This window comes from Parazoarcus communis SWub3 = DSM 12120, from assembly GCF_003226565.1.
Classification (GTDB): Bacteria; Pseudomonadota; Gammaproteobacteria; order Burkholderiales; family Rhodocyclaceae; genus Parazoarcus; species Parazoarcus communis.
Genome location: NZ_QKOE01000020.1, coordinates 1 through 57,022 on the forward strand (window position 1 = coordinate 1; position 57,022 = coordinate 57,022).

Annotated in this window: 50 protein-coding genes (1 of these 50 cut by a window edge); 27 read left to right on the top strand and 23 right to left on the bottom strand. The window is 63.4% G+C overall.

Annotated elements, in window-relative coordinates; all coding sequences use genetic code 11:
- The 7 genes from DNK49_RS19310 to DNK49_RS19340 all read left to right on the top strand — a co-directional run.
- Positions 1–494 (top strand): ABC transporter ATP-binding protein C-terminal domain-containing protein (locus tag DNK49_RS19310; protein WP_133255132.1); only part of this gene is annotated, 494 nt, incomplete at its 5' end.
- A gap of 5 nt (positions 495–499) precedes the next feature.
- A complete protein-coding gene (locus tag DNK49_RS19315) occupies positions 500–1,261 on the top strand; it encodes an ABC transporter ATP-binding protein (protein WP_110528537.1) in 762 nt (253 codons plus the stop codon).
- A gap of 40 nt (positions 1,262–1,301) precedes the next feature.
- Entirely contained in the window at positions 1,302–1,904 is a 603-nt protein-coding gene (locus tag DNK49_RS19320) for a hemerythrin domain-containing protein (RefSeq protein WP_110528540.1), read from the top strand.
- A gap of 185 nt (positions 1,905–2,089) precedes the next feature.
- A complete protein-coding gene (locus tag DNK49_RS19325) occupies positions 2,090–2,386 on the top strand; it encodes an HU family DNA-binding protein (RefSeq protein ID WP_279386431.1) in 297 nt (98 codons plus the stop codon).
- A 479-nt stretch (positions 2,387–2,865) separates the two neighbouring features.
- Positions 2,866–4,197 carry a DEAD/DEAH box helicase gene (locus DNK49_RS19330; RefSeq protein WP_110528547.1) on the top strand — a complete coding sequence of 444 codons (1,332 nt, stop codon included), beginning with the start codon at positions 2,866–2,868 and terminating at the stop codon, positions 4,195–4,197.
- 131 nt (positions 4,198–4,328) lie between these two features.
- On the top strand, positions 4,329–5,243 hold the full coding sequence (locus DNK49_RS23870; RefSeq protein ID WP_165843389.1) for an Lcl domain-containing protein: 915 nt from the start codon (positions 4,329–4,331) through the stop codon (positions 5,241–5,243).
- 35 nt (positions 5,244–5,278) lie between these two features.
- Positions 5,279–6,601 carry an META domain-containing protein gene (locus tag DNK49_RS19340; RefSeq protein ID WP_110528550.1) on the top strand — a complete coding sequence of 441 codons (1,323 nt, stop codon included), beginning with the start codon at positions 5,279–5,281 and terminating at the stop codon, positions 6,599–6,601.
- 6 nt (positions 6,602–6,607) lie between these two features.
- Here DNK49_RS19340 and nusB read toward each other — a convergent pair whose 3' ends face one another.
- The 6 genes from nusB to cutA form a co-directional block, all read right to left on the bottom strand.
- Positions 6,608–7,057, bottom strand: a complete 450-nt coding sequence (gene nusB / locus DNK49_RS19345) for a transcription antitermination factor NusB (protein ID WP_110528553.1) — start codon at positions 7,055–7,057, stop codon at positions 6,608–6,610.
- Positions 7,054–7,524, bottom strand: coding sequence for a 6,7-dimethyl-8-ribityllumazine synthase (gene ribH, locus DNK49_RS19350; protein ID WP_110528556.1), 471 nt, complete (start codon positions 7,522–7,524; stop codon positions 7,054–7,056). Before ribH ends, nusB begins: the two co-directional genes overlap by 4 nt.
- 39 nt (positions 7,525–7,563) lie before the next feature.
- Positions 7,564–8,652 carry a bifunctional 3,4-dihydroxy-2-butanone-4-phosphate synthase/GTP cyclohydrolase II gene (gene ribBA / locus DNK49_RS19355; protein ID WP_110528559.1) on the bottom strand — a complete coding sequence of 363 codons (1,089 nt, stop codon included), beginning with the start codon at positions 8,650–8,652 and terminating at the stop codon, positions 7,564–7,566.
- 29 nt (positions 8,653–8,681) lie between these two features.
- The gene (locus DNK49_RS19360) at positions 8,682–9,299 is read right to left on the bottom strand and encodes a riboflavin synthase (RefSeq protein WP_110528562.1); all 618 of its coding nucleotides are present in this window, start codon (positions 9,297–9,299) and stop codon (positions 8,682–8,684) included.
- 79 nt (positions 9,300–9,378) lie between these two features.
- The gene (gene dsbD, locus DNK49_RS19365; protein ID WP_110528566.1) at positions 9,379–11,184 is read right to left on the bottom strand and encodes a protein-disulfide reductase DsbD; all 1,806 of its coding nucleotides are present in this window, start codon (positions 11,182–11,184) and stop codon (positions 9,379–9,381) included.
- Positions 11,185–11,197: 13 nt separating this feature from the next.
- On the bottom strand, positions 11,198–11,539 hold the full coding sequence (gene cutA, locus DNK49_RS19370) for a divalent-cation tolerance protein CutA (protein ID WP_110528568.1): 342 nt from the start codon (positions 11,537–11,539) through the stop codon (positions 11,198–11,200).
- Positions 11,540–11,738: 199 nt separating this feature from the next.
- On the opposite strand from cutA, the gene DNK49_RS19375 reads away from it, so the two are divergent.
- From DNK49_RS19375 to DNK49_RS19395, 4 genes are all read left to right on the top strand, one after another.
- Positions 11,739–12,776: a porin gene (locus DNK49_RS19375; RefSeq protein ID WP_110528571.1), complete on the top strand. Its 1,038-nt coding sequence runs from the start codon at positions 11,739–11,741 to the stop codon at positions 12,774–12,776.
- Positions 12,777–13,044: 268 nt separating this feature from the next.
- The gene (locus DNK49_RS19385; protein ID WP_110528577.1) at positions 13,045–14,331 is read left to right on the top strand and encodes an ATP citrate lyase citrate-binding domain-containing protein; all 1,287 of its coding nucleotides are present in this window, start codon (positions 13,045–13,047) and stop codon (positions 14,329–14,331) included.
- 33 nt (positions 14,332–14,364) lie between these two features.
- A complete protein-coding gene (locus DNK49_RS19390; RefSeq protein WP_110528580.1) occupies positions 14,365–17,070 on the top strand; it encodes a CoA-binding protein in 2,706 nt (901 codons plus the stop codon).
- Positions 17,071–17,150: 80 nt separating this feature from the next.
- Positions 17,151–17,558, top strand: coding sequence for an acyl-CoA thioesterase (locus DNK49_RS19395; protein WP_110528583.1), 408 nt, complete (start codon positions 17,151–17,153; stop codon positions 17,556–17,558).
- 37 nt (positions 17,559–17,595) lie between these two features.
- Here the strand turns inward: DNK49_RS19395 and DNK49_RS19400 are convergent, their stop codons facing one another.
- Genes DNK49_RS19400 through DNK49_RS19410 form a run of 3 tightly spaced genes read right to left on the bottom strand, consistent with a single transcriptional unit; the run spans position 17,596 to position 20,313 of the window.
- Positions 17,596–18,159 (bottom strand): histidine phosphatase family protein, encoded by a 564-nt coding sequence (locus DNK49_RS19400; protein ID WP_110528586.1) that lies wholly within the window; start codon positions 18,157–18,159, stop codon positions 17,596–17,598.
- A gap of 20 nt (positions 18,160–18,179) precedes the next feature.
- A complete protein-coding gene (locus DNK49_RS19405; protein WP_110528588.1) occupies positions 18,180–19,235 on the bottom strand; it encodes an AbrB family transcriptional regulator in 1,056 nt (351 codons plus the stop codon).
- A 10-nt stretch (positions 19,236–19,245) separates the two neighbouring features.
- Positions 19,246–20,313 carry an ABC transporter substrate-binding protein gene (locus DNK49_RS19410; protein ID WP_110528590.1) on the bottom strand — a complete coding sequence of 356 codons (1,068 nt, stop codon included), beginning with the start codon at positions 20,311–20,313 and terminating at the stop codon, positions 19,246–19,248.
- Between the two features lie 99 nt (positions 20,314–20,412).
- On the opposite strand from DNK49_RS19410, the gene DNK49_RS19415 reads away from it, so the two are divergent.
- Positions 20,413–21,087, top strand: coding sequence for a response regulator (locus tag DNK49_RS19415; RefSeq protein ID WP_110528593.1), 675 nt, complete (start codon positions 20,413–20,415; stop codon positions 21,085–21,087).
- Positions 21,088–21,126: 39 nt separating this feature from the next.
- Positions 21,127–22,542: a sensor histidine kinase gene (locus tag DNK49_RS19420; RefSeq protein ID WP_110528596.1), complete on the top strand. Its 1,416-nt coding sequence runs from the start codon at positions 21,127–21,129 to the stop codon at positions 22,540–22,542.
- 117 nt (positions 22,543–22,659) lie between these two features.
- On the opposite strand, the gene DNK49_RS19425 is transcribed toward DNK49_RS19420, so the two are convergent.
- The 3 genes from DNK49_RS19425 to DNK49_RS19435 form a co-directional block, all read right to left on the bottom strand.
- Complete coding sequence (locus DNK49_RS19425; RefSeq protein ID WP_110528599.1) at positions 22,660–24,168, bottom strand: tripartite tricarboxylate transporter permease; 1,509 nt, start codon at positions 24,166–24,168, stop codon at positions 22,660–22,662.
- A 3-nt stretch (positions 24,169–24,171) separates the two neighbouring features.
- Positions 24,172–24,615, bottom strand: coding sequence for a tripartite tricarboxylate transporter TctB family protein (locus tag DNK49_RS19430; RefSeq protein WP_110528602.1), 444 nt, complete (start codon positions 24,613–24,615; stop codon positions 24,172–24,174).
- A 63-nt stretch (positions 24,616–24,678) separates the two neighbouring features.
- Complete coding sequence (locus DNK49_RS19435; protein WP_243632451.1) at positions 24,679–25,662, bottom strand: Bug family tripartite tricarboxylate transporter substrate binding protein; 984 nt, start codon at positions 25,660–25,662, stop codon at positions 24,679–24,681.
- 272 nt (positions 25,663–25,934) lie between these two features.
- Between DNK49_RS19435 and DNK49_RS19440 the strand changes: the two genes are divergently transcribed.
- From DNK49_RS19440 to DNK49_RS19450, 3 genes are all read left to right on the top strand, one after another.
- Positions 25,935–26,579, top strand: coding sequence for a c-type cytochrome (locus DNK49_RS19440; RefSeq protein ID WP_243632452.1), 645 nt, complete (start codon positions 25,935–25,937; stop codon positions 26,577–26,579).
- Between the two features lie 116 nt (positions 26,580–26,695).
- A complete protein-coding gene (locus DNK49_RS19445) occupies positions 26,696–30,109 on the top strand; it encodes a PAS domain-containing protein (protein ID WP_110528605.1) in 3,414 nt (1,137 codons plus the stop codon).
- Between the two features lie 73 nt (positions 30,110–30,182).
- Positions 30,183–30,731, top strand: coding sequence for a hypothetical protein (locus DNK49_RS19450; RefSeq protein WP_110528607.1), 549 nt, complete (start codon positions 30,183–30,185; stop codon positions 30,729–30,731).
- A 6-nt stretch (positions 30,732–30,737) separates the two neighbouring features.
- On the opposite strand, the gene DNK49_RS19455 is transcribed toward DNK49_RS19450, so the two are convergent.
- Entirely contained in the window at positions 30,738–31,208 is a 471-nt protein-coding gene (locus DNK49_RS19455) for a hypothetical protein (protein ID WP_243632453.1), read from the bottom strand.
- 275 nt (positions 31,209–31,483) lie between these two features.
- Here DNK49_RS19455 and DNK49_RS19460 point away from each other — a divergent pair, with 275 nt between their 5' ends.
- The 6 genes from DNK49_RS19460 (at position 31,484) to DNK49_RS19490 (ending at position 40,700) form a co-directional block, all read left to right on the top strand.
- Positions 31,484–32,317, top strand: coding sequence for an HDOD domain-containing protein (locus DNK49_RS19460; protein WP_165843390.1), 834 nt, complete (start codon positions 31,484–31,486; stop codon positions 32,315–32,317).
- 119 nt (positions 32,318–32,436) lie between these two features.
- The gene (locus DNK49_RS19465; RefSeq protein ID WP_110528613.1) at positions 32,437–33,585 is read left to right on the top strand and encodes a GGDEF domain-containing protein; all 1,149 of its coding nucleotides are present in this window, start codon (positions 32,437–32,439) and stop codon (positions 33,583–33,585) included.
- Positions 33,586–33,659: 74 nt separating this feature from the next.
- Positions 33,660–34,835: an MFS transporter gene (locus DNK49_RS19470; RefSeq protein ID WP_110528712.1), complete on the top strand. Its 1,176-nt coding sequence runs from the start codon at positions 33,660–33,662 to the stop codon at positions 34,833–34,835.
- Between the two features lie 193 nt (positions 34,836–35,028).
- A complete protein-coding gene (locus DNK49_RS19475) occupies positions 35,029–38,022 on the top strand; it encodes a bifunctional diguanylate cyclase/phosphodiesterase (protein ID WP_110528616.1) in 2,994 nt (997 codons plus the stop codon).
- Between the two features lie 436 nt (positions 38,023–38,458).
- Positions 38,459–39,370, top strand: a complete 912-nt coding sequence (locus tag DNK49_RS19485; protein ID WP_110528620.1) for a LysR family transcriptional regulator — start codon at positions 38,459–38,461, stop codon at positions 39,368–39,370.
- A 304-nt stretch (positions 39,371–39,674) separates the two neighbouring features.
- Positions 39,675–40,700 carry a TRAP transporter substrate-binding protein gene (locus DNK49_RS19490; protein WP_110528623.1) on the top strand — a complete coding sequence of 342 codons (1,026 nt, stop codon included), beginning with the start codon at positions 39,675–39,677 and terminating at the stop codon, positions 40,698–40,700.
- Positions 40,701–40,755: 55 nt separating this feature from the next.
- Here DNK49_RS19490 and DNK49_RS19495 read toward each other — a convergent pair whose 3' ends face one another.
- Positions 40,756–41,673, bottom strand: coding sequence for a helix-turn-helix domain-containing protein (locus DNK49_RS19495; RefSeq protein WP_110528625.1), 918 nt, complete (start codon positions 41,671–41,673; stop codon positions 40,756–40,758).
- Positions 41,674–41,791: 118 nt separating this feature from the next.
- Between DNK49_RS19495 and DNK49_RS19500 the strand changes: the two genes are divergently transcribed.
- The 4 genes from DNK49_RS19500 (at position 41,792) to DNK49_RS19515 (ending at position 45,861) form a co-directional block, all read left to right on the top strand.
- Positions 41,792–42,613 carry an SDR family NAD(P)-dependent oxidoreductase gene (locus DNK49_RS19500; protein ID WP_243632454.1) on the top strand — a complete coding sequence of 274 codons (822 nt, stop codon included), beginning with the start codon at positions 41,792–41,794 and terminating at the stop codon, positions 42,611–42,613.
- 65 nt (positions 42,614–42,678) lie between these two features.
- Complete coding sequence (locus DNK49_RS19505) at positions 42,679–44,445, top strand: FAD-dependent oxidoreductase (protein WP_110528631.1); 1,767 nt, start codon at positions 42,679–42,681, stop codon at positions 44,443–44,445.
- A complete protein-coding gene (locus tag DNK49_RS19510; RefSeq protein ID WP_110528635.1) occupies positions 44,435–44,773 on the top strand; it encodes an NIPSNAP family protein in 339 nt (112 codons plus the stop codon). The genes DNK49_RS19505 and DNK49_RS19510 overlap by 11 nt, the downstream gene beginning before the upstream one ends.
- Positions 44,774–44,838: 65 nt before the next feature.
- Complete coding sequence (locus DNK49_RS19515) at positions 44,839–45,861, top strand: porin (RefSeq protein ID WP_110528638.1); 1,023 nt, start codon at positions 44,839–44,841, stop codon at positions 45,859–45,861.
- A 99-nt stretch (positions 45,862–45,960) separates the two neighbouring features.
- Here the strand turns inward: DNK49_RS19515 and DNK49_RS19520 are convergent, their stop codons facing one another.
- From DNK49_RS19520 to DNK49_RS19560, 9 genes are all read right to left on the bottom strand, one after another.
- Positions 45,961–46,461 (bottom strand): TlpA family protein disulfide reductase, encoded by a 501-nt coding sequence (locus DNK49_RS19520; RefSeq protein WP_110528641.1) that lies wholly within the window; start codon positions 46,459–46,461, stop codon positions 45,961–45,963.
- A 29-nt stretch (positions 46,462–46,490) separates the two neighbouring features.
- The gene (locus DNK49_RS19525; protein WP_110528644.1) at positions 46,491–48,596 is read right to left on the bottom strand and encodes a TonB-dependent receptor plug domain-containing protein; all 2,106 of its coding nucleotides are present in this window, start codon (positions 48,594–48,596) and stop codon (positions 46,491–46,493) included.
- Between the two features lie 249 nt (positions 48,597–48,845).
- The gene (locus DNK49_RS19530; RefSeq protein ID WP_110528647.1) at positions 48,846–49,706 is read right to left on the bottom strand and encodes a MurR/RpiR family transcriptional regulator; all 861 of its coding nucleotides are present in this window, start codon (positions 49,704–49,706) and stop codon (positions 48,846–48,848) included.
- 28 nt (positions 49,707–49,734) lie between these two features.
- The gene (locus DNK49_RS19535) at positions 49,735–50,682 is read right to left on the bottom strand and encodes an N-carbamoyl-D-amino-acid hydrolase (RefSeq protein WP_110528651.1); all 948 of its coding nucleotides are present in this window, start codon (positions 50,680–50,682) and stop codon (positions 49,735–49,737) included.
- Entirely contained in the window at positions 50,679–52,007 is a 1,329-nt protein-coding gene (locus DNK49_RS19540) for a Zn-dependent hydrolase (RefSeq protein ID WP_110528654.1), read from the bottom strand. Before DNK49_RS19540 ends, DNK49_RS19535 begins: the two co-directional genes overlap by 4 nt.
- The gene (locus DNK49_RS19545) at positions 52,004–53,248 is read right to left on the bottom strand and encodes a diaminopropionate ammonia-lyase (protein ID WP_110528657.1); all 1,245 of its coding nucleotides are present in this window, start codon (positions 53,246–53,248) and stop codon (positions 52,004–52,006) included. The genes DNK49_RS19540 and DNK49_RS19545 overlap by 4 nt, the downstream gene beginning before the upstream one ends.
- Before the next feature lie 31 nt (positions 53,249–53,279).
- Positions 53,280–54,305, bottom strand: a complete 1,026-nt coding sequence (locus DNK49_RS19550; RefSeq protein ID WP_110528660.1) for a TRAP transporter substrate-binding protein — start codon at positions 54,303–54,305, stop codon at positions 53,280–53,282.
- 17 nt (positions 54,306–54,322) lie between these two features.
- Positions 54,323–55,609: a TRAP transporter large permease gene (locus tag DNK49_RS19555; protein WP_110528663.1), complete on the bottom strand. Its 1,287-nt coding sequence runs from the start codon at positions 55,607–55,609 to the stop codon at positions 54,323–54,325.
- 10 nt (positions 55,610–55,619) lie between these two features.
- Positions 55,620–56,141 carry a TRAP transporter small permease gene (locus tag DNK49_RS19560; RefSeq protein WP_165843392.1) on the bottom strand — a complete coding sequence of 174 codons (522 nt, stop codon included), beginning with the start codon at positions 56,139–56,141 and terminating at the stop codon, positions 55,620–55,622.
- Between the two features lie 409 nt (positions 56,142–56,550).
- On the opposite strand from DNK49_RS19560, the gene DNK49_RS19570 reads away from it, so the two are divergent.
- On the top strand, positions 56,551–57,022 hold the 5' portion of the coding sequence (locus DNK49_RS19570; RefSeq protein WP_110528673.1) for a glycoside hydrolase family 5 protein. The gene runs 635 nt beyond the window's last position; the window shows 472 of its 1,107 coding nt (coding positions 1–472); the start codon lies at positions 56,551–56,553; its stop codon lies off the right edge, out of view.

Consider the following 57,022-nt stretch of genomic DNA (forward strand, 5'->3'; position numbering starts at 1 on the left):
AGCTGCTGCCGACGATGAGCGTGCTCGAGAACGTGGCCATCGGGGGTCACCTGCGCGGTGACAAGGGCGTGTTGAGCGCGGCCTGGCGCCTGGACCGGGCCGAAGAGGCGCGGCTGCTGGCCGAAGCAGCGCGCCAGATCGAACGCGTGGGCCTGGCCGATCACCTCTACGACGAAGCGGGCAGCCTGGCGCTGGGCCAGCAGCGCATCCTGGAGATTGCGCGTGCGCTGTGCTCGGACCCCTGCCTGCTGCTGCTCGACGAGCCGGCCGCGGGGCTGCGCTTCAAGGAGAAGGAAGCGCTGGCGGCGCTGCTGAAGAAACTCAAGGCCGAAGGCATGGCCATCTTGCTGGTCGAGCACGACATGGACTTCGTCATGGGGCTGGTCGACCGGGTGGTGGTGATGGAGTTCGGCGAGAAGATTGCCGAAGGGCTGCCCGAAGAGGTGCAGAAGGACCCGGCGGTGCTCGAAGCGTATCTGGGCGGGGTGGAGTGAAGACGATGAGCAACGAAACCAAGAAGACCGTTCTGGAAGTGAAGGACCTGTGCGTGTCGTACGGCAAGGTCGAGGCGCTGAGCAACGCGAACCTGGTGGTGGGCGAAGGGCAGATCGTGACGGTGATCGGCCCCAATGGGGCGGGCAAGACGACGATGCTGTCGGCGATCATGGGGGTGCTGGGCTCGCGTGGGCAGGTGGCGTTCGATGGCAGCATCGAGGCGGTGCCGGAGGTGGAGCGGATGGTGACGCGGGGCATGAACCTGGTGCCGGAGAAGCGCGAGCTGTTTGGCGAGATGACGGTGGAAGACAACCTGACGCTGGGGGCGTTCCAGCGCTACCGGATGGGCAAGCGCGATCAGGCGCAGACGATGGAAGAGGTCTACACGCTGTTTCCGCGGTTGAAGGAGCGTCGCAGCCAGCTGGCGGGGACGCTGTCGGGTGGTGAGCGTCAGATGCTGGCGGTGGGGCGTGCGCTGATGGCCAAGCCCAAGCTGCTGATGCTGGACGAGCCGAGCCTGGGGCTGGCGCCGCTGATCGTGCGCGAGATCTTCCGGATCATTGCCGAGCTGCGCCGTCGCGGGGTGTCGATCCTGCTGGTGGAGCAGAACGCACGGGCGGCGCTGCAGGTGGCCGATTACGCCTATGTGCTCGAGACCGGGCAGGTGGCGATGGAGGGGCCGGCGGCGCAGTTGAAGGACGACCCGCGGGTGATCGAGGCCTACCTCGGTCTGGGCGGGAAGCATCAGGAAATGCTGGCGACCTGAGTCACCAGCCGATCCGGAACGACAGCAAAGGACATACGCCATGGAAGCACTCAGCATCATTCAGGACGAACACCAGTCACTGGCAGCAATCCTCCACGCCATCCGCCACATGAACAAGGAGATCGGAGCAGGCCGGTTGCAACCCGACTTTCAGTTGCTGCGCGCAATGGTGCATTACCTCGATGCCTACCCGGAGAAGAAGCATCACCCCAAGGAAGACCGCTATCTGTTCGCGTTGCTGAAGAAGCGTACCGACGAGGGCGCGGCGGCCATCGAGCGGCTGGAAAAAGAGCATGCGGTGGGCGACGAGCGCATCAAGGCGCTGGAGGCCGCCCTGCATCAGTACGCCAGTGGTGCGCGTGACGGGTTCGACGCCTTCACCCAGGCTTTTGAACGCTTTGCCGATTTCTACCGTAGCCACATGATGCTGGAAGAGCGTGAAGTCCTGCCGCTGGTGGTGAAGTACTTTACCGCGGAAGACTGGGCGGAAGCCGCAGCAGGCTTCCGGGATGACCCCGATCCGATGGGCGGAACCGGCGAGCCGACGACCCACGAGGATTTCCAGCGCATCTTCTCGAAACTCGTGGCTGCGGCGCCTGCGCCGATCGGCTTGGGCGCGGGGCCGTATCGCGCCGAGAGTTGAGCGTGGGACGGCTTGCACAGGGATGGACAAAAGACATAAACAGGCCCGGATTCCCGCCCATATTTTTCCGTCCAGCCCTGCTGCAGTACGCAGATACCCTTTTCGGGTTGTTACCGTATGCGCCGCAGCCCGCGACAGTGCTAGAATCCGCCGAGTAGATCGAGTTTTACATTCTGCACACACCAATACAATCGAGGAAAAGCATGAACAAAGGTGAATTCGTCGAAGCCCTGGCCGACCGTCTGGATGTCTCCCGTGCCCAAGCTGATCGTGCGCTGTCGGCTGTGCTCGACATCGTTGCCGAACAGCTCGGCAAGGGCGAGAAGGTGGCCTTCACCGGTTTCGGCTCGTTCGAAGTGTCCAAGCGCGCTGCCCGTACCGGCCGCAACCCGCAGACTGGCGCGACCATCGAGATCGCTGAATCCAACGTGCCGAAGTTCACTGCCGGCGCGACGTTGAAGGCATCGGTCAACGGCAAGTAATTGCCCGTCAGGCGGCAAGGCCGGCGCGTCTTGCGCCCTTGCCAGAGCGGCGGATCTCCAGACAGGAGCCGCCGCTTTTTTTATTTTCCTGAACATCTTTGTCAACTATTTCGCGACAGCCCGGTAAAAAGCCTCTATAATCCGGCCAGTTGTGCAATGCAGCAGCAGGGCCTGAATCCTTCGTAGCGGAATTGATCCGCCGAATTGGCCCCAGGGACTGTAATCACAGCCCCATCGCCCCCGACCTCCCGCCGAACTCCATTCGCTCTTCCGATCGTCTGGCATCGTGACAACCGGTTGGTGCCGATGCGCGATCGTTCAGGTTCGCCTGGCGATCGGCCCACGCCCATCGCGCGCTTGTCGCCCCGGCGCCCCGTTTCGTCTATCCGCGAAACGGAGCGGCGCGATGCCATGCGGTCCGGCTTCAGCCGGGCCCGAATCCGTCCGGCCACAAGCCGGCAAGCAACACAGGAAGAACCATGACGTTCCAGAGCCTCGGCCTTGCCGAAGAACTCCTCAAAGCCATTGAACAAACCGGCTACACCACGCCGACTCCGGTCCAGATGCAGGCAATTCCTGCCGTGATCGGCGGCTCGGACCTGCTGGTGTCCAGCCACACCGGTAGCGGCAAGACCGCTGCCTTTACCCTGCCTGCCTTGCACAAGCTGATTGACCGTCGCCCCAGCCCCGGTGCCGGTCCCCGCGTTCTGGTGCTGACCCCGACCCGCGAACTCGCGCAGCAGGTCGAGAAGGCCGTCCAGACCTACGGCAAATCGCTGCGCTGGCTGAACACTGCCTGCCTTGTCGGCGGCGCACCGTTCTTTGCCCAGGCCAAGCAGTTGCAGCGCCCGGTGGATGTGGTTGTGGCCACGCCAGGCCGTCTGCTCGACCACCTGAATCGCCGTAAGCTCAAATTGTCCGATATCGAGGTGCTGATCCTCGATGAGGCCGACCGCATGCTGGACATGGGCTTCGCCGAAGATATCGATGCCATCGTCGCGGCGACTCCGGCCAAGCGCCAGACCCTGCTGTTTTCGGCAACGCTCGAGGGCGTGGTCGGTGCGATGGCTGAGCGCATGACGCGTAATCCGCTGCGTATCGAGATCGAAGTGGCCAAGGAGAACCGTGGCCAGATCGAGCAACGCCTGATGTTTGCCGACGATATGGGTCACAAGAGCCGTCTGCTCGAGGCCTTGCTGGCAACTGACGGCCTGCAGCAGGCTGTGGTGTTCACCGCCACCAAGAAGAGTGCCGACGAACTGTCGCTCAGCCTGCAGGAGAAGGGGTTCGCCGCCGCGGCACTGCATGGCGACATGCACCAGACCCAGCGCACCCGCACCCTGGACCGTCTGCGTCAGGGCCGCATCGGCGTGCTGGTGGCGACCGACGTTGCGGCTCGTGGGATCGACGTTGCCGGTATCAGCCATGTCATCAACTTCGACCCCCCGCGTCAGGCCGAAGACTATGTTCACCGTATCGGCCGTACCGGTCGTGCGGGTCGCGATGGCGTGGCAATCACGCTGTCGGGGCCGCGTGAGACCGGTCTGATCCGTGCGATCGAACGCTTTACCGGTGATCGCCTCGAGGTGCATACGATTCCGGGCATGGAGCCGGCACCCCGTCGCCCGGGTCCGTCGGGCCCGCGTCCGGCGGGTGGCAATGGCCGCCGGTTTGGCAGTGGTGGCGGTTATGGCCGTCCTGGTGGTGCTGATCGTCGCCCCGGCGGTGGTTTTGGTGGTCGTGATGGTCACGCATCCGCTCGTGGTGATCGCAGTCATGGCGATCGCCGTGAGCGTGGTCCGCGCGGTTGATCCTGTCAGGTCCGTATGTGCTGTTGAAAAATCCCGCTTCGGCGGGATTTTTTGTTTCCAGACACCGCACACGGTTTGCCTGGGGCGCAAATGGCGGGACAATGACGTTTTGCTTGTTTTGGGTTGCTCGCATGACACACACGGCTGTCCGCTGGTTTCGTCTTCCACTGATCCTGATTGCGGCGATGGCGCTGCAGGCATGCAAGCAGGAGGTCAGCTTGCCTGGGCCGACTGCCGAACCTGGCGTGTTGCAGTTGCTGACTGAGCCTGGTGATGCCGAGATCGTGGTCAATGGTCAGCCCCACGGGCGCAGCCCGGCTGAGGCGGGGGCGGTGTTGATGCTGCGCTTGCCTGCCGGGCAATACCTGATTGAAGCGCGCAAGCCGGTTGATGAGTTCATGGATCTGGTCGGGCGTGTCGAGGTGGATCATGTCGACGACAAGCCGACCCCACCGCTTGTGTTGCGCCTGACCCAACACCTGACACCCGCTGGCGAAGCCATGGTCGAGGAAGAGAAGCGCCAGCGCGACGCGCGCGAGCAGGTCCTGGCGACACGTTTTCAGGCGCATGAAGACGGAACCGCGACCGATACGGTCACCGGCCTGACCTGGATGCGCTGCAGCATCGGGCAGACCTGGGTGGGTCAGGCTTGTTCGGGTGAGGTGAGCCAGCTGAGCTGGCATCAGGCCTTGAAGGCCAGTGAGGGCTTTGTGCTGGCCGGTCATGCGGACTGGCGCCTGCCGACCCGGGACGAGCTTTATACGCTGGTCTATTGCAGTTCGGGGCGGCGGTTTGCGCGTGATCCGGAGGGGGCGGGTGGCGCCTGCGAGGGTGGGTTCCGTCAGCCTGCGATACTCGATTCGGTTTTCCCCGCGACGCCGGTGAGCAAGTATTGGTCATCAACCGAGAGTCCCAACTACAACTACAAGGCCTGGGGCGTGGCTTTTGGCAATGGATTGGTCGGGGCCGGCGTCAAGACGGAGTATGTCGCTGCACGCCTGGTGCGCGGCACGATGCAGCCGCCGTCGCTGCCGGCGGGTAACTAAGTACGCGGCTGGCGGGCCACAAGGGAGGAAAGCTCATGCGCGCGTCACGAAGGTTGGTGCTCATGCTTGGCGTGCTGATGGCGGCTTGCTCCAACCTGCCTGTACCGCCTGAGCCTGCTGGCGCGGGTGTTGCTGCGGAGCTCGAGGATGCAAAGGCTGCGCGTCAGGTCATCAGTGGGCATTTGTTGTATCGCGAGCGTATCGCGCTCCCGCCCGACAGCCTGGCCGTGATCGAGTTACGTGAGACGCCCGCCGGGCAGGGGCGGGTGCTGGCTGAGCAGCGTATTGTGCTGCGCGGGCAGCAGGTGCCGATCGGTTTTGCGCTTCAGGTCGATCCTGCGCGGATTCCTGCAGGCGTGGTGCCCGCTGTGCGTGCGGGTGTGGTGGTGGCGGGGCGTCCCGCTTGGGTCAGCGAGGCGGTGCCGATCGAGCCCGCACGGCTGTCACAGGATCTGGGGCCGTTGTTGATGCGTCAGGTGGTGCAGGTTGAGCTCAGTCGTCGCATGCGCTGCGGTGAGCTCGAGATCCAGCTTGGGTTTGCCGAGTCGTCGATGCGCTTGCTGGCACGAGGCGAGGCACATGAGCTGCGCATCGCGCCCAGCGCCTCTGGCGCGCGCTATGTCGGAGTGGATGATCCGGCGACCGAGTTCTGGAACAAGGGGACGAAAGCGCAACTGAGTGTGCGCGGAACATCGTTTCCTGAGTGCGTCGAGCTCACACAGCCCCTGCCGCCTTTACCCGAAGCCTTTCGGGCGCAGGGTAACGAGCCGGCATGGTTGCTGGAGCTGGGGCAGGAACGTCTGCGCCTGACGCTGGAGATGGGCGCGCGCCATATCGAGCGGCCTCTGCCGCCTGCCATGCGCAGCACCGACACGACGCGCTACTTCAGCCGGGACGGTGGCCCGGATCTGCTGGTGGAAATTCAGACGCGGCGCTGCGCCGACTCCATGACCGGCATGCCCTATCCCGAAACGGTGCGGGTCGCGTTTGAAAATCGTCATTACGAGGGGTGTGGCGGAGATCCCGCCAGCTTGCTGCAGGGGGTGTGGCAAGTAGAGGATCTGGACGGGCGAGGCATTGTGGACCGCTCGCAGATGACGCTCGAATTTGGTGTCGATGGGCGGGTGTCCGGCCACGCTTCATGCAATCGCTTCAATGGGGGTTATACCCTGACTGGAGAGGGTTTGAGCTTTTCCCGCCTGGCGTCAACGATGATGGCTTGCCCGCCCGCCCTGATGCAGCAGGAGCAGGCTTTCCTGTCCTTGCTGCCGGACGTGATCCGCTTTGAATTGAGCGATGAGGGTGCCCTGCGGCTGCATGCTGCCGACGGCCGCCAGCTGACGGCGCGTCGGCGCTGAGGCGCTTCAGCCCTTGCGGCTGGCGCGGGCGGCTTCGACTTCTTCGGGGCGCAGATTGGCGGCCAGCTTGTCGAGCACGCCGTTGACGAAGCGGTGACCGTCGGTGCCGCCATAGGCCTTGGCCAGTTCGATGGCTTCGTTGATGACGACCCGATAAGGGGTGTCCAGACTGTGGCGCAGTTCGTGTGCGCCCAGCAGCAGGATCGCATGTTCGATCGGTGACAGCTCGCTGGTCGGGCGCGACAGCAGCGGGGCAAAGGCTGCGCGTAGCGTGTCGACGTTGTCCAGCGTGCCGTGCAGCAAGCTGACGAACAGCTCGCGGTCGACCTTGTCGAACTCTTCGGTCTCGGCTTCGAGATGGCGTTGGACGGTCGTCATCGAATTGCCCGACAACAACCATTGATACACCCCTTGCAGCGCGAGTTCGCGTGCGCGGTGTCGCGCCATCCTGCTCATGGCAGGACCTTCAGCAGTTTGGCCATCTCGACGGCGGCGCGGGCGCAGTCGCTGCCTTTTTCCTGCATGCGGGCAAGTGCCTGGTCGTCGTCTTCGGTGGTCAGCACGCCATTGGCGATCGGCACCCCGGTGTCGAGGCCGACGCGGGTGATGGCAGCGCCCATTTCGTTGGAGACCAGCTCGAAGTGGTAGGTCTCGCCGCGGATGACGGCACCGAGGGCGACCAGCGCATCGAACTTGCCGCTATTGGCGAGCTTCTGCAGCACCAGCGGGATTTCCAGCGCGCCGGGTACGGTGGCGATGCGGATCAGCTCGGGGGAGACGCCCAGCCGGATCAGCTCGTCGGTGCAGGCCGACAGCAGGCCCTCGCAGACGTCCTGGTTGAAGCGGCTCATGACGACGCCGACGCGCAGGCCCTTGCCGTCGAGGTCGATGTCGTATTCGTGGATGTTTTCAAAACGTGCCATGGTGTGAATTCGGATATTGAGTGTGAGGGGGACGGGCGCTCAGGCCTTGTCCACGAAGCCAGTGATCTCGAGACCGAAACCGGCCATGCTGGGAATCTTGCGCGGGCTGGCGAGCAGCCGCATCTTGCCGACCTGGAGGGCCCGCAGGATCTGGGCGCCGACGCCGAACAGGCGGGCATCCCATTTGACCGGGCGATCATGCGTGCCATTGAGATTGGCCAGCAACTCGCGACCGGATTGCGGACGGTAGAGCAGTACGATGACGCCGGCTTCGGCACGACTGAGTGCAGCCAGCGCTTCGTTGACCGGAAAGCTGTGGCGGCCGCTGGCCGGGTCGAGGAAGTCCACCACCGAGATCGGCTCATGGACGCGGACCAGGGTCTCGCGCTCGGGCGAAATCTCGCCGCGGCTGAGTGCGAAATGCACGTCGCCAGAGGTCTTGTCTTCGAAGGCCGACAGGCGGAAACGGCCGTGCGGGGTGTCGACTTCCTTTTCGGTGACCTGTTCGACCAGGTGTTCGGTGGCGGCGCGGTATTCGATCAGGTCGCGGATCGCGCCGATCTTCAGGCCGTGTTCCTTGCCGAACTCGATCAGATCGGGCAGCCGTGCCATGGTGCCGTCGTCCTTCAGGATCTCGCAGATCACCGAGGCGGGCTCGAGGCCGGCAAGTTGCGCCAGGTCACAGCCGGCTTCGGTATGGCCGGCGCGGATCAGTACGCCGCCGCGTTGGGCGGTCAGCGGAAAGATGTGGCCCGGGGTGACGATGTCGTCGGGCTTGGCGTGACGACCTACCGCGACCTGCACGGTACGGGCACGATCATGTGCCGAAATGCCGGTGGTGACGCCGGTGGCAGCTTCGATGGATACGGTGAAGGCGGTGCCATGCGGGGTGCGGTTGTCGCGCACCATCTGCTGCAGGCCGAGCTGGCGGCAGCGTTCGTCGGTCAGCGTCAGGCAGATCAGGCCGCGGCCGAACTTGGCCATGAAGTTGATCGCTTCCGGGGTGACGAATTCGGCGGCCATCACCAGGTCGCCCTCGTTCTCGCGGTCTTCCTCGTCTACCAGGATCACCATGCGGCCGGCCTTGATGTCGGCGATGATGTCGGTGATCGGAGCCAGTGCGCTCATGTGCTGTTTTCCTTTCTGGGGTGGGCGTGTCAGGCTTGTGCTGCCTGCTCTTCTTCGGTACGCCATGCCAGCATGCGCTCGACATAGCGTGCAATCAGGTCGATCTCGAGATTGACCCGGGAGCCCGGCTTCAGGTGCTTGAGGTTGGTGACCTCCACCGTGTGCGGGATCAGGTTGATCGAGAAGTCGCGATGTTCGACACGGTTCACGGTCAGGCTGACGCCATTGACGGTGATCGAGCCTTTCCTGGCGATATAGCCGGCGATGGCCGCCGGTGCGCGGATCACCAGTTCGTGGCTTTCGCCGACGGGGTCGAAGCGGACCACTTCACCGACGCCATCCACATGGCCGGTCACCAGATGGCCGCCGAGGCGGTCAGCCATGCGCAACGCCTTTTCGAGATTGACCTCGCCACCTGCCTGGTCGAGACCGACGGTGCAGTTCAGGGTTTCGCGCGAGACGTCGAAGCGGACACGGTCACCGTCGCGCGCGATCACGGTCAGGCATACGCCGCTGTTGGCGATGCTGTCGCCAATGATGACGTCCTCGAGATCGAGACCGTTGGTGTTGACGGTGAGCCGCACGCCGTCGGCGAGGGGCTCGATCTGTTCAATGCGGCCGACTGCCGCGACGATGCCGGAGAACATGAAGGCACTGATCGAAAAGGGGAAAGGCAGGATTGTAGGCGAAACACGGGCGTTCGGCGCGTTTGCCGGCACACATCCGTTACAGCGCGCGCGCCAGCACTGCGGCAAACGGCTCCGCTTTCATGAAGCCGACCACCCGCAGGCCGTCGTGCTCCTTACCCGTTGCATCAAAGAAGATGATGCCAGGCGGGCCGAACAGACCGAAGCGCTTCAGCAATGCCTTGTGCGCTTCACTGTTGGCGGTGACGTCGGCCTTGAGCAGAAGCATCTGCCCCATCCGTTCGGCCACCCGTGGGTCGGTGAAGGTGTAGCGTTCCATCTCCTTGCATGACACGCACCAGTCCGCGTAGAAATCCAGCATCACCGGGCGGTCGGTCGAGGCCAGGCGGGCGTCGAGTTCGGCGACGGAGCCGATCCTTTCAAAAGCGGGTTGCTGAGCCGGGGTGGCGGCTTCGGCACGCAGCACTGCCAGCGGCTGCAAGGGGTCGCGCGAACCGGCCAGCGCGCCGACCAGCATGGCCACGCCACCAATCAGCATGGCCACGCCCACCCCTTTCCAGAACCGCTGCCAACCCCTGGCCTGAGGCGGCAGGGGGTCGAGTGCATGGAGAAAGATCGCAGGGAACAGCAGCAGTGCAGCCCAGCCCAGCATGGCGCCCAGGGGGGGGATCACCGGCATCAGCAACCATAGCGCGACTGCCAGCAGCATCACGCCGAAGGCCTTCTTGACCCCTTCCATCCACGGGCCGACCTTGGGCAGCAGGGAGCGCGAGGCCACGCCGACGGCAAGCAAGGGGGCGCCCATGCCGAGTGCCATCACGAACAGTGCCCACCCGCCCAGTACCGCGTCGCCGGTCTGCGCGATGTACAGCAATGCGCCTGCCAGCGGCGCGGCCACGCAGGGACCGACGATCAGCGCCGACAGCACGCCCATCACCGCAACGCCACCGAGCTGGCCGCCTTTCTTGTGGCTGGCGCTGTCGGCAAGACGGCTCTGCAGTGCGCTGGGCAATTGCAGCTCGTAGAAGCCGAACATCGACAAGGCAAGCGCGACAAACACCAGCGCGAAGGCCGACAGCACCCACACGTTCTGCAATGCGGCCACCAGCAGGGTGCCGCTCAGTCCGGCCGCCACACCCGCCAGGGCATAGGTCACGGCCATCCCCAGCACATACACCAGCGACAGCAGGAAGGCCCGGCTGCGCGAGATATGGTGACCGTGGCCGATGATGATGCCCGACAGGATGGGAATCATCGGAAAGGTGCATGGGGTGAAGGCCAGCAACAGGCCGAAACCAAAGAAGCTGAGCAGCACCAGTGGCCCACTGGCGTCTTTCAACAGGCTGGCGATACGACCACTTTCGTCAGCGCCGGCTTCGGTCGTGCCACCGTTGCTTGCCCCGGTGCTGGAGGTCTGCTCCAGCGCACGCTGCAACAGACCTCCGCCGGTGACGGCCACCTGGGTCAGGTCGATTTCGGCGCTCTGTGGGGTGGGCGGATAGCAGATGCCACCGTCCCAGCACCCCTGGCTGCTGACATGCAGGGTGAACCGGCTCTGGCCCGGTGGCGCGGTGACCGGCAGCAGGATGGTCAGCGTGCCGCGGTAGGTTTCCACCTCGCCGAAGAACTCATCCTGCTTGAGTTTGCCGGGCGGACGCTCCGGCGTGCCAAGCACGAACCCGGAGGGTTCGGCGTCGAAGCGGAACTTGTCGCCGTACAGGTAGTAGCCCTTGGCGACCTTGAAGCTGACTTCCACCGTCTGCGCATCGAGCACGCGTGCGCTCATCGCGAAGGCTTGTTCAGGGGCGATCGGGTCGTTGGCCCGTGCGGGCAGGGCAAGCAGGCTCGCGAGGACGGCGAGCAGGATCAGCAGGCGTTGCGTCATGGGGATTCGGTCTTCAGGGGGCGGAGTCGTCCGCAGTCGTTTCCTGTGCGACCCAGCCGAGGTAGGCGGGCAGGCCACACTGGACAGGGACTGCAAGGATCTCGGGAAGTTCGTAAGGGTGGGCCGAACGAATCGCGGCCTCGAGTGCCGGGTAGCGTTCGGCGCCGGTCTTGATCAGCAGCGGCACCTCGCTGGCCGATTCGATGACGCCCTGCCAGCGATAGACCGACGTACATGTCGGCAGGATGTTCACACAGGCCGCCAGGCGTGATTCGACCAAATGCGCAGCAAGGCGCTGGGCAGATTCCGCGTCAGGCAGGTTGGTGAAGACCAGCAGGGTGTCGGTGCGCATCATGGGCTCCGGGTTCAACGGAGCGGTATTGTCCCAGAGTCCAACAGGTTTTGCTGATGTGCGCTGATCGGGTTCGGCGCTGCCCCGGTGTTCCACGAGCGGACTGAAAGCACTTCGAAAGCCGTCTTCGATTCAATCCGTTGCGCCCGACGGTACGCACCGTGCCGGCCGCAGGCCACACCAAAACAACGGAGGAACACCCATGAAGCACGCGATCAAGCTGGCCACCCTGGCCGCTGTCTGTCTCACCCCGGCGCTGGCACAGGCGCAGTCCAGTGTCACCATTTATGGCCTGCTCGATGTCAACGTGGCGCACGAGCGCGCAGGCAGCCTCAAACGCAGCGGGATGGATGTGAGCGAGCTCAACGGCTCGCGCCTCGGCTTCCGCGGTAGCGAGGATCTGGGTAACGGACTGAAGGCGATCTATACGCTGGAGACTGCGGTGCGGCTGGATATCGGCGGAATGGACGGTGCCGGTTTCCAGCGCCAGACCTTCCTGGGGCTGGAAGGCTCGTGGGGCCGGATCACCGCAGGCCGCCAGTATTCACCGGCTTTCGTGGCGCTGGATCCGTTCGAGGCCACGGGGGGGGCTGATCGTACTGCCGGCCTGCTGCATCGCAAGACGGGTTCGGTTGCGCGCGGTTATCAGGTGCGCTTTGACAACATGATCAAGTACCGTTCGCCCGAGATGGCCGGGTTCTCGGTGGATGCCGGCTACTGGACGGGGGCCGAGAATGCCAGCGACGACAGCGATGTCCGCCGCCAGGGGCGGGGTTATGGCCTGACCGGCATGTACAAGAACGGTCCCTTCGCGGCTTCGGTGACGACGCAGAGCTATATCACCAACGCGACCGGTGGCCGTGCCTCCACCCACGGTATCGCAGGTGCGTATGACTTTGGTGTGGCCAAGTTGTACGCGCTATACACGCAGGACAGGGAGCATGGCTCGCAAGGATCGGGCAAGGCGCGCAGCTACGCGGTCGGCGCCGAGATTCCGGTCAGCAAGGTGGGTACCGTTGCCGTGTCCTATGGCAGCCGTAACGAAAGTGGTGAGGCCGACACCGAGGATGCAAGCGGCGTTTCGCTTTACTACATGCACAACCTGTCCAAGCGCACCACGCTGTACACCGCCTACTCGCAACTCAACAACCGTGGCGATGCCAACTACGGCTTCAACCTGACGCCGGATGCCGGCGACCGGATCAGTGTCGTCATGGCGGGTATCCGTCATCGGTTCTGATCTGTTGATGGTGCCGCGCGTCTGCGCGGCAACCCTCCTCTAGTCGCCCCGGCAGTCACGACGGGTGCGCATTGGGCCTCGACCGGGAAGCCGGGTTGAGGCCATTTTCTTGTCGGGCGTGCGTTCCGCATGTGATCGCGGCATGTGTGCCGCGAGGCCGGTGCCGGTGGCCTGGCTTGCGTCATTGCGCAGTGCAACGAAAGCGTTCCGAAAGCCCATTTGCCTAAGGTGCCTCCTGCCACAGCCCCACAACAAAGGAGACAGAACCATGCAGATAACCGGAATGTTGCACGGATCGCGACTGCTGCAGTTCGCAGACTTTCCCACCGCCGAGATCCTTGGCCCCGACGCCAGCGAGGAGGCCATCAAGGACTTGATCGAGCGTCACGGTTCGGTGTTCATCAAGCCGTTGTTCAAGGGCGGTGTCGGCAAGAAAGGCAAGGCTGGTCTGATCGGGCGAGCCAAGGACCTCAAGACCGCACTGGCGGAGAAGGAGCGGCTGTATTTCGTCGAGCATCGCCACGGCAACCAGGTGGCCAAGGCCAACGGGGTGACCTTCGAGGGCGCCGTACCGGCCGAGCATGAGGTGTACTTCTCGATCACCGATTCCACCGAGTTCCGCGCGCCGACGATGACGCTGACCCACATGGGCGGGGTCGACATCGAGGAACTGGACAAGGCCCAGATCGCGCGCATTCCGTTCGATCCGCTGACGGGTCTGAAGGCTTTCGTCGTCGCCAATGCGCTCGCCGACATCGGCGCGCCAAAGCAGGTCATCTCGCCCCTGGTGCAGCACCTGCCGCGCCTGTGGGAGTTGTATCACGACTTCGGCATGAACACCCTCGAACTCAACCCGATCCGCATGCGTCCGGATCGCCGCGGGCGGCTGACGCCGGTGGCCTGCGATTTCAAGTGCGGTTTTGATCGCGATGATCCGCGCTGGCACCGGCTCAACCTGCCGGCGCATCTGTTCGCCGCCGATTACTCGGACTTCGAGCAGGAGATCAACCAGTTGCGTACCCATCAGGGTCAGAGCGATGTGTACGTGATCAACGACCAGGGCACCATCCTGGCGCCGACCTTCGGCGGTGGCGCCAACTCGCTGGTCACCGAGATGCTCGGCGACGACGCCATCATCTCCTCGGACTTTGGCGGCAATCCGCCCTACGAGAAGATGAAGTCGGTCGCTTCGATCTGCTTCAAGCACTGGCTGCGCCAATCCAACGTGCTCTTCATCATCGGTGGCAAGTCCAACAACACCGACATCTTCGAAACCTTCCGCGCAATGGCCGATGCGCTGCGCGAGCACTTCGGTACCCACGGCCCGACCCCGCTGTACGTCGTCGTCGGCCGCGGCGGACCCAACCTGGTGCGTGGCATGGGCGTGCTGCGCGACACCTGCGAGGCGCTCGGCCTGCCCTATCGCCTGTTCGGCTTCGACTCGGCGATGAGTGAGGTGGTCGACTACGCCCGCGAGGTCAACGAGTGGATGAAGGCCGGGGGGCGCGAGGCGGTTGCAGCCCGTTTGCGTATTGCCCCCACGGCGACCGTTTGATCGATCGGTACCGGACAAGAACAGGAGACAGCGATGTATCAACAAGGTGCAGGTGATTTCAAGTACTACGTCGGGATCAGCTCCCTGGCGCAGATCGCCACCCGCGACGATCGGGTGTGCGTGCTCAACATCCTCGGCGGCGAGTCGAGCGAAGTGACCCCGGTCGGCCACGCCTGGTCGGGCGGCAATGTGGTGTTCGGCACTTCGCCGGGGCGTCGTGGGCAGGTGCTGGAGACCGAGCTAGGCAACATCCCGGTGTACAACAGCGTGCGCGAAGGGCTGGACGACGGCCATCGTTTCAACTGCGGAGTGGTCTACCTGCCGCCGTCGGCGGCGCGAGACGGCGTGGCCGAGCTGATCCGGGTCAATCCCGAGCTGAAGAAGATCTTCATCATCACCGAAAAGATCTCGGTGCATGACGCTCGAGAAATCCGTGCCATGGGCCAGCAGGCCGGCATCGACATCTTCGGTGCCAACTGCCTGGGCGTGGCCGACTCGTGGAACCAGGTGCGTATTGGCGGCGCGCTCGGCGGCGACCATCCCGGCGACACGCTCAAGCGCGGCTCGATTGCGATCCTGTCGAATTCCGGCGGTTTCACCACCACCATCGCGCAGTACCTGCGCATGGCGGGCTGGGGCACGACCACGCTGGTGTCCAGCGGCAAGGACGTGTACATCCATTACGCTGCGCCCGAGTTCGCGTTTGCGCTGGCCAATGATGCACGCAGCAAGGCCGCAGTGCTGTACTGCGAACCCGGTGGCTACTATGAGCGCGACGCCGACTTCACCAAACCGGTGGTGGCCTGCGTGGTCGGGCGCTGGAAGGCCAAGCTGACCCGCGCGGTCGGCCATGCCGGCGCGATGGCGGGTGGTCACGACGATGCGGCAGCCAAGGAGCAGTGGTTCAAGGACAAGTTCGGCGTCGACGACATCTTTACCCCGGAACATCCGGTGTTCTCGGCCAAGGGCGCGTTGGTCACCAATATCGCCCATATTCCGGCAGCGCTGACCGCGGTGATGCGCGCCAATGCCACACTGCCGGACTTCGCCCCCGAAGGCACGATGGAGCTCAAGCCCTGGTTCGGTTCGAACATGGGACTGACCCTGCCGGCGCCGCTCGACCTGCCGGTGGTCGAGAGCCCCGAGCCCTATCGCAGCCAGGTCGCGTTGCTGGCCAAACAGGTTGGCGCGGTGTTCCCGCGCGAGGCGCTGAAGGACGCCTCCGGGGCGTCGCAGATGGATCCGGCGACCCAGGTCTCGAGCCTGTACGGCACCCGCGTGCTGGAGGCCGCCTGCCTGCCGCTGGAAGCCAATGTCAGTCTGGCGTTGCTGCGCGAAGCGGGGGGCGAGAATGACCGAAAGCTGGTCAATGTGGCGCTTGGTGCGAGCATCAATCTGTACGGCAGCCCCGAGCTGGCGGCGGCGCAGGCCGCGCGTGAGGCCGGCAATGCGCCCAACAGCGTGCTGTCGGCGGCGATCTCCATCGTCGGTCCGCGTCGTGCAGAAAACGCCGGACGCATTGTCGCGGCGCTGATCGAGCGTTTTGCAGAGGCCGGTATCCGCGATGCGCTGGCTGAAGAGGTCGATCTCACCGCAGTTCATGCCGACACGGCACTCGCCATCCTGGTGAGCAGCGTCGAACCCGACCCGCGCGCGCTTGCGATGCTTGCGGGTCTCGAGGCGCGCGGTACGCGCTCGGTGTTCGTGCGCTACCTGCGCGACCAGCCTGGTCATGTCAGCGCCGACGCGGTGCTCGCCGCGATCACGACCACATTGGCCTGGGGGCCCTTGATGCGCAAGCGTGTGTCGCGCCTGACGGTCGAGACCCTGCCATGGTGGATGCGGCTGTTCGGCACCGTCATCGGCGCCTCGGCGCAATCCGAGGCGCACCGTCCGGACGGCTTCAACGGCTTTGCGACCGCCGACCTGCTCGGTCGTGCATCGATCACCGAGGTGGCTTATCACGCGCTGCTCGGGCGTGCGCCGGAAGCGTCCGACCTGTTCGCGTTCCAAACCCTGGTCGGCATCCTGCTCACCAACGGCCCTGGCACCATCTCCGCCCAGGGCGCCAAGGGTGCGGTCTCCAGCGATGGCCCCGAGACCCCGCAGCGGGTACAGCTCAACAAGGCGCTGACCGGCTTCCTCTCCCACACCGGCTACGCGCACGGCGGCAATGGCTTCGAGGGGGTGCAGTTCCTGATCGAGCAGTTCCGTGACTCCGGCCTGCAGGACCCGGCCGACCCGGCGCACGGTGTCGATCTGAAGGCGCTGGCGCGGCGCTATGCCGAAGACTACGGCCGTTACAAGGCTGGTGCCAAGTCGCTCGGCAGCCTCGACATCCGCAAGATCCCGGGGGTGAATCATCCGGTGTTCAAGGACAAGCCGGTCAACCTCGACCCGCGCGAGGTGTTCATCCGCGAACTGATGGAGGGGCGCGGCGAGGCCAACGTCTTTCACGATTTCTATCGTGTGCTGGTGCAGGTGTTGCGCGACACCGGCGTGTCACGCACGGTGTATTGCGTGAACATCGATGCGGTGATCGCCGCGTTGCTGCTCAAGCTGACGTGGCAGCCATGGCGTGCCGGCGAGATTTCGGATAGCGCGCTGGAGGCGGCTGCGTTCTCGATCTTCCTCTATGCGCGCATGCTAGGCTGCGCCGCCGAGGCCGACGATCATCTCAACCGCGGTCGCAATATGGACACGAGAACCGTGGCCTCACGCTGCCGCTTCGTCAGCTGAGCGCTTTCTGTGTGCTGGCCGGTTTGCGGGGCATGAACGCGCAAACCGGTGTCCGACCCATCCCCTGACGAGTCCATACAATGAAAGAACCGATCCCCACCCCCAGCGGCGAGCCCGCGATCCGCACCATTGCCATGCCCGGCGATGCCAACCCCGCAGGCGATATCTTTGGCGGCTGGTTGATGGCGCAGATGGACCTTGCGGCGGGTAACGTCGCCGCACGTCGTGCGCGCGGCCGCTGCGCCACCGTGTCGGTCGACCGCATCACCTTCCTGCAGCCGGTGTATATCGGCGACGAGGTCAGCCTGTATGCCGAGATTACCCGTATCGGACGCACCTCGATGACCTTGCAGGTCGAGGCTTGGCGGCGCTCACGCGACGGTGAGGAGCAAGTCAAGGTGACCGATGCGACCTTTGTCTTTGTCGCCCTTGATCAGGGTGGCCGGCCACGCGTGATTGCGCCCTCGATGGGTGAGGTCAGATCCTGACGGCGATTCGCCCGGTGGCGCCAGCCATCGGGCTGTCTTACCGGTTGGTGGCGGGAGGGATGCGCCCGGCGACGGACAGGCCATCATCGCTCACCCGCAGCACGACGATTTCCCCCGAGGCAGGGAACACGCCGGTGAGTGCAGTGATATTGGCCTGGTGCGTGACCAGCACAAGGGGCCCCCCGGTCTGGGCATGCTTGTGGATCAGGTTGCGTACTTCGGTATTGCGTGAGGCTTCCTGATCGCGATCGCGAAACAGTGAGTCCAGCCCCGCAAACGGGTTTACCGGACCGAGCCCGAGCAGGGTGGCGGTGTCCAGGCAGCGACACCAGCGGCTTGAATACACGGTTGCCCGGCTGATGCCTCTGGCGCGAAAACGCTCACCGGTGGCGCTGGCCTGTTCGCGTCCGAGGGCCGACAGATTGCGCTGGGTGCTGCAGTCGTCGATCCGGAAACCCTCGGGATCCCCCACGCCCGGGGCCAGTTCATGGCGCATCACCGCCACATGGTGGCCATCGCGCAAGGCCGCCCACAACTCGGCCTCCGCATGGACGGCCGAGATGGCGAACATCCCCAACAAGCAGGCGATCAAGGTCTTCATGACCGTCTGAGACGGCCAGGTCAGCCAACAAGTTTCCGGAACGCGATAAAGGCGCGCTGGGCGCCCAGCGTGAGTACGGTCACCCGCAGGACATGGCAGGCGGTGATCAGCGGGACGCCCAGTTGCAGCACTTTTGCCGTGATGCACATCTCGGCCACGCCCCCGGGGGCCGTGGCCAGAGCGAGGGTTGCAAGCGGAACGTCGGCAAACTGTGCCATGGCAAGGGCCAGCGCGAAGCCGAGTGCGATGGACAACAGCGCGGACAGGGCCGCCACCGCCATGAAGCGGGGCGCTGCGTGAAAGAACTCGCGTGAGAAACGACTGCCCAGCGAGCAGCCGATCAACAGCTGACCGCCGTTGATCACCCAGGCCGGCAGCGCTGACAAGGGGATCGCCATGGCGCTGACCACGCCGACGCCAAGCAGGGGGCCGAGCACCCATGCGTTGGCGATGCGCAGCACCTTGAAGATGCAGACGCCGACCAGGCTGGCGGCGATCAACAGGGGAATGCGCTGCGGGTCCACCTCACGCGCCAGCGGGGCGTAGGCATCCGTGCCATGCGCGCCAGCCACCGTCAGTGCCAGGGGGACGAGCGAGACCACCATCATCACCCGCAGTGCATGTGCTGCGGCAATCCGGTCCACCGCCCCACCCCAGCGTTCGGCCAGCGTAGCCATCTCCGAGGCGCCGCCGGGCAGTGCAGCGAAGAAGGCGGTGGGCGCATCGACGCGTGCAAGCTTCAGCGTGATCCATGCGCAGGCGACGCCAAGCACCAGAGAGGCGACGGCAGCGCCGACCACCAGTGGGGCGTGGTGTGTCAGTTCGGCGACCACCGAGGGTGAGAAATACAAGCCCAGTGCGGCGCCAATGGCCCACTGACCGGCTTGTCGCCCGCCGCGTGGTGCAGACAGGCGCCAGCCCGCCATCCGTGCGCCAGCCACCGCGAACAGCGGACCGATCATCCACGGCAGTGGCAGTGTTGCCGCTTGAGCGAGCAGGGCCGCGAGCAGGGCCAGGATAAGGGTGGGCAGGACCTGCCGCCCGTGGGCGGCGATCCCTTGCAAGGTGTTTGACATGAGAGGGTGGTCAGCGGCGCTGGGTGGCTTGATCCCACTGGCGCAGGAAGTCGCGTTGTTTGGCCTGGTCGAGATAGGTCAGCAAGCCCGAACCGATGGGAATTGGACGGAAGGCACTGCCGAGTTGCCGGCGCAGGCCGATGGCATTTTCGCTGGAGACATCCTCCCGCACTGCGAACAGGCCGGCACTGCGGGCAAGCACGGTCTGCCCATGCACCGACAGCATATGGTCCATCCATAGCCGGGCGGCCTGGGGGTGGCGGGCCTGACGGGTGATGAAGGCGACCCGGCTCAAGACCAGCGTGTAGTCACGCGGCCAGATCACGCCGATTGCCGGGTCGGCCTGGGCTCGCGTCAGCGCGTAGGAGCCGAGCACGTTGTAGCCGATCAGCACCTTGCCCTGTGCCACCTCGTCGAGCATTTCGCCGGAGGTCGGGTAGGTGATCAGGCGTCTGTCGCCCAGCGCCCGGGCCAGTTGCCAGAATACGATGGGATTGGACTGGGCATCCTGGGTGTGCAGCAGCATGCCGACGCCCGAGCGGGCAGGGTCGTAGCTGGCGAGCCGGCCGTCGAAACGTGTCGGCTGTCGGGTCAGTGTTTCGATCAGCCCGGCATGGGTGTCCGGTGGTTGTTCGGTGCTGAACGAAGGCTTGTGATACACAACGACGGCGGGCTCGTAGGTGGTGCCGAAGGCCTCGTTCTTCCAGATGGCCCAACTGGGCAGGGCTGCAGTTTCCGCGGAACGGTGCACCTGCGCGTAGCCATCATTGACCAGCTTCACCTGCAGGTCCATGGCAGAGCTCCAGACCACGTCGGCGCGACCGCCACTGCGTGCCTCGTCTACGATGCGGCGATAGAGGTCGCCTGACTGCATGTCGTGATATTCCACCCGAATGCCCGGGTGGCGTTGCTCAAAATCGTCGATCAGGGGCTGGACGATGTCCTGATCGGTGGCCGCATAAATCACGACCCTACCCTCGGCGCGTGCGACCGCCACCCGGTCGGGGGTGATCTGGGCCCAGGCCGAGAGGGTGGCCAGGCCGAGTGCGCAAGCCAGCAGGCTTCGGAACCCGCGCATCCTTACTCCTCCAGAGGGTGGCAGGACGTGCTCGTGATGGCGTCCTGCGTCGTTTGAGAGAATAATCCTTCACCCAGCTTTCGATTCGCTTTCACTGCCATGCGCCTGTTGCTTGTCGAAGATCATCGCGAACTGTCCGAGTGGATCGCCAAGACCCTGCGCCATGCGGGCTATGTGCTCGATGTGCTCGATCGCGGTGATCATGCCGACCATGCACTGCTGACCCAGCACTACGATCTGGTGATCCTCGACCTTTCGCTGCCCGGCATGGATGGGCTGGACGTCCTGCGCCGCTTGCGCGCCAGAGAGAAGGGCGTACCCACCCCGGTGCTGGTGCTGACCGCGCGCGGGAGTACCGAGGATCGGGTCAAGGGGCTCAATCTTGGGGCGGACGATTATCTCCCCAAACCCTTCGATCTCGGCGAGCTTGAAGCCCGTATCAAGGCCTTGCTACGACGTAGCGGCAATGTCGCGCCTACCGTCCGCATCGGTCTGCTCGAGTTCGATACCAACACCCGTATGGCCACGGTTTCCGGTCAACCGCTGGCGCTGACCCCGCGCGAGCTTGCGGTGCTGGAAGCGCTGATGTCGCGCATCGGCCGGCCGGTGTCGCGGGAAGCCCTGTTCGAGAAGGTCTTCGATTTCGATGCCGATGCCCGGGTCGAAGCCATCGAGATCTACGTCTCACGCTTGCGCAAGAAGCTCGAAGGTTCTGGCGTGGCGATCAACACCCTGCGGGGGCTCGGTTACCTGCTGGCCGAGGTCGCGCAGTGAGCGTGGGTGTGCCGCAACGGTGGGGCTGGTGAGCGGCCGATGACGCCCCGTTTCAGCCTGCGCCGCCGGGTGATCGCCTGGTTGCTGCCGCCACTGGCGATACTGGTCGGTGTCAACGCCTGGTTGTCCTACCGTGGGGCGCTGGAGGCGGTCAATCGCGCCTACGACCGCTCGCTGACCGCGTCGATCAAGGCCGTGGCCGAGCAGACCCACTCGATTGCAGGGCGGGTCCATATCGACATTCCGTATTCGGCTTTCGAGATGTTCGAGGACAAAGCCCAGGAGCGGGTCTACTACGCGGTGATCGACACCCAGGGGGATTTGTTGACGGGGTATCCGGACCTGCCGCTACCCAGCGCGCTGAACGATTCCGGTGAGGTGCTGATTGTCGATGCGCGGTACCGCGGTGAGCCCATTCGCCTGGGAGCGATGAGCAAGCGTCTTTACGATCCGGCCCTCGCCGGTGGCGATGCAGTGTACATCGTGTTCGCCGAGACCACCGGGTCGCGCACGACGCTGGCCCGAGACCTGTTCCTGGACAGTCTGCGTCGCCAGTTGCTGCTGCTGGGGGTCGGCGCGGTGTTGATCGTGCTCGCCTTGGGCAGTGCCTTCCGGCCCTTGATCGAGTTGCGGGATGCCATCCGCAAGCGGGGTGACGAAGATCTGACGCCGGTGCCGGCGTCCAACGTGCCAAGCGAGGTCGGACCACTGATCGACGCGATCAATCACCATACCGAACGCTTGTCGGCGCTGCTGGCGGCGCGGCGACGCTTTCTGGCCGATGCCGCACACCAGATCCGTACCCCGCTGGCGGTGCTGACGACACAGGCCGAGTACGGCCTGCGCCAGACCGAGCCGGAAGAGATGCTGCGTACCTTTGCCAGCCTTCTGCGCAGCATCCGGGCGACTCGCCGGCTGGCCAACCAGATGTTGACGATGTCGCGCGCGGAGGCGGTCAATGGCCTGATGGATGAGCGGGCGCCGGTCGATCTGACCGGCATGGTCAAGGATGTGGCGATGGAGTTGGTACCGCTGGCGCTGAACAAGGGTATCGATCTGGCGTTCGAGGGGCCCAGCACACCCGTGGTGGTGGAGGGCAATGCGCCGATGCTGCGCGAGATGGTGGCCAATCTGATCGACAACGCGATCCGCTACAGCCCGGACGATGCCCAGGTGACGGCGGCGGTGGCGGTTTTCGGTGGTGAGGCCGTGATCAGTGTCACCGACCAGGGGCCGGGCATTCCGGAGGCCGAACGCGAGAACGTATTCCGTCGCTTCTACCGTATCCTCGGTCAGGGCGACTCCGATGGTAGTGGCCTCGGGCTGGCGATTGTGCGCGAGATCTGTTGGGCGCATGGTGGCAAGGTGGCGTTGCGTGACGGCGAGGAGGGGCGCGGTCTGTGTGTGGAAATCGAGTTGCCGGTCCGGCAGGGCGACGACGCGCAGCACGCTTAAAAAAAAGACACCCGGAGGTGTCTTCAAGCAGGCTGCGGGCAGGGACGGTGCCGCCGCCTGCGTCCGGTTCCGGCCTCGTGGGAGGAGAGTGCCGGAACCCGGGCTTGCGGGTCTTCATCAGGCGGCGACGCGCTCCTTGCGTTCGGCCAGCATCTTCATCAGGCGCGGGCCGATCAGCATCGCGACAGCGCCGACCCACAAGGCGATGGCAATCGGGCTGTTGAACAGCACGCCGACCTCGCCGTTGCTGATCGACAGTGCGCGGCGCAGGTTCTGCTCCATCATGTCGCCGAGCACGAAGCCAAGGATGAAGGGGGCAATCGGAAAGTTCATCACCCGCAGCAGGTAGCCGAGGCCGCCGATCACCGTCCCCAGCACCAGGTCGAAGGTGTTGCCATGTACCGCATACACGCCCACCATCGAGATGGCGGCCACGCCCGGCACCAGCAGCCAGTTGGGGATCGACAGGAACTTCACGAACACGCGGATCAGCGGAATGTTCAGTGCCAGCAGCATGACGTTGGCGATGAACAGCGAGGCGATCAGGCCCCATACGATGGCAGGTTGTTCCTGGAACAGCGTCGGTCCAGGGGTGATGTTGTACAGCGTGAGTGCGCCCATCATCACCGCGGTGGTGCCCGAGCCGGGTACGCCCAGCGTCAGCATCGGCACCAGCGAGCCATTGGCAGACGCATTGTTTGCCGCTTCCGGCGCCGCCACGCCACGCACATCGCCTTCGCCAAACTGATGGTCCTTGCCCGCCATGCGGCGTTCACTGGCATAGCACATGGCAGAGGCTATGGTGGCACCTGCGCCGGGCAGCACGCCAATGAAGAAGCCGGCCAGCGAGCAGCGCAGCATGGTCCATTTGGCCAGCATGAACTCCTTCATGTTGAACATCAGGCGGCCGGTGATCGTCATCGGTGCAACGCCGGCATGGGCGTGTTGCAGCATCAGCATGACCTCACTGACAGCGAACAGGCCGATGACGATGACGATGAAGGGAATGCCGTCCTGCAGGTGCAGCGCGTCGAAGGTGTAGCGATAGACACCACTGTTCGAGTCGATACCGACGGTCGAGAGCAGCAGGCCGATCAGGCAGGCGATGGCCGCCTTGGGCAGCGAGTCGCCGACCAAGCCACCGAGGCAGCACAGCGCCAGTACCATCAGCACGAAGTACTCCGCCGGGCCAAACGCGATCGCCCATTCCGCGAGCAGCGGCGCAAACAGCACGATGCCCAGGGTGGCGACCAGCGCGCCACAGAACGAGGCCATCGCCGACATCGACAGTGCTGGCCCGGCCAGCCCCTTGCGGGCCATCGGATAGCCGTCGAGGGTGGTCATGACTGCACCGGCGTCGCCCGGCACATTGAGCAGGATCGCCGAGATGCGGCCGCCGTATTCGCAGCCGGCATAGACGGCGCAAAGCAGGATCAGCGCGGATTCGGGGGGCAGTTTCATTGCGAAGGCGATCGGCAGCAGGATGGCGACGCCGTTGATCGGGCCCAGGCCCGGCAGCAGGCCGACCACGGTGCCGAGAAAGCAGCCGATCAGCGCAATCATCAGGTTTTCGGGCGTGCCGGCGACGGCAAAGCCCTGCATCAGCAGCGAGAGGGTGCTGTCCATGATTTACCCCAGGATGTTGGCGACCCACAGCCCGGTCGGCAAGGCGACGTCGAGCAGGCGGTCGAACAGGATGAAAAGGCCCACGCCGAGCCCGACGCCACCGAGCGCGCCCTGCTTCCAGCTGGCGCCGAAGAAGCGGGCGACCGGAACCACCATCAAGGTCGTGGCGACGATGAAACCGAGCTTGTCGAACAGCCATGCATAAGCCAGTACGATCAGGAACAACGCGCCGATCCGCTGCAGGGTGGCCGGGGCTGCCCAGGTGACGGCGCTTTTCTTTTCCAGCATCAGGGCGATGGCGCTGATGCCCAGCAGTGCAAGAATCAACATTGGAAAGGCACGTGGCCCGACCGGCTCATATGAAAACGGGGCTTCGAAGCTCCGTGCCAGCCAGATACCGGCGAGGCTGATGAACAGCAGTACGCCGCCCAGGATTTTTTCGCTCATGTCATGCTCCAGCGAGGATGGCCCCGCATCGTGATGGGTGCGGGGCCTTGAGAGGCAGGGGGCTTACTGGGCCGTCAGGCCGAGTTCGGTGGCCAGTACCTTGTAGCGGGCAACTTCCTTCCTGACGCTTTCGGTCAGCTTGGCGCCACTCAGGTTGTAGGGGAACAGGCCACGTTCGGTGCGCAACTGGTCAAACTCGGGCGAGGCTTGCAGTTTTTCGAATGCGGCAAGCCACCATTGGTAGTCGGCGTCGGACACTTTCGGCCCCATGTAGAAGCCGCGGGTAATGGTCCAATCCACGTTGTAGCCCTGTTCGATCGCGGTCGGAATGCCTGCCAGATCACCCTTCAGGCGTTCCTGGGCGAGAATGGCCAGCACCTTGATGCGCCCACCCTTAAGATGGCCCTGAACTTCCGAGGCGTCGCCGGAGTAGGCGTGAACATGACCGCCCATCAGTGCGGTGATGGCCTCCCCGCCGCCTTCGAACGCGACGTAGCGCATGGACTTGGGATCAACGCCGGCCTCGCGGGCAATCAGTGCGGACTTCATCCAGTCCTGGCTGCCGACCGAGCCGCCAGCACCGAAAACGACTTTGCCCGGCTCCTTGCGCGTGGCTTCGATCAGGTCCTTCAGGGTCTGGTAGGGGGAGTCGGCCTTGACGATGATGGCGCCGTAGTCGGCGCCGACGGCGGCCAGCCACTTGACGTCGTCCTCGGTGTACTTGCCGAACTTGCCGATCGCCAGGTTCAGGAAGGACCCACCGGAATAGGCCACGATGGTACCGCCCTCGGCCGGACGGTTCGCGATCACGGTGTTGTAGGCCACGGCACCAATGCCGCCCGGCATGTAGGTGACCCGCATCGGCGCGTTGAGCAGCTTGGCATCCTGCAGGCCGCTTTGTGCCAGCTTGCAGGTCAGGTCGAAGCCGCCTCCGGGTTTGGCCGGCGCAATGCACTCCGGCTTGGCGGGCTCAGCATGGGCCAGGCCAGTGATCAGGGTGGCGGCAACTGCGGTGGCTGCGGCGACGAGGGTTTTTTTAAGCATCATGGTGATCTCCTCCGGTTCTTGATGGCTGCAGGGCTGGGTCTGGTTTCCTGCATGGAGGCGGACGATAGGGGGGTGGGCTTTCGATTGCCTTTCAGTGGCGTCGCACGGTCGGCAGGAAAAATGCGGTTGGTGAGGCCCCTTCGTAGTTACCGCAGGTGATGCCCGGGGCGTTAAGGGGTAGCATGCTTGTCATATCCGAGCGTGTGTCATTGTTGCCGGCCGTAACCGGGCGATGTCACTCAAGCGCCAAAGTCAGCTGATGGAGAGGCATGATGATGCTGAGAACATTCCTGAACGTATCTGTTGCGCTCGTGGCCTTGTCGGGTGCAGCGCTTGTCTCTGCTGCGCCAGCGGGGGAAACCGCCGCGGCGATGCTTGCCCGGCTCGAGGCCGCGCCAGCGGGTTTGCCGGCGGTCCGGGATGAGGGCCGCAAGGCAGCATTCTTCTGTGCCAACTGTCATGGCGAGACCGGTGTCAGCCGTTATCCCGAAGTGCCGAACCTTGCCGGACAGAACCCGGTGTATGTGCTCAACCAGATCGAGGCCTTTCTGTCTGGCAAGCGCAAGGATCCCTTCATGCAAGGCCTGATGAAAGTGCTGAGCGAGCATGACAAGGCGGCAATCTCGCTGTACTACGCCAGTGAGCCCGTGACACCTGTCGCGCAGCCGGGCGCCAGGGCGGCAGAGGGTGCTGCCTTGTACGCAAAGCTTTGTGCACGCTGTCATCAGGACGATGCGCGCGGCGGCGAGGCGTTTCCGCGTCTGGCCGGCCAGCAGCGGGAATACCTGCGGATCAGTCTGAACCGCTACCTGAAGCAGACCGGCGAGCGTTTTTATGCGCCGATGACGGCGGCGGTCATGCAGTTGGGCGAAAGTAATATTGATGCCGTGGCCGACCATCTCGCGGCGTTGAAGTAATGTGCTTCTGTGCCCGATGATTGGGGGGGCGTATTTGCTCAGTGCCTTGACTTTTATCACTTACGGACTACTGGTGCGCTTGATACCATGTGATTTTTGACGGTAGGGAGCGGAGCATGGGGGGTGCGTCTTCGGCCGCAGAGCCAGCCGGGGCTGGCAGGACGAAGCGTCCATGGCTGATCCGGCTGGCTCTGGGGTGGTTGTTGCTGGTGTGTGCGTTGGGAGGCTATTGGGTACTCCTGCACCAGTCGCACCGGGAGCAGCTTGTGTTGGCCGAGGATCAGGCCCGCTTGCGTGCGACGCAGACGGCCGAAGCGCTGACCATGCAGGTGGGGGCGCTGATCGGTGGTGTCGATTACATGGCGCGCCATCTGTCCGAACTCGGGCTCAAGGTGTCGCCGCAGGATTTTCGCCGTGCGGCCGAGGTGGTCGAGGCGGCCTTGCCGGCAGGGGCGTTGTTGCAGGTTTCCGTGGTGGACGGGCAGGGGCAGGTTGTCTTTTCCAGTCTCGAGCCGGATGAGGGGCGGCCCGCCGAGCCCTTGTCGATTGCGGACCGCGACCATTTCAAAGTGCATTTTGCTGCGGCCGAACCGAGCCTGTATATCAGCCATCCGATCAAGGGGCGTCTGTCTGGGCGTTGGTCGATTCAGTTCTCACGCCCGATATTGAGCCGAGGCAAGGTCAGTGGCGTGATCGTGCTGTCATTGTCACCGGATTACATCGCGCGCTCGCTACATCGTGTGTTCCCGGATGCAGGGGATGTGGTGGCCCTGCTGCGGGATGACGGTCATTATCTTGCGCGTACCCATCGTGGAGACGAGGTTCTGGGCCAGCGGGTCGATGCAGCCGGGCTGGAGCGCTTGCGTATCGGCAGTCAGTCTGGTGCGATGACCCGGACGCTGGGGCCGGATCCGGTTGAGCGCTACTACACTGCACTGAGGGTGCCGTCCTATCCGGTCGTGGTGGTGCTGGGGCTATCACGGGCGGCTGCCATTGCATCGGTCGACGCCTCGATGCGCGGTGGCATCCAGCGTAACCTGATCGGCTCGGCATTGCTGATACTGGCGGCTGCCTGTATCTCCTGGCTGTATCTGCGGGGCTTCAGGCAGGGCCAGTTGTTGCGCGACAGCAGGGAACGTCTGGCGCTGGCGATGCAGGGGGCCGACCTGGGATCATGGGACTGGAATGTGCCGAGTGGGCGCGTTCGTTTCAATACCCGGTGGGCGCAAATGATCGGCTACGACTTGTCCGAAGTGGCACCGGATGTCTCCAGCTGGGAGACACTGGTTCACCCGGATGACATGCCAGCGATCCAGGCTGCACTGGACGCGCATTTCCGTGGCGAAACGGCGTACTACGAGACCGAACACCGCATGCGCCACCGTGATGGACACTGGGTGTGGGTGCTCGATCGCGGGCGAGTCATGAGCCGAGATGATCAAGGGCGCCCACTGCGCATGGTCGGTACCCACCTGGACATCAGCGTCCGCAAGGAGGCCGAGGCCATTCAGCTGGCGTGGCAGCAGCGCCTGTCCAAGCTGGTCGCTCACGTGCCGGGCATGGTCTATCAGTATTTGTTGCGCCCTGATGGGACGAGTTGCTTTCCTTATGTCAGCCCTGGCGTGACCGAGGTGTATCGCAGCGACGCCGCATCGCTGGCAGTGTCGGCTGAGCCGGTGTTCGCGCTGATTCACGCTGAGGATATCGTGCGTGTCACGTTCTCCATCCAGCAGTCGGCCGAGCGCTTGGAAACCTGGCGCTGTGACTATCGTGTGTGCTACGGCGAAGGCGAGGTCCGATGGCTGTCTGGCGAGGCCAATCCCGAACGCCTCGAGGATGGTTCAACCTTGTGGCACGGCTATCTGCATGATGTGACTGCCGAGCGCCTGGCTGCGGAAGCGTTGGCGCGCAGCGAGGAGCGCCTGCGCCTGACCGTCGGGGCGGTGAAGGACGGCCTGTGGGAGTGGGACATGCGTACCGGTGCGCTGCACTGGGATGCGCGCTGTTATGAAATGCTCGGTCATGTCGATGGCGGCATTCCGATGAGCTTCGAACGCTGGACCGAGTTGCTGCATCCCGCGGATCGTGAGCGTACCCTGGCGGGGTTGCACGAGCAGATTACCCTGCACCCGGAACGGGTTGCACATGATGATTTTCGCATGCGCACGGCTGAGGGCGCCTGGCTGTGGGTTGAGGGGCGCGGCAGTCTGGTTGACTGGGAGGATGGCCGGCCGACCCGCATGATTGGCACTTACACCGACATCAGCACCCGTGTCGCCGAGGCGCGCCTGCGCCGGGCCTTGCTCGACCAGAGTGCGGCGGCAATCGTACTGACGTCGCGGGAGCGTCGCATCCAGGAGCTCAACGGGCGTGCGGCAGAACTCTTTGCGTTGCCGGGACAGAGTCTGGTAGGGGCTGACCTGCGAGGCGTGCATGTGGACGAGCACTACTACGAGGCATTTGCCGATCATTACCCTGATTTGAGGGAAACCGGGCGTTTGCGCATCGAATATCCATTGCGCGATGTGCATGGGCAGGTGCGCTGGTTCGACATCGATGGCACCCTGCTGGATCCGGATCAGCCGGAAGGGGACGTGATCTGGACCCTGGTCGATATCACCGAACGCTATTTCGCCGAGCAGCAACTGGCGGCGGAGCGTGTGCGCTTGACCACCCTGTTGCAGCGTTTTCCTGGCGGTGTGTTGATGGTCGATGCCGGCAATTGCATCACACTGGCCAACCAGACCCTGTGTGACCTGCTGGGTCTGGACGTCCGCGCCGATAGCCTGGTGGGCCGCACGCCGGATGAACTGGCATCGCGTGCGGGGGCTGTATCGCTCGACTGGTTGCGTTCGCCGTCCAGCGGGCAGGAGACGGGGGCTGAAATGCGGTGCTCGATCGAGGTTAGTGTTGGGGAGGCGCGCACCCTGGAGATCGACCGCGTGCCGATCGAGCGTGCGCAGGAGAATCTGGGGCACGTCTGGCTGGTGCGCGACATCAGTGAGCGCAAGCAGCGCGAGCGTATCCTGGCGCGGCTGGCCACGACCGACGCGCTGACCGGTTTGCCGAACAGAAGAACCTTCATGACCGGGCTGGAATGCATGAGCGCCGGCGCCGGTGAGGATCCATCGCGTCCCGGTACCTTGCTCATGCTGGACATCGATCACTTCAAGCGGGTCAATGATCGCTACGGCCATCCGGTTGGCGATCGCGTGCTGCAGCATGTTGCCGAACTGATCCGTGCCTCACTGCGCGAGGATGACTTGGCGGCGCGGCTGGGGGGAGAGGAGTTTGCTGTGTTGTTGCCGCGGACCTCGATTGACCGGGCACGGGGATTGGCGGAGCGTTTGCGAGCGGCTATTGCGTCCACGCCGGCACAGACCGATGAGGGGGCGATCACGGTGCGTGTCAGCATCGGTCTGAGTGAAGTCGATGGCTGCGCGGCCAAGCTTGCACTGCGGCGCGCCGATGAGGCTCTCTACATCGCCAAGGGAAGCGGGCGTGATCGCGTGAAGGTGTGGGCTGGCTGAGCGCCTGAGGTGGCATTATCCATGCTTGGTCCCGGGGGTTGCGGCTGTGACAGCTGCCTTGCTGGGAAACACCATGCTATCTGATGACGAGGCTCGAGCCCGCCTGCTGATCCACCCCTTGCCACCTAATCCCTGGGTTTATGCCACGGATCAGGCCATCGTGATCAAGGCGGAGTACACCGACACCATCGAGCGTCTGCTGCGCTGGGCGCCGAAGGCGCGCTGGAGCGCCCGCCAGCGCTGCTGGCTGGTGCCGCTGTCAGGGCTGGAACTGGTGCGATCCATCTTGCCGGAGTTGAGTCGTCTGGCCGAAGCCATGCAGGAAGCGCCGCCGGATCCGGGGGCCGAGCCCACCGTGCCCGAAGGTGATGCTGATGCACTGGCGCGAAAGTGGTTTCGTGACGCTGCTCGTCTGCTTTTTGGTAGCGACTGGCAGCGTGATACTGCGCGGGCCCTGGGGCGGGATGAGGCGGCGTTGGCGTGCTGGTTGATTGGTGAAGGTGTCGTCGAGGCAGCTCCCGAAATCCTGCTGGGAGAGATGCTGGCCTTGATGCGCCGGCGTGTTGCTGATATCTCCGCTGCGGCGGATGTGCTGGCCCAGCGCATCGGGCCGCAGTCTTGATTGGCCTCAGATCATGCGAACCTGGTCGGCAAGCACGGTGAAATTCAGACTGTCCATGCGATCGAAGACATCGAGTGGAATTTCAAATACGGACTGACTTTCAAACCAGTAGCGAGCATAGGGCAGGAAAAGCGTCGTGACCGGTAGCGCCTGTAGTGGCTTTGCCGTCTCACTTGGTGTCACGGCAAAGCCGCTGTTGTTGGCGACCGGGACGTTGTCGTCGCCAAACGCTTCGAGCTGGACGAACAGCTTGGCGCTTTCGATGCCGCCTTCACAGGTTTTTACGCCAGTAATACGGATGTTCTGGAAACGGCGGCCGGGTCTGCCATCGTCGAGCAACTGAATGAGCTCATGCAGTTTGCCTTTCTTGACAGAAGTACTTTCACTCACGGGCACCCCGAGTTGGGTGATGCTGAGTCCGGTGGGTTTGGCTGTTTTCAGTTCAATCGAAACGGTGTTTTCGACCAATGCAGGCACGGTGTTCTCCAGAGTAAGTTTTGCGACAAAAGCGCGACAAAATGCGGTGTTCCATGCGGGGCATTGCCTTGATAAGCAGATTCGATGCCAGGGGATGGCACGACGTGGGACGCTGGAACGCACGGTTGCCCGGACTTCCGTCACGCGTGAACGACGGCACGGACGCTAAACTCTTCACTTAAAATATTGGGCGAATCCTGACTTTGTCGAACCTTGTAACGGAAACCCCTGTGGTCGGGCCTCAAGCTTTCTCTTCCTCTGTCGTCGGCGAACAGGTGACGATCTCCCTTCGGGAGATTGGTATTCCGCCACGCCCCAGCGTGCTGCAGGAGATTGACCGGGAGCGTGCCAAACCCGAGCCGGACTTCAAGCGCCTGACTGATCTGATCAGTTCGGATGTCGCCCTGGCTGCCGCAGTGGTCAAGACGGCCAACGCACCGGCTTTCGGCCTGAGCCGCAAGGTTGGCGTGATTTCCGAGGCCGTGGTGCTGCTTGGTCTCAGCCCCGTGATGCAGACTGTTGCGGGCATCGTGCTTCAGCGAGTGTTCCGGTATTCGCCGGGCATGGAGCGTTTCTGGGACAGCTCGGCCGCAGTGGCCCGTGTGTCCAGCTGGCTGGTGCAGCGGCTAGACCTGCAGCGGCGGGTTCGTTCGGGTGACGTTTATACCTTCGGGCTGTTCCGGGATTGCGGCATTCCGCTGTTGATGGGCCCCTTTCCCGAGTATCGTGCAGTGCTGGCGGCGGCCAATGCGGCAAGCGACTGCGCATTTACCGATGTCGAGAATGCGGCATTGGGCATGAACCACGCGGTCATGGGCGCCAGGCTGGCGGTTGAGTGGGGGTTGCCGGAGGAGATGGTGCTGGCGATCGAGCATCATCACGATGTCGCTCACCTGACGGGTGAGGCTGAAGGGCTGACGCCGCGCGGATGCCTGATGGTGGCGCTCGCACAGTTGGCGGAGTACCTGGTCCAGACACAGACCGGTCAGGGGCAGACTTGCGAGTGGCTCAAGTTGGGATCGGCTTGCCTGGATGTGCTGGACCTCGATCCCGACAGGCTGCCGAGCTTGGGCCTCGAGTGTTCCGAACTGTTGAGCGCAGCCGCTTAGGTCGAGCCGCGCCTCGAGTCGTGACGGGCTCGAGGACGTATCGCCCGACAAGTCGGTTGGGGGTGTGCGTTGTCAGGCATACTCGCATGTCCGAATAGCCGAAAACACGGATTGCCTCGATGGGCGCTTTTGTCTGGGATCAAAATTTTCTGACCGGGTTCGCCCAGGTCGACGAGCAGCACCACATCCTGGTCGACCTGTTCAACAAGCTAAACGACACCTTGATGTCGGTCGATGCGAATCGGGACGCGGTGCTCGAGGAGACCTTCGAGAAGGTCATCGACTACACCCGTTACCACTTCTCCGACGAGGAGGGCATGATGGTGGCCGAAGGTCTGGCGCCGCGGCACATCAACATGCATCGCAGCCTGCATGAACAGTTTGTCGAACAGGTCAAGGGTATGCGCAACCAGCGTGCGGTGCTGGTCGATCACCCGGAGACGGTCGTTGGCTTTCTCACCGGTTGGCTGGGGCTGCACATTCTTGGCATTGATCAGTCGATGGCGCGACAGATCACCGCCATCCGCGGGGGTATGAGCCCAGAGGCCGCGTTGGAGAAAGAGGCGCACGAGCATGATCAGGCCACCCAGGCCTTGCTCAAGGTCATCGGCAATCTTTACCACGTGCTGTCGATCCAGAATACTGCGCTCAGCCATGCCAACGCCAGCCTGGAAGAACGTGTCGCCCAGCGTACCGCTGAGCTTGCCGAAGCCAATCAGCATCTGCGTGAGGCCAATATCCGGCTTGAAGCGTTTTCACGTACCGACGGCTTGCTCAATATTGCCAATCGGGGCTATTTCAATGATCGCTTCAAGGATCTCTGCGCCAGCGCGTTTCGCCGCCGCTCGCCGCTGGGCCTGCTGTTGATCGATGTCGATTTCTTCAAGCGTTACAACGACACCTACGGTCATCAGGCCGGGGACGCCTGTCTGCAGGCAGTGGCACGCGCCGTGACCGAGGCCACGCGCCGCACCACGGATCTGGTTGCGCGCTACGGCGGTGAGGAGCTGGCCGTGCTGTTGCCCGACACTGACGTCGAGGGGACCTGCCTGATTGCGGCACAGGTTGTGGAGGCGGTGTCGGTGTTGGCGCTCGAGCATGCTGCATCCGATGTGGCGGCCCATGTGTCGGTCAGTGTCGGAGCCGTCAGCCGCATACCGGAGGCGCCCGACGCTGCAGGCGGTCTGCTTGCCGACGCCGATGCCGCACTCTATCGCGCCAAAGCGGGTGGACGTTGCCGCTGGGTGCTTGCGGACGACAGCGCCTGACCGCTTCGGGTGTTTGCTACCCTCCTGAGTTCGCCACGTGCTTCTGATCACGTGATTTCTGATTGATGATCCAGATGAAAAAGAACCTTTGGCTACTGGCCATTGCGCAGGGTCTGTTCCTGACCAACAACGTGGTATTGATCGCGATCAACGGGCTGGTTGGCTTGCGGCTGGCTCCTGTGGCGTGGATGGCGACGCTGCCGGTCATGGCTTATGTGGTGGGCGGAGCCTTGTCCACCGGACTGGTGGCGGCCAGCCAGCAGCGCTGGGGGCGCAAGGTTTCATTTCAGCTCGGCTTGCTGGTGGCCTTCCTGACGGCCTTGCTCTGCGCCTTTGCGTTGTCGATCGGCAGTTTCTGGCTGCTGGTGGCGGGGACGGTGATTGCCGGCTACTACAGCGCCAATGGTCAGCTTTACCGTTTTGCTGCGGGTGAACTGGCCCCGCCGTCCTTTCGTGAGAAGGCGGTATCCCTGGTGCTGGCAGGCGGCCTGATCGGCGCGGTGGTCGGCCCGAATCTGGCCAGCTTCACGCGTGAAACGCTGGCTGCGCCTTTCCTGGGATCCTATCTGGCACTGGCCGCAGTGGCCTTGCTGGCGATGGCCATCATGGCAGCCATCCGCTTTCCCGCAGAGCCGGCCCGTGGTGGCAAGGGCGAGGGTGGGCGTCCGCTTGGCGAGATCGTGCGCCAGCCGGTCTTCATCGTGGCGACCTTGGGGGCCGCGCTGGGTTACGGGGTGATGAACCTGCTGATGGCAGCAACGCCGCTTGCGATGGATGTCTGCGGCATGCCGTTCTCCGACGCCGCGCTGGTGCTCGAGTGGCATGTAATCGGCATGTTTGCACCCGGCTTCTTCACCGGTCATCTGATCAAGCGTTTCGGGGTGCTGAAGGTCATGGGTGTTGGGGTGGTGCTCAATGCGGCCTGCATTGCGGTTGCCTTGTCGGGGCAGGACCTGCATCAGTTCCTGATTGGATTGTTCCTGCTGGGTGTGGGCTGGAATTTCCTCTTCACCGGCAGCACCACGCTGGCCATGGCGGCCTATCGCCCGGAGGAGAAGGATAAGGCGCAGGCGGCGATCAATCTCGCAGTGTTTGCCACCATGGCGGTGACGTCTTTCGCGTCGGGGGCGCTGGTGACCACGCAAGGCTGGACCTTGTTGAACCTGGGCTCGATCCCAGCCGTCGCGATCATCGGGATTGCCCTGATCTGGCTGGCGGCCCGTCAGCGGGGTGAGAGGGCGGCTGTGTAGCAGGCGAGGCTGATCCATGACACGGCCTGTTTACTGACGGCCTCGTTCATCAACATCCGATGTCATGGCTCGGGTGCGTGCCGCGTTCAAGACGGGTTGGCCCCCGGGGCAAGGGAGGCGGCTCGAATGTGAGGAATGGCATATGCCGTGGTAGAGTACCGACCTGCAGTTGGCATGGAAGGTGGAATCAATAATGACAAGCAACAAGGCGTGGCGTGCGGGCGCCGTGTTTGTCATGCTCGGTTTTTTTGCGTTGCTGGGCTGGGTTGCGCTCGATCTGCTGCAGTCCCGCGAGCGTGAGCTGCAGGTTGCCGAGCAGCAGGGCAGTACCCTGGCCCGCCTGCTGGAGAGCCACTTTCAGGCGACGAGCCGGCAGGTCGATCACCACCTTTCCGATTTCGTTCGGGGCTTCCAGAACGACGTAGCCGACCGGCTGCCACGTGAGCGTATCGACCCGATCTTGCGGCAGTACCTTGAGCGCTTCCCCGAGCTGTACAGTTTCCGCGTTGTCGATGCCAAGGGACATTATGTCTATGACGCAGCAGGGCTGCAGACGGATGCCTCTGTTGCCGATCGCGACTATTTCATCCATTTGCGGGACAACCCGTCAGCAGGCCTGGTGATTTCAGAACCGGTGGTGTCTCGAGCCACAGGCGAGATCGGAATCGTTTTTGCCCGCCGCCTGCAGGATCGTCAGGGGCAATTTGGCGGTGTCGTGTTCGCGGTACTGCGCGCCGATTACTACGAACGTTATTACCAAGGGCTGGCGGTCGGGCAACAAGGCATCATCGCTTTGTGGAGCCGGGACATGAAGCTGTTTGCACGATGGCCTCGATTGGCCGTGGGGCAGGGACGCCGGGTCGAGACCAGCCCGATTCCAGCACGTGTCGCGGCGGGTGAACTCGAAGGTAGCTTTCGCCGCGAGGGAGAGCTCGATGGTCGGTCGCGTGTGTTCGTTTATCGCGCGGTCCAGGGCTATCCTTTCGTGATCACGGTCGGGTTCGATCAACATGAAGTGCTGCTGGAATGGCAGCGTCGGGCGACCATCTATGGCGTGTTGGGCGTTGTGTTGCTGGCAGCCCTGCTTGCGTTGATGATGTCCTGGAGCAGGGGCTACCGGCGGGCCGAGCAGTTGGCGACCCAGATGAGCCAGGCCTATGCCGAGAAGGCGCTCGAGGCTCGAGCCCTGCTCGACTCCATCCCTGATCCGGCCTGGTTACTGGACAACGATGGACGCTTTGTCGCGGTGAATGAAGCGTTTTGCCGCTATCGTGGGCGGCCCATGGATCAGATCGTCGGGCACACGGTCGAAGCGCTGTTTCCGCCTGACGAGGCGCGCAACCTTCGTGAGGGTCAGGTCGAGGCCTATCGTAAAGGGGCTCCGGTGCGACAGATCGTGCGCCTGCAACTCGATGGACGGTTGCGCCCGCTGGAGTTCCTGCGAGTACCGGTGTACGGCGAGGATGGAGAGATTCGTGGTTTGACGGGCGTGGCATGGGATCTGAGCGAGCGTTTCGAGGCCGAGGAACGCCAGCGTCTGATCACCCATTTCTTCGACCATGCCAGCGATGCAGTCATGATCCTGGATGCGGCCTTTCGGGTGCTGACGGTCAATAGGGCGGTCACTGAGGCCAGCGGGTATGCACTGGAGGATTTCAAGGACTGCACGCCGTGCGCGTTGATCGAAGGTGGGCAGGATCCTGCCTGGCTGGAGGGCATGCGGCAGATTCTGTCCTTGCAGGGGCGCTGGCAGGGTGAGTTGCAGGTGCGTTGCAAGGATGGGCGATTGTTGCCGGTCGATTGCAGCATCAGCGCGATTCACGATGATCGCGGTGAGGTGATCAATTGGTCGGTGTTTGTCATCGACCTCAGCGATAGCAAGGCGGTCGAGGCACGTATCGATGCACTGATCCATTTCGACCAGCTCACCGGTTTGCCCAATCGTCAAGGCTTTGGCCGTCTCGTCGAGCAGTGGCTGCAGGCCGGGCGCACCGGGGTACTGGCAGTGTTCCAGCTGGACGACCAGCTTGGGCGCATCAACGATGCCTTTGGGCATGCGGCGGGCGATGCCGTGCTGCGCCGGCTTGCTGCGCGCTTGAATCGTGCCCTGGGTGAAGGAAACATCCTTGCACGGCTGGGTAACGATCAGTTCGGCGTGTTGCTGGACCAAGGCGGGCTGATCAAGACCGAAGATGTGGTGGTGCGGCACTTGCTCGACAGCATTGCCAAGCCGGTCGGTATCGAGGGCAGCGATGTGGTGCTGACGGCGTGTGCCGGCATCTGCGTGCTGGGCGAAGATGGTCGCGAGATGGCCACGCTGCTGCGCAACGCGGATGCGGCCTTGCGTCATGCGCGTGGTGCCGGGCAGAACTGCGTTCGCTTCTTTGCGGCTGACATGAATGAACGCATGGCCGAGAGGCTGCGCATCGAGAGCGATCTGCGTGGAGCGCTCGGGCGTGGTGAGCTGGAATTGCACTATCAGCCGCAGGTCGACCTGCTCAGCGGCGAGATCGTCGGTTTCGAAAGCCTGCTGCGTTGGCACCATCCTGATCTGGGCAAGGTGTCGCCGGCGGTGTTTGTGCCTGTGGCGGAGGAAAGTCGGCTGATCCTGCCGATTGGTGCCTGGGTGCTGGAGGAGGCTTGTCGCCAGAACAAGGCCTGGCAGGATGCCGGCATGGCGCCGCGTGTGGTGGCGGTCAACCTGTCAGCGTTACAGTTCCACGGTGCCGATGTGGTGGACATTGTGGATACGGCCTTGAAGGCAACCGGCCTGGCCCCACGGTACCTCGAACTTGAGATCACCGAAAGCGTGATCGTGGAGGACCCGGAACGGGTGGTACGGTTGATGCAGGCCCTGAAAGCCCTGGGTGTGGGGTTGTCGATCGATGATTTCGGAACGGGTTATTCCAGTCTTTCTTATCTGAAGCGTTTTCCCATCGACAAGATCAAGATCGATCGCGCCTTTGTGCGGGATGTCGATCACAACGCCAACGATGCAGCCATTGTGCGCATGGTGATCGGCATCGCCGCCGAACTGGAGCTCAAGGTGGTTGCCGAGGGGGTTGAGACCGTCGAACAGCTCGAGTTCTTGCGGCGTCATGGCTGCGATGTTTACCAGGGCTTCCTGTGCAGCCCCGCGGTGGCTGCGGACGACGTGCCTGCATTGTTGGCGCGAAGCCAGGGGTGACGTGATCCGGGCTGACGCCAGACACGGAAACAGCGTGGGGGTCTCAAGTCCGGCCTCGCGACCCTCCATGTGGGTGTTCGGCAAGAAAGTTGGCTTGAGTTCGGCTCATGCCGATGTCGCGTAAGGTCGCATCGTCAATCTCGCGCAGCTCGCGAGCCCGCCTGGCGCGCGTCCGCCAAGCTTGTAACCGCAACAGCAGATGCCCGACCCGTTGGGCAAGGGGGGGCGTCGGCAGTGGCCGGTCCGGTGCGCTTGCTGTCGAATGACGTCCTGTCTGTGCCATGCCGGCCTCCTCGCTGGGTGTGATGAAAGCCTGGCGGATGGACGGCAGCCAATCCAATCGTTTTTCGGGATTTCTCCGTTCAGGAAATGTGATGGCGAGCTTCCCGGATCTGCGCTTTACTTGCACGGAGGATGCAGTTAAGGGAGAAAATGCATGGAGCTCTATCACCTCAGGACCTTCGTCACCGTGGCGGAGGAGCAGCACCTTACGCGTGCGGCGGAGCGTCTGTTTACCAGTCAGCCGGCGATCAGCGCCCATATCAAGGCGCTGGAGGAAGAGCTGCGGCTGACCTTGTTTGACCGAACCCCGAAAGGCATGCAATTGACTCCAGCTGGTCAGCAGCTGTTTGAGCGTGCCCAACGCACACTCGCTGCTGCGGGTGACTTCATGCATGCTGCGAAGGGATTGCATGACGAGGTTCTCGGCAGTGTCCGGATCGGGCTGAACACCGACGCCGAATTCTTGCGCCTGGTCGAGTTGCAGTCGAAGCTGAGCGCGCGCCATCCGCAATTGGGTATCGAGTTCCTGTCCGGCCGTACCGGAGCAAATATTCCGGCCCTGCGCATCGGCCGGCTTGACGCCGCTTTCATCAGTGGCGACTGTAATGAGCCGCTGCTCATATCACATGTGCTGCGCGAGGAAGAACTGGCCATTGCGGTGCCGCACGCTTTGCGCGATCAGGTCGTGGCGCCTGATATTTTCGCGCTGGCCCAATTGCCGTGGGTCTATACCTCGCCGGATTGTGCTTATTACCGGTTGATGCAGTCCTTGTTCGACGGCCACGGTTGTACGCCGGTCAAGACGATGCTCGCGGACCAGGAAGATGCGATGAAGGCCATGGTGGCCGCAGGGGTGGGGCTGGGCATCATGCGCCGTACAGAGGTCGAGGCGGCTGCCAGGGAGGGGCGCATGCATGTACTGCCGATGACGTTGCCGACCATCACGCTGCGCTTAGCCTATTTGCGGAGCCGGGCGAACGATCCGGTGATTCGAGCCCTTTGCAATGCATTGACCGATGTCTGGCAGCTTGAGGAAGAGGGTCTGGCTTTGCGTGAAACCGGATGAGTTCAAAGTGTTGGAGTTCGCTCGCTCCGGCTTCCGGGTGGGGCGGGTGGGCTGGAGGGGGTTGAAGTAAGTCTTGAAATGCACGTTTTGTCCTTCTAATCAAACGAATTGTCGATTCTGTGCGCCCGCGCTGGCGCCTACGATGGCAAAGCGGTTTCGCGTGCTGTGTCGGGCTGCTTTCATCAGGCCTGGGTGCTCTTCCGCATAGGGGGCCTCGGTCGAACCGGGAGCTCTGGATCATGGTGCGTGGATAGGGTGGCGCTCGACCAGCCTGAAACCGTTCAATCAAATCTGGAGACAAAACATGACGTTCAAGCGCTTGGCACTTACCTTTGGCGTGGCCGCCATTTTTCCCGCTGCTGCGCAGGCGGCGGAAATCGTGCTCAAGGTTGCGCATTTCCTGACTCCGACGACACCCGCTCATACGCGATTCATCGTGCCATGGTGCGAGAAAATTGCCGCTGAGTCGCAAGGCCGGTTGAGCTGCCAGATCTACCCGGCCAACCAGCTTGGGGGCACGCCGTCGCAGTTGCTCAACCAAGTGCGCGACGGGGTTGCAGACATCGCGTGGACTTTGCCGGGTTACACGCCGGGGCGCTTTCCCTTAACCGAAGTGTTCGAACTTCCCTTCTTCAGCACGACTTACGAGGCGACGTCACGCGCGCTGTGGGATTTCACTGAGCAGCACGCCAAGCGTGAGTTCGCGGGCTTGGTGCCGATCGCGACATGGACGGCGGGGCCTTACGCACTGCATTTTCGGGATCGGCAGGTGCTGTCGCTGGACGACATCAAGGGGCTGAAAGTGCGGGCGCCCTCGCGCCTGGGTAACAAGCTGTTATCCGCCCTGGGCGCAACCCCGGTGGGAATGCCCGCTCCGCAAATGGCGGAGGGCTTGTCCAAGGGGGTGATTGATGGGGCGCTCTTGCCATGGGAGGCCGTGCCCCCGACCAAGACCCATGAGCTGACAAAGTTCCATGCCGAAGCTAGTGGTCAGTACGCACTGAGCACGGCCACGACCATCTTCGTGATGAACAAGGCAAAGTATGACAGTCTGCCGGCCGATCTCAGGAGGGTGATCGACAATAACCGTGGCCGCGATGTGTCCGGGCTGGCTGGCGCTGAGCTGGATGCCGCCGGAAAGTTGGCCCATGATCAAGTCGTGGCCCGTGGTAATACCGTGTATGCCATTCCCGCTGCCGAGGTTGAGCGTTGGCGTGCAGCCAGTAGCGGGGTGGCGGAAGAGTGGATCAAGGAGGTGTCGGCCAAGGGCGTCGACGGTCGGGCCTTGCACGCCGCTGCGGCGGCGTTTGTCCGGCAACACTCCAATTGATCGCTCGCGTCTGGTGGCAGGGGGCATCGCCCCTTGTCACCGGATTGCGCGGGGGTCAGCTTCCCGATGAGACCTCGCCACTTGCGCGCGCGAGCTGCGCTCGCGCCATCTCCCTGAAGGCAAGTGCGGTAGAGCCGGCGTTCTTCTTGAAGAAGCGGCCAAAATAGGCTTCGTCCTCGAAACCGAGCGCGCCGGCGATCTGCTTGACGCTCAGTTGCGAGTAGACCAGTTCGCGTTGCGCTTCGTGGATGAGTCGGGCATTGATCACGTCCAGTGGCGACATGCCGATGGTTTCGCGACACAGACGGGCCAATTGCCCTGGCGATACGCCCAGCTCACTCGCATAGGACTCCATGGGCAGGTGGGCTTTGTAGTGTTGCTCGACCAGCGCGCGGAATCGCTCCACCTTTGCGGTGCCGCGCGAGCGGGTGACGACGCGGGGAGACTGAATACCGGTATCCACCCGCTCCATGATGACGAAGGCGGCCAGCAGCAAAGCAGAACCGGCGGCGGTCTGGCCCGGCTCATACTCCGCCGCCTCGCGCGCCAGCGCATCGAAAAGCGGCACAAGCTTCTGATCATGGCGCGAACCCGCTTGTACGGGCAGGACGGCGGGGGTTCGGATATAGCTCAGTAGTTCCGGTCTGGCGGTGCTCGCCAGGGCTTCCAGCGGTCTCTGTGGTGCGGTCACGACGGGGCCGTCGACTTCGGGGGTGAAGTGGAACCCATGTACCGTACGTGCCGGAATGACGATCAGGCAGGGAGGCTCGATGCGTCTTCTGGTGCCATCAATCAATGCCTCACCGCTCCCGCTACGCACATAGAGGACCTGGATCAGGCCGTCGTGAATGTGCGGCTCGATCTCCCAATTGAAGGGCCGGGAGCGCTGGGGTATCCACTCGAAGTTGAAGGAATCCAGCCAGGACGGCTTTGCCTCCGAGCCGTAGAGGTCGTACTTTGGCAGGGTGGGCATGAAGTGCTTTGCAGATGTTTTGAATGCACGAATTATCCTGTTCACTGGCCGAATTGTCGATTCTTGTCGCATCACGCTCTCCCTATCATGGTTGCATGCAAAGAACAGGAGAGGGAACGTGGGTTGTGTGTCGTGGTTGGGTTTGGAGGGGCAGGTTTGTGTGGTGACCGGCGCTGCCAGTGGGATTGGCGCGGCTGTGGCGGATGTGCTGGCGACTGCCGGCGCTCGGGTTGCTTTGCTTGACCGCGATGGCGCTGGAGCGGAAAGCGTGGCAGACGCTTTGCGTCGGCGCGGCGGAGTCGCGCTCGGTGTGGAATGCGACATTGCCGTCGAAGCGTCCGTACGAACCGCGGCGGCGCAGGTTCGAGACACCTTCGGTCCGTCCAATGCGCTGGTGAACAACGCTGGAATGTTGCGCCCAGGAGCCCTGGATGAGGTCAGTCTGGCGGAGTGGAATGCCGTGCTGGCGGTCAATCTCACGGGTTATCTGTTGTGTGCCCGGGTGTTTGCTGCCCAGATGCGTGAGGTGGGGCGCGGTTGCATCGTTCATGTCGCCTCGATTGCGTCACGTTTTCCTCAAACGGGCAGTGGTGCCTACAGCGCGAGCAAGGCTGGCGTGCTGCTGATGTCGCGTCAGATGGCTGTCGAGTGGGGCGAGGCGGGCATCCGTAGCAACGTTATCTGTCCCGGCATGATTCGAACCCCTTTGTCGGCGAAGTTCTATGAACAGCCTGGCCTTGAGCAGCGCCGGGCCGAGGTGACCGCCAGCCGACGGATTGGTGAGCCGGCTGACATTGCCAATGTCGCGGCGTTTCTGATCAGCGAGCGCGCCGCCTATGTCAATGGCGCCGAAATCATGGTCGACGGTGGCATGAGCAGCATGCTCATGGACTTGGTGCCACGACCTGGTTTTAACGATATGGGCCACGCGCCCCGCTGAGGCTACCCCCGTTCCTCATTCGCGCGGCCGGTGGGTATCGGCCGCCTATCTCAAAGGAGACAGATATGGATGCGAGACCCTCGCACGCCTCGCTCGACTGCGACCTGCTCGTCATAGGCGCCGGTGCGGGTGGACTATCTACCGCGATCACCGCCAGGAAGCATGGCCTCGACGTCATCGTGGTTGAGAAGGCTGAACATTTTGGTGGCACTACCGCATTTTCCGGTGGGGTGCTGTGGATTCCGGGCAACCCCCATGCAGGGCGCAATGGTGCGCTCGATAGCCGCGAAGCCGCGCGTGAATACCTGCGTAACGAAACCGGGGCCTTTTTCGATGAGGCCGCAATTGAGGCTTTTCTGGACAGCGCTCCGGAGATGGTCGAGTTCTTCGAGCGCGAGACCGCTGTCAGGTTCGTCCCCACGTTGTATCCCGACTACCACCCGACCGTACCGGGAGGGGTGGAGTTGGGGCGCAGTATTCTGGCTGCGCCATACGATATTCGAGCGTTGGGCGAAAACATGTCTCGCCTGCGTCCGCCGCTGGAGACGATCACCTTCATCGGCATGATGTTCAATTCGTCCAACGCCGACCTGAAGCACTTCTTCAATGCAACCCGTTCGCTCAAGTCCTTCGTTTACGTCGCCAAGCGCCTTGCGACGCATCTGAAGGAGTTGCTGCGCTACCGGCGTGGCATCAACGTGACCAGTGGCAACGCGCTTGCCGCCCGCTTGGCGAAATCGTGCTTCGACCTGGGCATTCCAATTCATACCGGCTACGCAGCGCGCGAACTGCTGGAAAGTGATGGCCGAATTGGTGGTGCGGTGGTCGCTGGCAAGGACGGGGAAATCCAGATCCTCGCTCGACGTGGCGTCGTGCTGGCTTGCGGGGGGTTTTCGCATGACGCTGCCCGTACCAAGGAGGCGTATCCGCATTTGCGCCGTGGCGGCGGGCATTTGTCGCCGGTACCCGCAGGCAACACCGGTGATGGCTTGAAAATGGCGGAAAGCGTGGGTAGTCGGGTTGATATCCGCTACCCCGATAGTGCCGCGTGGATGCCCGTGTCAAGCGTACCGTTGGGTGATGGTCGGACCGGCGTCTTTCCGCACCTGCTGGACCGATACAAACCGGGGATCATCGGTGTGACCCGGCGTGGCGTGCGCTTTTGTAACGAGTCGGAGTCCTACCACGACGTTGGCGCGGCAATGATCCGTGCCTGCGCTGATGAGCCGGAGACGGCGATGTGGCTGTTGTGTGATCAGACCACATTGGCAAAGTACGGGCTGGGATATGTCAAGCCGGCGCCGATGCCTGTTGGCCGCTTTCTGAAAAACGGCTACTTGCTCAAGGGCAACACTCTTGCCGAGTTGGCGGAAAAAGCCGGTATCGATGCTGCGATGCTGGTGCGCACGGTCGCGGATTACAACGTCGGCGCCGTGCGCGGGGTGGATCTACAGTTCGGTCGCGGCAGTACTGCCTTCAACCGTTATCTGGCCGACCCGGGCAACAAGCCCAACCCATGCGTCGCGCCGATTGGCAAAGGCCCCTATTACGCGGTGAAGGTTGTCATGGGGGACCTGGGCACCTTTGACGGCATCCGCACGAATGTGACCGGTCAGGTCCTGGCCGATGGCGGTCAGCCGATCCCGGGACTTTATGCGGTCGGCAATGACCGTGCGAGCATCATGGGCGGCAACTACCCAGGCGCCGGCATCACGCTGGGGCCCATCATGACCTTTGGCTATATCACCGGGCGGCATATCGCCGGTGCGGACCGGGCCACTGCGGCCGCGCCAGTGACGGATGTTCACGAGGTGCGTGCTCATGTCGCCTAAGCCGCTAATCGATCACCGCATCTACACCATCCGCTTGCGCAAGATGCCGGAGTTCATCGACGTCTTCAACCGGCTGGCGATGCCCATTCTGTTGAACACATTGGGTCATCCGCTGGGCTTCTACGTCAGCCAGGTCGGGCCGCTCAACCAGTTTGTCCATCTATGGGCCTATGAAAGCCTCGCGGACTACGAGCAGCGCAGTCTGGCGCGCGACCGTCACCCCGATTTTCCCGCGTATCTGGCGGCCTCCGAGCACTTGATCGTCGCTCAGGAGACACGATTGATCCGGGCCATCGACATGCCGGCGCTGATGGGGCGGGCAATGTGATTTACCACAGCACTGGTGTGGAGACACGCACCTGAATACAACGAGAGCAACACCAAGGAGGAAATATGAAAAAAACATTATGCATGACGTTGGGTGCGTTTGCTTGCAGCGGGGCCTGGGCCCAGTCCAAGGTCACCGTTTATGGCCTGATAGATGCGGGTTTTGCCTACGAACGCAACAGTCGTACGGGACAGGACGTCAAAGCTATCCAGAGCGGCATGCTTAGTTCGAGTCGGCTGGGGTTTCGCGGTGTGGAGGACCTGGGTAATGGGATCAAAGCGATTTGGGTGATAGAGGCTGGGATTCTGACGGATACCGGTCAGCCACAGCACGCCAACAACTTTTGGGGGCGGCAGAGCTACCTCGCGCTGGCGGGCGATTTTGGCAGCCTTGGCCTGGGCCGGCAGTACGCGCCGGAGGACGGCGTCAATGCCCGATTCGACCCTTTCGAGCATGGTAGCGGTGGAAATGCAGGCAATGTCATGAAAGCCATGGCGATTCGGGCGGACAATTCGGTGAAATATGTCAGCCCGAAGATAGGCGGGGTCACCGGGACACTGGTGTACGGTTTCGGTGAGGTGGCGGGCTCAACGCGCGCAGGGGTATACCTGTCTGGTGCGCTTGAGTACGGGCAGGGGCCGTTTGAGGCAGGTTTCTCGTTTGAGCGCATGCGCGACAAGGCGGATACGGTTACAGGCCGGAAGTTCCAGCTCGGCATCAGCTATGACTTTGGTCTGGTGCGGGCATATGCGATGACGCAGGCAGACCGTGATGTCGAAGCTGCGGTTCCGACCCGCGGCGCGGACTCCAATCAGTACCTGCTTGGCCTGAGTGCGCCGCTGGGTCGCAGCGGTAAACTGCTTGCGTCCTGGGTGCGGGAGGATGACAAGGATGCCGCGGATCGTGATGCCGACATGTGGGCACTAGGCTATGTGCATGCACTTTCCAAGCGGACCGATCTCTACGGCGTCTATGCGCACATGGTGACCCATAACAACCCGGCCCTCAGTCTTGGCAATGGGCAGAACGCTGCGATTGTTGCGGGTGCCGACCGTTCGGTCAATATCGGTGTTCGGCATCGGTTCTGACGGTATCTTGAGCGCCCGGTCGCCTTTTGTCTGCTTTATACAGACCAAGGGCGACCGTCTTGATAAAGGCAGGCAATCACTCGGGGCACGCAAGCCCGCTTAGCGCGCAACAGCTGCCGAGGTCGGTGTGCTGTGGGCCGAACAGTTTTGGGTTGCATGCGCCAGCCATGCGCTGTCGATCTCACCTGTGTGCTGGGCACAGAGACTACGATCCGCCGCGAGCACGACCGTGTGGGGGAGCGCGCCGTGCGGGTTGCCGAAGCGCGCGAGTACGCCCTGTGGCGTGCTCGGCGCGTATAGCGTCATGACCGAGCTGAGGGCCTGGCGGACGCCGGATGGTGCCATGGCTGTTTCGGCGGGCCGGTGCAGTGCGACGGTGATGACGCGTACCTGGCCGTGTGCCGCGTGTGTGGCAAGCAGAGGCATTTCACGCAGGCAGGGGGGGCAGTCGTAGCGCCAGAAGTTGACCACCGTAGGTTGTGGTGGCAACTCGGCAAGGCGGACGAAACGTTGTCCATCGGAGAGTTCGAAATCGAGCGCTGTTGGGGATGCCCCGGCGCCGTGTGCCGGCATGCTGCTCGCCCACAGGGCAATCAGCATGCTGCACACGGATAGGTGGCGAGCGGGTGTCACAGTGCGAACTTCACCCCAGCATAGACGAAGCGCCCCCGGTTCGGCCCCCAGATCTGGGTGACGTCCAGTGCGCCGCTGCCGTCGATCCAGAGCATGCTTTCCTTGTCGGCCTGGTTGAAATCGAACACATTGTCGATGCCGAGGAAGGCACTCCATTGCCTGTCGATCCGATATTCGCCCCGCAGGTCGGCAATCCAGTAGGCGGGGCTGGTATTCCGCTTGGGGGTGCCGTCCATGTTGTAGCGCGGGTTGTTGGCGTAATCGTAGAACTTGGCGAGGTCCATCGGCCCGGTCCAGGTGGCGCGCACCATGCCAGTCCATGGGCCGTTGTCGTAGTCCAGGCGCAGATAGACGCGGGTTTCCGGACGGGCAAAGGCGAGGGTGCCGGGCTCGGAGAAGCGGTAGTTGAAGCGTTCGGCTGCAACCGTGGTTTCCCATTGCGGCGTCAGCTTGTAGGTGATGGTGATGTCGCCTCCGGCCACTGTCACCGGCCTTCTGGCTGCGGTGAACAGGGTGATTGCGTCGCCTGTGTCCGGATCGGTGGCGCCTGAGTCGAGCAGCGCCATGTTCTTGATGCGGTTGTAGTTCAGCGAGCCCGCCCAGGCCAGTCGATCGCTGGCATAGGACAAGGTGTACGACACATTGTCGGAGACCTCTGCCTTGTCGATCTGGCGGACGATGCGCGAGGTATCCAGGATGCCGTGATCCTGCTCGAAGAACGAGGTCGGGGCGCGGAAGCCGCGTCCTGCGCCAAAACGGCTGCTGTACTCATGGTTGTGTGTCCATAGTACGTTCAGTCGTGGGCTGGTGATGCCGCCGAATACGTTATGGTTGTCGTAGCGCACCGAGGCGTTGACCTCGACGGCACCGTCGAGGAAGGCATGATAGGCCTGCAGGAACACGCCTGGGGTACGGTACTTGTAGTTGTCGATACCGTCGTTTGGTGTGCCGCTTGCATCGGTGCCGGTGCTTTCCAGGTCTTCGTAGCGGTAGTTGGTGCCGGCGGTGACCAGCGTGGCGCCGACAGGCTGCTGGGTACTGGCTTCGAAGTAATATTGGGTCTGTTCGGCTTTGTAAAGGGCTTTTTCGTAGAAGGAGTCCTGCTTGTGGTGAGCGTAGCCCACTGCCAGCCTCAGGTTGCCTTCGCCCAGTTTGTGGGTTGCGCTGGTGATGAATTGCTTGCGGTCGGTGAAGATGATTTCCGACATGCCGGCGCGGCCATCGTCATAAGGTATGACGGTGCCGCTGGAAGGGTCGATCCAGCCGCTGGGGTCGGGCGAGGCATGCTTGCCCCGGCTCCAGTCGAAAGGGTTGCCGGTGCCGTCGGTCTTGACGCGCTTGTAGTTGGAGCCCATGGCTCCGCCCATGCGCTTTTCGTCGACAATGTCGAGACGGCCCTTGAGCTTGAACCCGCCAAGGTCGTCAATGAAATAGCCAATGCCACCGATACTGCGTTTGTAACCGGAGTACTCCGAGACCTTGTTATGGTCGTCGTCGACCGTATTGTGGCGGTTGTGGTTGAAATTCGCGGTCAGCGCCCCGCCGTCAAAGGTTCTTGCGCCGAACAGTTCGGTGTTGGCATGACCGTGGCTGCCGAACTGCTGGTTGATCATCAGTTCGTTCTCGAGCGGACGGCGGGTGACGATGTTGACCGAACCAGCAAGGGCTTCCGGTGCAATCAGACTGGTTCCCGCGCCTCGCGAAATGTCGATGCGTTCGAGTCCGCCCAGGCTGACGCTATCCAGGCCGTAGGCCGTCGAGACCGAAGAGAAGATCGGGATGCCATCGATCAGCAGCGTTGTGTAGCGACCCGGCAGATTGTTCAGCACGATGTTGCGGACGTTGCAGATCGAACACTCGGTTTGCACCGAGAGGCCCGGGCGTTTGTCGATGGCCTCGGTCAGCGTGGTTGCACCGCTCTTTTCGATATCCCTGGCACTGAAGGATTCGGTGGTAATGATCTCGTCCCGGAGCATGGGCTTGCTACCGACGGAGCGACCACTGCCAACCGTGACTTCACTCAGTTCGCGGTCGGCAGCGTGGGCATTGGGCCACGACAATGCAAGGGCTAGGGCAATGGGTGTCAGACGGGCGCGCGGCATGAATCCTCCGGGAGGCGGGTTCTGGCTGGCTTGCGCGCGTGTCGCTGGCTGGCTGGGATAACAGCAGACGTAATGCGGGATGCATCACGCGAATCATTGTATTCTAATTTTCAGGATTCATGCCATATGCTTGATGCCTGCAAAGGCATCATCCGGCGAGTGTGGCATGGAGGCCCGGAGTGACGGACTGGTCGTATCGATCCTCGCTTCAAAAGCGGGCGGTCAAGGGCGGAGGACTTTTTCCCTGGACTACAGCTCCTCCAGGTCCTCGTGCCAGCGCTCGGCCATTCGCAGCCGGTTCCCCGCCTGAATTTCCGGGGCACTCGCCAGCATCGACACCAGCAGGTTCAGCACGCTCATTGCTGCCGCATAGGAGTCAAAGCGCCCCGATCCGCTGGTTTCGCACGCGATCCGCCAGGTGGCATCGACCTCCCTGGTCGGCGTGGTGGCGTCGATCAGCACCAGGACCGGCACACCGGCTTTTCTGGCGAGGCGGGCGATCTGCGCCACTACGGGTACGCGGCGGCGGAAGGCAAGGATGATCAGCATGTCGTCCGGGCCGAAGCTGGCAAGGTCTTCGCCCAGGGTCTGGCCGGCCTGGGGTAGCAGCACCACCTGATCTTTCAGCAGCACCAGTTGGCGGGCGAAATACTGCGCCAGGGCGTGGCTGTTGCGATAGCCGACGATACCGACGCGGCGGGCGCGGGCCAGGGTGGCGAGCGCGGGCTCGACTACCCCGTGGGTGAGTCGCTCGAAAGTGACGGCCAGGTTCTGCAGGTCACGACGCAGGTGCTCGCCGAAGGCCTCTTCCGCCGCCGCGGGTAGTTCTGCCGCGGCCTGGAAGTTGGGGGCACCCCAGCGCTGCGCTTCGCGTGCCTCGCGCCGGGCAGTGGCAAAGCCGTCGTAGCCCAGGCGTTGGATGAATCGGGTTACGGCGGCCTTCGAGCTGCCGGCGATCGCTGCCAGTTCGGTTGCGGAATGGGTCGCAAGCAGTGCTGGCTGCGCGGTAAGCAGTTCGGCCAGCTTGCGCTCGGAGTCCGGCAGGACCTCGGTCAGCGCCTCGATGCGTTCATCAATGGGCTTGAATCGTCTGGCAGGTTTCGGCGGCATCGGTGGTAACGGTCAGCTAAGCGGTCGGTCAGGCGGGTAGCACCGGACCTTTGGTGTCGACAATCAGGCGGTAGGTTTCGGGTTCCCGGTGCAGGCCGAAGTTGAAGACATTGTCCTTCAGCTCGCGGCAACGGTCGAGGTCGCAGCTGGCTGTGATCAGCTCGTCTTCCACAGTAGAGCACATCGCGACGATTTCACCGGTGGGGGCGATGATGCAGCTCTGCCCAAGCAGGTCGCAGCCCTCTTCCTTGCCGGCCTTGGCGATGCCGACGATCCACATGCCGTTCTGGTAGGCGCCGGCCTGCAGCACGAGGTGGTTGTGAAAGCCCTGCAGGTGATCGTGTTCCGGTACGGGCGGGTAGTGGATGGGGGTGTTGTAGCCGATGAAGGCCATCTCCACGCCTTGCAGGCCGAGCACGCGATAGGTCTCGGGCCAGCGGCGGTCGTTGCACAGCGCCATGCCGAGGATGACTTCGCACTCGCCGACGTGGGCGCGCCAGGCGCCGAAGCCGAGGTTGCCGCGCTCGAAGTAGCGCTTCTCGAGGTGCTGGAAGGCGCGCCAGGGCTCGTGCTCGCGATGGCCGGGAAGGTGCACCTTGCGATACTTGCCGATGATGACGCCCGTCTTGTCCACCAGGATGGCGGTGTTGTAGCGATGCGTGCCGTCGGCTTCCTCGGCGAGCTCGGCGTAGCCGAGGTAGAAGCCGATCCCGAGCTTCTTCGCTTCCTCGAACAGCGGCAGCGTGGCGGGGCTGGGCATCTCGCGCTCGAACCAGCTGTCGATCTCGGCCTGGTCCTCGACATACCAGCGCGGGAAGAAGGTGGTGAGTGCGAGCTCGGGAAAGGCGATGGTGTCGCAGCCGCGGGCCCTGGCCTCTCGCATCAGTTCAAGCATGCGGGCGACGACCTGAGTGCGCGATTCGTTGCGGGCGATGGGGCCGAGTTGGGCGGCGCCTACGAGCGTTTTGCGTGTCATGCGAGGGCTCCTGCCGGTGGGGTCGCGCCAGCCAGTTCGCACAGAACGGCGAGCAGCACATTGGCACCGGCTTCGATGTGTTCGGGGTGGGTGTGTTCGCGTACGTTGTGGCTGACGCCATCGACGCTGGGAACGAAAATCATCGCGGTCGGGCACACTGCGGCCAGCATCTGTGCGTCGTGGCCGGCACCGCTGGGCATGCGTCGGGTGGACAGGCCCTGTGTGCGGGCGTGGTGTTCGATGCGGTCGCACATTTGCGCAGCGAAGGGTACCGGGGCGAAGCGGGCGAGGCTGCGGGTGGCGATGTCCACCTTTTCGGCGTCGCGCAGTGCGTCCAGATGGGCGGCGAGGCGCGCTTCGGCCATCTGCAGGCGGGCTTCGTCGGTGTTGCGCAGGTCCACGGTGAGCACGGCGCGGTTGGGCACGACATTGACCAGGTTGGGAAAGAACTCGATGCGGCCGACGGTGGCGACCTGGTTACCACCCAGTTCCTGCGCCAGTTCGCGCACGAAGTGGATGATGGCCCCGGCTACCCAGCCGGCGTCGCGGCGCAGGGCCATTGGCGTGGTGCCGGCGTGGTTGGAGGTGCCGAGGATCTCGATCTCGGTCCACGAGATCCCTTGCACCGATTCGACCACGCCGATCTGCGTGCCCTCGCGGTCGAGTACCGGGCCCTGTTCCACATGCAGTTCGATGAAGGCACGCGGCGCAGCGGCTGGCACTGGCGCGGGGCCGGCGTAAGCGATGCGCTGCAGTTCTTCGCCCACCGTGGTGCCGTCGATGCCGCGCGTGGCGAGCGCTTCACCCAATGGCAGGGCACCGGTGTAGACCAGGCTGCCCATCATGTCGGGGGCGAAGCGGGCACCTTCTTCGTTGGTGAAGAAGGCTACCGCGAGCGGGTGCTCGGTGACGATGCCGGCATCGTTGAGGGTGGCAATGACTTCCAGCCCGGCGAGCACGCCGTAGTTACCATCAAAGCGGCCGCCGGTGCGCACGGTGTCGATGTGAGAGCCGGTCATCACCGCCGCGCCGGACTGACGTCCGGCACGTACGCCGACGACATTGCCGATGGCATCCACCGTCACCGCCAGGCCAAGCTCACGCATCCAGTCGCAGACCTGATCGCGGCCGGCGCGGTCGGCATCGGTCAGTGCGAGCCGGGCGCAGCCACCTCCGTCGATGGCGCCGATCTCCGCAAGTTGGGCGATACGCTGCTGCAGGCGGGCACCATTGATGCGCAGAGCAGTATTCCGCGAAGTCTCTGCTTCACGCTCCCCGGGGGGCGTGAGCGCAGCCCTTTTTCTGGGGGGGGCGGAAGCACTCATGGTGTGGCGCCCTCGACGGCTTCGGCGTGACGCCCGACCAGTTGTTCGTACAGCATCGGGTCGGTGGCGCCTTCGCTGCCGAACAACAGCACCCGGCTGTCTGCGCCCAGTCCGAGCGTGGCTGCGGTCTCGGGGCGGACAGCCGCCATCAACATGCCGGCGAGTCCGGCCACCGCGGATTCACCGGCGGCAATCGGGGTGTCGCCATAGGGTGCGTCCGCCAGCAGACGCATGCAGGCCACCGCGGCGGCATCGGGAATGGTCAGGAAGTCCGATGTGCCGGCTTCGAGCACTTCCCACGCGATCAGCGAGACTTCGCCGCAGGCCAGACCTGCCATCAGGGTGTCGAGATCGCCGTGCACGGCAGTAGGGGTGCCTGCCAGGGCCGAGGCATACAGGCAGGCTGCCTTGTCGGGTTCGACAACGACAAAGCGCCCGCGCCCATCACCCAGGCGCTCCCAGAGATGTGCGCACACCGCGGCGGCAAGCCCGCCGACACCCCCCTGGATGAACACATGGGTGGGCGGCGTGGCTTCAGGCCATTGGCGCAAGGCCTCTTCGACCATTACCGAATAACCCTGCATCACGTCGCGCGGCACGTCGGTGTAGCCGGGGTAGGAGGTGTCGGAGACGATGAACCAGCCGTTCTCCCTGGCTGCGAGGTCGGCAGCACGTACTGCATTGTCATAGTTTCCGGGGCTGCGCACCACCTCGGCACCGTAGCGGGCAATGGCGGCGCGGCGGCCTTCGGATACGGTGGCGTGGATGTAGATGACGCACTTGCAGCCGAAGAGCTGCGCACCCCAGGCCACCGAACGTCCGTGGTTGCCGTCGGTGGCGCAGGTGACGGTGATGTCGGCGACCACGTCCTTGAACCGGCCTTCGAGTAGTTCGCGGCTGCTGGCCTGGTGGCCGCTGCGGCGCAGGATCTCCTTCTTCAGCAAACGCAGCACTGCATAGGCGCCGCCCAAGGCCTTGAAACTGCCGAGACCGAAGCGGTCGGCCTCGTGCTTGTAATGGATGGTGGCCACGCCAGCGGCTTGTGCCAGTCCGGGCAGGGCGACCAGCGGCGTGGGCGCGTAGCCGGGCCAGTCGGTGATTTCGGTGATGGCCTCGGCGTGGGCGGCGAGGCTGAGGATGGGCTTGAGGGTGTCCGGGTAGGGACCGCTGGCCGGCCGGCCGGCGCAGTGCGCCAGCGGCAGGACGGCCAGTTCGCCCAGGAGCGAGGTGGCGTTGAGCATAGGTGTTTCCGTTGTGACTTTGGCCCGGTGCTTACTTGAGCGTTTCGTTGACGGCATCCTGCAGCGCGCCAAGCATGTCCTCGCCTTCCTTGCCGAAGGTGTCGACGATGTAGGACTTGACCGCAGGCTGGGCTGCGTTGCGGAAGGCCGCTTTCTCGGCCGGGGTCAGGGTGGTGACGGTCATGCTCTTGGCCAGCGTCGGCAAGCCCTTGGCGGAGGCTTCGATGATGCGGCTGATGCCACGGTTGGCAACGATGGCGCTCTTGGCTGCGTTGCGCACCACCACTTGTTCTTCCGCCGTCAGGCTGTCGAAGAACTTGCGGTTGATGACCCACACATAGGGTGCGAACAGGTGGTCGGTCAGCGTGATGTGCTTCTGTACCTCGTTGAACTTGGCCATGGTGATGATCGGGATCGGGTTCATCTGGCCGTCGGCAACGCCGGTCTGCAAGGCGGTGTAGACCTCGGCCCAGGCGATGGCCGCGGGTTGCCCGCCCAGGCTCGAGATCACGCGCTTGTGCGATTCCAGCGTCTGGGTGCGGATCTTCAGGCCTTTCATGTCATCCGGGGTCTTGATCGCCTTCTTCGAGTTGGTGATGGCGAAGAAGCCACCCGAGTCGCCGAAGCCGAGTACTTCCATGCCGGTCTTCTTCTCGATGTCGGCGCCCAGTTTCTTGCCAAAGGGGCCGTCGAGCACCGTGTAGGTAGCGGAAATGTCAGGGAAGACGAAGGGCACGTCGAGCACGCCGATCATCGGATAGGCACTGGCAAATCCGCCCACCGAGAACACGCCCGACTGGATCAGCCCGGCCTTGACCTGGCCGAGCACCTCGTTGTCCTTGCCAAGCTGGCCGTTGGGGAAGGTCTGTACGGTGACTGAGCCACCCGTGCCGGATTCGACCAGGTTCTTGAATACCGTGACCATGGCGCCGGTGGTGCTCTCGAAGGGGTCGTCCACGTTCAGGTGATGCAGCTTGATGACTTTCTGTGCGTGGGCGGGGGCAACCGCAAAAGCGAGGGCAATGGCAGCAGAGGTGAGCAGGGTCTTCAGTTTCATGGTGGCGGGCTCCGGGTTTAGTTGATGTAACCGAACAGGCGAGGGACGAACAGGGTGAGGTCGGACCAGTAGGCAATCAGGATCAGGATCGCGACCTCGGCGATGAGGAAGGGAGTGAGCGCGCGGGCGATGCGCTCGAGCTTCTCCCCGGTGACCGAGCACAGCACGAACAGGCAGGCGCCCACCGGTGGGGTCATCAAGGAGAGATTGAGCGCCAGGATGATCATGATGCCGGCGTGTACCGGCTCGATACCGACGGCCAGCGTCAGTGGGCCAAGCACCGGGGCGAGGATGATCAGCGCCGCGGTGATGTCGAGGAACATGCCGACGATCAGCAGCAGCGCCAGGATCATGCCGATCACACCGGCCTTGCTGTCGGTGATCGACAGCATGGCTTGCGCGATCATCTGCGGAATCTGGTGAAAGGTCAGCCACCACGACAGGATGGACGCCGCGGCAATGATCAGAAACACGGCCCCTGTAATGCGGGCAGTGCGGATCAGCATGACCACGACCTGGTTCAGGGTCAGCGTGCGATAGACGGCAAAGCCGACGAACAGGGCGTAGGCGACCGCGATCGATGCCGCTTCGGTTGGCGTCACGATTCCAGCCAGAATACCGCCGAGGATGATGGCGGGCATGGTCAGGCCGATCAGGCTGTCCTTGAAACTGGCCAGGATGTTGCCCAGGCTGGGGCGGCCTTCGCCTTTTGGCAGGCCGAGCTTCTTGCCCAGTGCGCCGATCACTGCCATGCAGATTGCGCAGATCAACAGTCCCGGCACGATGCCGGCAGCAAACAGGCCGGCGATCGAGACCCCCATCAGCGAGCCGTAGATCACCATCAGGTTGGACGGTGGGATGGTGGGGCCGATGATGGAGCCTGCCGCGGTCACCGCACAGGCGAAGGGCTTGCTGTAGCCCTGCTTGACCATTGCGGGTACCAGCGTATTGCCCATTGCTGCGGCATCCGACACCGCAGCCCCGGTCATGCCGGCGAACAGTACCGACGCCACCATGTTGGCATGGGCCAGGCCGCCGCGCAGATAACCGACCAGCGACATTGCAAAGGCGATCAGACGCTGGGTGATGCCGGAAGCGTTCATCAACTCACCCGCGAGGATGAAGAAGGGCATGGCCATGAAGGTGAACATGTCCAGGCCCTCGAAGTAGCGCTTGGGGGCCATTGCCAGGAAGGAGGGGTCTCCAAGCTGGAGCAGGCCGATTGCGCCCGATACCCCCAGGACCACCCCGATCGGCATGCCGAGCAGCATCAGTCCGAAAAATGCGATTGCGACCATCCACATGGTTGGGGCCTCAGTAGGGTGCCGCTGCGACTTCGGTACGCGGCAGCTCGGAAAGGTCGGTGATGAGGCGCACGCCAAACTGAAAGGCGGCAAGTGCGGACGATACGGGTACGGCGGCGAACGGCAGCGCCATGGACAGCCCGAACAGGGTCGAGAACTGGGTGCGACCCTCGACCGTCATGTCGATTCCGTAGAGGCACATGAACACGAAGAACAGGACCGTCGCACCATCAATGACGAGCTTGAGCAGTCTGCGTGGCGCGGGCGGCAAGCGCGAGGGCAGCAGGTCGAGGCCGACATGCTCCCGCCACCACGCGGCACAGGATACGGCCAGCAAGGCAGCCCAGATCATCAGGTAGCGGGCAAGCTCTTCGGTCCAGCTGAAACCGGATTCGGTCAGATAGCGCCCGCTCACTCCCAGCCACACAACCAGGATCATGGCGGCGATCAACGCAGCGCATGACCATTCGACGACGCGGTTGACCGCTCGGCCAATGTGTTCGATGCGCAGTGCGACTGCGGTCAAGGCCATTGGGTGCTCCTGCATGGATGAGTGGTGAAAGGATGTGCATTTCTGCCCGCTTGATTGCAATTTAAAACATAAATTTCAGAAACACAACTCTGAAATTTATGTTTCTATTTCGGTGCATCCGTATGCTGTGCCGCACCAATGAGGGGCGGAGCAGATGATTGAATTAATTGAAGATCCTGGCTTTTCCGAGATTTCTTGAGTGAGGTGCACTGAATTTGGGCAGGAAAATCCAGAGGGCGTTGCCGGGTATCACGATGTGGTCTTGCGTGACGATGCACGACACATCGACATTTTTGCTGCGGCGATACCCCGTCCGGGTCGCACAGGCGTAATCTATCGTTGTGGTGGCGTCGTGTGCGATGGCCCTGCGCATGGTGCCTGACGACAATCCTTGCGGGAGGGCGAGGCGATGGCTGCGGCTCCGAACAAATTGCGTGGCGTGAACCTGGGCAGCTGGTTGCTGCTGGAAAAATGGATGGTGCCGAGCCTGTTCGAGGGGCTCGAGGCCACGGACGAAACCACCTGGTGTGCGGAGCTGGGACCGGCAGCGGCCGACAAGCTGCGTGCGCACTGGAACCGTTTCGTCACCTACGAAGACTTTGCCTGGATTGCCGAGCGTGGGCTCAACGCGGTGCGGATTCCGGTGGGACACTGGATCTTCGGGCCGGACTATCCCTATCACCCCAAATACGGCAGCAATCCTCACCCCTTCGTCACCGGTGGCATCGATGTGCTCGATAAGGCGATGGACTGGGCAGCACGCCTGGGTCTGAAGGTGATGCTCGACCTGCATGCCGCACCCGGCTGTCAGAATGGCTTCGACAATGGGGGTATCAAGGACGTGGTCGAGTGGCACACCCGGCCGGAATACCTTGAACACT

Excerpts from the sequence above, each read along its gene's own strand:
- DNK49_RS19360 (WP_110528562.1), bottom strand. The coding sequence starts at position 9,299 with ATGTTCTCCGGCATCGTCGCGGCAGTCGGCCGCATTGAACAGATCGAG.
- DNK49_RS19395 (WP_110528583.1), top strand. The coding sequence starts at position 17,151 with ATGAAAGAACCGATCCCCACCCCCAGCGGCGAGCCCGCGATCCGCACC.
- dsbD (WP_110528566.1), bottom strand. The coding sequence starts at position 11,184 with ATGACGCAACGCCTGCTGATCCTGCTCGCCGTCCTCGCGAGCCTGCTT.
- DNK49_RS19520 (WP_110528641.1), bottom strand. The coding sequence starts at position 46,461 with ATGCTGATTGCCCTGTGGGCGAGCAGCATGCCGGCACACGGCGCCGGG.
- DNK49_RS19490 (WP_110528623.1), top strand. The coding sequence starts at position 39,675 with ATGACGTTCAAGCGCTTGGCACTTACCTTTGGCGTGGCCGCCATTTTT.
- DNK49_RS19435 (WP_243632451.1), bottom strand. The coding sequence starts at position 25,662 with ATGATGCTTAAAAAAACCCTCGTCGCCGCAGCCACCGCAGTTGCCGCC.
- DNK49_RS19425 (WP_110528599.1), bottom strand. The coding sequence starts at position 24,168 with ATGGACAGCACCCTCTCGCTGCTGATGCAGGGCTTTGCCGTCGCCGGC.
- ribBA (WP_110528559.1), bottom strand. The coding sequence starts at position 8,652 with ATGAGCGCACTGGCTCCGATCACCGACATCATCGCCGACATCAAGGCC.
- DNK49_RS19545 (WP_110528657.1), bottom strand. The coding sequence starts at position 53,248 with ATGCTCAACGCCACCTCGCTCCTGGGCGAACTGGCCGTCCTGCCGCTG.
- DNK49_RS23870 (WP_165843389.1), top strand. The coding sequence starts at position 4,329 with ATGACACACACGGCTGTCCGCTGGTTTCGTCTTCCACTGATCCTGATT.
- DNK49_RS19440 (WP_243632452.1), top strand. The coding sequence starts at position 25,935 with ATGATGCTGAGAACATTCCTGAACGTATCTGTTGCGCTCGTGGCCTTG.
- DNK49_RS19450 (WP_110528607.1), top strand. The coding sequence starts at position 30,183 with ATGCTATCTGATGACGAGGCTCGAGCCCGCCTGCTGATCCACCCCTTG.
- DNK49_RS19560 (WP_165843392.1), bottom strand. The coding sequence starts at position 56,141 with ATGGCCTTGACCGCAGTCGCACTGCGCATCGAACACATTGGCCGAGCG.
- nusB (WP_110528553.1), bottom strand. The coding sequence starts at position 7,057 with ATGAGCAGGATGGCGCGACACCGCGCACGCGAACTCGCGCTGCAAGGG.
- DNK49_RS19320 (WP_110528540.1), top strand. The coding sequence starts at position 1,302 with ATGGAAGCACTCAGCATCATTCAGGACGAACACCAGTCACTGGCAGCA.
- DNK49_RS19550 (WP_110528660.1), bottom strand. The coding sequence starts at position 54,305 with ATGAAACTGAAGACCCTGCTCACCTCTGCTGCCATTGCCCTCGCTTTT.
- DNK49_RS19510 (WP_110528635.1), top strand. The coding sequence starts at position 44,435 with ATGTCGCCTAAGCCGCTAATCGATCACCGCATCTACACCATCCGCTTG.
- DNK49_RS19475 (WP_110528616.1), top strand. The coding sequence starts at position 35,029 with ATGACAAGCAACAAGGCGTGGCGTGCGGGCGCCGTGTTTGTCATGCTC.
- DNK49_RS19530 (WP_110528647.1), bottom strand. The coding sequence starts at position 49,706 with ATGCCGCCGAAACCTGCCAGACGATTCAAGCCCATTGATGAACGCATC.
- DNK49_RS19385 (WP_110528577.1), top strand. The coding sequence starts at position 13,045 with ATGCAGATAACCGGAATGTTGCACGGATCGCGACTGCTGCAGTTCGCA.
- DNK49_RS19535 (WP_110528651.1), bottom strand. The coding sequence starts at position 50,682 with ATGACACGCAAAACGCTCGTAGGCGCCGCCCAACTCGGCCCCATCGCC.
- DNK49_RS19465 (WP_110528613.1), top strand. The coding sequence starts at position 32,437 with ATGGGCGCTTTTGTCTGGGATCAAAATTTTCTGACCGGGTTCGCCCAG.
- ribH (WP_110528556.1), bottom strand. The coding sequence starts at position 7,524 with ATGGCACGTTTTGAAAACATCCACGAATACGACATCGACCTCGACGGC.
- DNK49_RS19485 (WP_110528620.1), top strand. The coding sequence starts at position 38,459 with ATGGAGCTCTATCACCTCAGGACCTTCGTCACCGTGGCGGAGGAGCAG.
- DNK49_RS19390 (WP_110528580.1), top strand. The coding sequence starts at position 14,365 with ATGTATCAACAAGGTGCAGGTGATTTCAAGTACTACGTCGGGATCAGC.
- DNK49_RS19515 (WP_110528638.1), top strand. The coding sequence starts at position 44,839 with ATGAAAAAAACATTATGCATGACGTTGGGTGCGTTTGCTTGCAGCGGG.
- DNK49_RS19410 (WP_110528590.1), bottom strand. The coding sequence starts at position 20,313 with ATGCGCGGGTTCCGAAGCCTGCTGGCTTGCGCACTCGGCCTGGCCACC.
- DNK49_RS19470 (WP_110528712.1), top strand. The coding sequence starts at position 33,660 with ATGAAAAAGAACCTTTGGCTACTGGCCATTGCGCAGGGTCTGTTCCTG.
- DNK49_RS19420 (WP_110528596.1), top strand. The coding sequence starts at position 21,127 with ATGACGCCCCGTTTCAGCCTGCGCCGCCGGGTGATCGCCTGGTTGCTG.
- DNK49_RS19445 (WP_110528605.1), top strand. The coding sequence starts at position 26,696 with ATGGGGGGTGCGTCTTCGGCCGCAGAGCCAGCCGGGGCTGGCAGGACG.
- DNK49_RS19330 (WP_110528547.1), top strand. The coding sequence starts at position 2,866 with ATGACGTTCCAGAGCCTCGGCCTTGCCGAAGAACTCCTCAAAGCCATT.
- DNK49_RS19555 (WP_110528663.1), bottom strand. The coding sequence starts at position 55,609 with ATGTGGATGGTCGCAATCGCATTTTTCGGACTGATGCTGCTCGGCATG.
- DNK49_RS19315 (WP_110528537.1), top strand. The coding sequence starts at position 500 with ATGAGCAACGAAACCAAGAAGACCGTTCTGGAAGTGAAGGACCTGTGC.
- DNK49_RS19525 (WP_110528644.1), bottom strand. The coding sequence starts at position 48,596 with ATGCCGCGCGCCCGTCTGACACCCATTGCCCTAGCCCTTGCATTGTCG.
- DNK49_RS19505 (WP_110528631.1), top strand. The coding sequence starts at position 42,679 with ATGGATGCGAGACCCTCGCACGCCTCGCTCGACTGCGACCTGCTCGTC.
- DNK49_RS19375 (WP_110528571.1), top strand. The coding sequence starts at position 11,739 with ATGAAGCACGCGATCAAGCTGGCCACCCTGGCCGCTGTCTGTCTCACC.
- DNK49_RS19400 (WP_110528586.1), bottom strand. The coding sequence starts at position 18,159 with ATGAAGACCTTGATCGCCTGCTTGTTGGGGATGTTCGCCATCTCGGCC.
- DNK49_RS19540 (WP_110528654.1), bottom strand. The coding sequence starts at position 52,007 with ATGAGTGCTTCCGCCCCCCCCAGAAAAAGGGCTGCGCTCACGCCCCCC.
- DNK49_RS19495 (WP_110528625.1), bottom strand. The coding sequence starts at position 41,673 with ATGCCCACCCTGCCAAAGTACGACCTCTACGGCTCGGAGGCAAAGCCG.
- DNK49_RS19415 (WP_110528593.1), top strand. The coding sequence starts at position 20,413 with ATGCGCCTGTTGCTTGTCGAAGATCATCGCGAACTGTCCGAGTGGATC.
- cutA (WP_110528568.1), bottom strand. The coding sequence starts at position 11,539 with ATGATGCGCACCGACACCCTGCTGGTCTTCACCAACCTGCCTGACGCG.
- DNK49_RS19405 (WP_110528588.1), bottom strand. The coding sequence starts at position 19,235 with ATGTCAAACACCTTGCAAGGGATCGCCGCCCACGGGCGGCAGGTCCTG.
- DNK49_RS19430 (WP_110528602.1), bottom strand. The coding sequence starts at position 24,615 with ATGAGCGAAAAAATCCTGGGCGGCGTACTGCTGTTCATCAGCCTCGCC.
- DNK49_RS19340 (WP_110528550.1), top strand. The coding sequence starts at position 5,279 with ATGCGCGCGTCACGAAGGTTGGTGCTCATGCTTGGCGTGCTGATGGCG.